This is a genomic window from Enterococcus sp. 7E2_DIV0204, assembly GCF_002140855.1.
Lineage (GTDB): Bacteria > Bacillota > Bacilli > Lactobacillales > Enterococcaceae > Enterococcus_L > Enterococcus_L lemimoniae.
Window position 1 is genome coordinate 2,827,352 of record NZ_NGKY01000001.1, and the last position, 57,671, is coordinate 2,885,022.

General features: G+C 37.5%; 53 protein-coding genes, 1 other RNA gene, 1 riboswitch and 1 other annotated feature (1 of these 56 cut by a window edge). Of the genes, 41 read left to right on the forward strand and 13 right to left on the reverse strand.

The window, feature by feature from the left end; all coding sequences use genetic code 11:
- Positions 1-53: 53 nt before the first annotated feature.
- Both treP and A5819_RS13120 read left to right on the forward strand, forming a co-directional pair.
- Positions 54-1,520, forward strand: coding sequence for a PTS system trehalose-specific EIIBC component (gene treP, locus A5819_RS13115; RefSeq protein ID WP_086279208.1), 1,467 nt, complete (start codon positions 54-56; stop codon positions 1,518-1,520).
- 352 nt (positions 1,521-1,872) lie between these two features.
- The gene (locus tag A5819_RS13120) at positions 1,873-2,877 is read left to right on the forward strand and encodes a nucleoid-associated protein (protein WP_086279209.1); all 1,005 of its coding nucleotides are present in this window, start codon (positions 1,873-1,875) and stop codon (positions 2,875-2,877) included.
- A 42-nt stretch (positions 2,878-2,919) separates the two neighbouring features.
- On the opposite strand, the gene A5819_RS13125 is transcribed toward A5819_RS13120, so the two are convergent.
- A complete protein-coding gene (locus A5819_RS13125; RefSeq protein WP_086279210.1) occupies positions 2,920-3,276 on the reverse strand; it encodes a YxeA family protein in 357 nt (118 codons plus the stop codon).
- A gap of 179 nt (positions 3,277-3,455) precedes the next feature.
- On the opposite strand from A5819_RS13125, the gene A5819_RS13130 reads away from it, so the two are divergent.
- Together A5819_RS13130 and A5819_RS13135 are read left to right on the forward strand one after the other, a co-directional pair.
- Complete coding sequence (locus A5819_RS13130) at positions 3,456-4,160, forward strand: zinc metallopeptidase (protein WP_086279211.1); 705 nt, start codon at positions 3,456-3,458, stop codon at positions 4,158-4,160.
- 84 nt (positions 4,161-4,244) lie between these two features.
- A complete protein-coding gene (locus A5819_RS13135) occupies positions 4,245-4,580 on the forward strand; it encodes a hypothetical protein (RefSeq protein ID WP_086279212.1) in 336 nt (111 codons plus the stop codon).
- A 223-nt stretch (positions 4,581-4,803) separates the two neighbouring features.
- Here A5819_RS13135 and A5819_RS13140 read toward each other — a convergent pair whose 3' ends face one another.
- Complete coding sequence (locus A5819_RS13140) at positions 4,804-5,667, reverse strand: helix-turn-helix domain-containing protein (RefSeq protein WP_086279213.1); 864 nt, start codon at positions 5,665-5,667, stop codon at positions 4,804-4,806.
- 69 nt (positions 5,668-5,736) lie between these two features.
- Here A5819_RS13140 and tadA point away from each other — a divergent pair, with 69 nt between their 5' ends.
- The 4 genes from tadA (at position 5,737) to A5819_RS13160 (ending at position 7,180) form a co-directional block, all read left to right on the forward strand.
- Positions 5,737-6,249, forward strand: a complete 513-nt coding sequence (tadA, locus tag A5819_RS13145; RefSeq protein ID WP_086279214.1) for a tRNA adenosine(34) deaminase TadA — start codon at positions 5,737-5,739, stop codon at positions 6,247-6,249.
- A gap of 40 nt (positions 6,250-6,289) precedes the next feature.
- Positions 6,290-6,374, forward strand: an RNA gene (gene ffs, locus A5819_RS13150) — signal recognition particle sRNA small type.
- A 153-nt stretch (positions 6,375-6,527) separates the two neighbouring features.
- Positions 6,528-6,812 (forward strand): hypothetical protein, encoded by a 285-nt coding sequence (locus tag A5819_RS13155; protein ID WP_254907274.1) that lies wholly within the window; start codon positions 6,528-6,530, stop codon positions 6,810-6,812.
- A 71-nt stretch (positions 6,813-6,883) separates the two neighbouring features.
- The gene (locus A5819_RS13160) at positions 6,884-7,180 is read left to right on the forward strand and encodes a putative quinol monooxygenase (RefSeq protein ID WP_086279215.1); all 297 of its coding nucleotides are present in this window, start codon (positions 6,884-6,886) and stop codon (positions 7,178-7,180) included.
- 87 nt (positions 7,181-7,267) lie between these two features.
- Here the strand turns inward: A5819_RS13160 and A5819_RS13165 are convergent, their stop codons facing one another.
- The 4 genes from A5819_RS13165 to A5819_RS13180 all read right to left on the reverse strand — a co-directional run bounded on the left by A5819_RS13165 (position 7,268) and on the right by A5819_RS13180 (position 11,575).
- Positions 7,268-7,813 carry a DUF5067 domain-containing protein gene (locus A5819_RS13165; RefSeq protein WP_086279216.1) on the reverse strand — a complete coding sequence of 182 codons (546 nt, stop codon included), beginning with the start codon at positions 7,811-7,813 and terminating at the stop codon, positions 7,268-7,270.
- Positions 7,814-8,264: 451 nt separating this feature from the next.
- The gene (locus tag A5819_RS13170; protein WP_254907314.1) at positions 8,265-9,011 is read right to left on the reverse strand and encodes a TPM domain-containing protein; all 747 of its coding nucleotides are present in this window, start codon (positions 9,009-9,011) and stop codon (positions 8,265-8,267) included.
- A 53-nt stretch (positions 9,012-9,064) separates the two neighbouring features.
- Complete coding sequence (locus tag A5819_RS13175) at positions 9,065-10,237, reverse strand: ATP-binding protein (RefSeq protein WP_086279218.1); 1,173 nt, start codon at positions 10,235-10,237, stop codon at positions 9,065-9,067.
- A 105-nt stretch (positions 10,238-10,342) separates the two neighbouring features.
- Entirely contained in the window at positions 10,343-11,575 is a 1,233-nt protein-coding gene (locus A5819_RS13180) for an SPFH domain-containing protein (RefSeq protein WP_086279219.1), read from the reverse strand.
- A 463-nt stretch (positions 11,576-12,038) separates the two neighbouring features.
- Between A5819_RS13180 and A5819_RS13185 the strand changes: the two genes are divergently transcribed.
- The 6 genes from A5819_RS13185 (at position 12,039) to argS (ending at position 19,496) form a co-directional block, all read left to right on the forward strand.
- Positions 12,039-14,090 carry a penicillin-binding transpeptidase domain-containing protein gene (locus tag A5819_RS13185; protein WP_176271425.1) on the forward strand — a complete coding sequence of 684 codons (2,052 nt, stop codon included), beginning with the start codon at positions 12,039-12,041 and terminating at the stop codon, positions 14,088-14,090.
- Positions 14,091-14,367: 277 nt separating this feature from the next.
- Positions 14,368-15,087, forward strand: coding sequence for a tRNA (adenosine(37)-N6)-threonylcarbamoyltransferase complex dimerization subunit type 1 TsaB (gene tsaB / locus A5819_RS13190; RefSeq protein ID WP_086279221.1), 720 nt, complete (start codon positions 14,368-14,370; stop codon positions 15,085-15,087).
- On the forward strand, positions 15,071-15,619 hold the full coding sequence (gene rimI, locus A5819_RS13195) for a ribosomal protein S18-alanine N-acetyltransferase (RefSeq protein ID WP_086279222.1): 549 nt from the start codon (positions 15,071-15,073) through the stop codon (positions 15,617-15,619). The genes tsaB and rimI (A5819_RS13195) overlap by 17 nt, the downstream gene beginning before the upstream one ends.
- A 4-nt stretch (positions 15,620-15,623) precedes the next feature.
- A complete protein-coding gene (gene rimI / locus A5819_RS13200) occupies positions 15,624-16,088 on the forward strand; it encodes a ribosomal protein S18-alanine N-acetyltransferase (RefSeq protein ID WP_086279223.1) in 465 nt (154 codons plus the stop codon).
- Positions 16,085-17,119, forward strand: coding sequence for a tRNA (adenosine(37)-N6)-threonylcarbamoyltransferase complex transferase subunit TsaD (gene tsaD, locus A5819_RS13205; RefSeq protein WP_086279224.1), 1,035 nt, complete (start codon positions 16,085-16,087; stop codon positions 17,117-17,119). Before rimI (A5819_RS13200) ends, tsaD begins: the two co-directional genes overlap by 4 nt.
- Before the next feature lie 66 nt (positions 17,120-17,185).
- Positions 17,186-17,390: a binding site (T-box leader), on the forward strand.
- Between the two features lie 414 nt (positions 17,391-17,804).
- The gene (gene argS / locus A5819_RS13210) at positions 17,805-19,496 is read left to right on the forward strand and encodes an arginine--tRNA ligase (RefSeq protein ID WP_086279225.1); all 1,692 of its coding nucleotides are present in this window, start codon (positions 17,805-17,807) and stop codon (positions 19,494-19,496) included.
- 114 nt (positions 19,497-19,610) lie between these two features.
- Here the strand turns inward: argS and A5819_RS13215 are convergent, their stop codons facing one another.
- Positions 19,611-20,564 carry a Gfo/Idh/MocA family protein gene (locus tag A5819_RS13215; RefSeq protein WP_086279226.1) on the reverse strand — a complete coding sequence of 318 codons (954 nt, stop codon included), beginning with the start codon at positions 20,562-20,564 and terminating at the stop codon, positions 19,611-19,613.
- A 951-nt stretch (positions 20,565-21,515) separates the two neighbouring features.
- On the opposite strand from A5819_RS13215, the gene A5819_RS13220 reads away from it, so the two are divergent.
- The 9 genes from A5819_RS13220 to purB all read left to right on the forward strand — a co-directional run bounded on the left by A5819_RS13220 (position 21,516) and on the right by purB (position 28,956).
- Positions 21,516-22,037: a hypothetical protein gene (locus A5819_RS13220; protein WP_086279227.1), complete on the forward strand. Its 522-nt coding sequence runs from the start codon at positions 21,516-21,518 to the stop codon at positions 22,035-22,037.
- 20 nt (positions 22,038-22,057) lie between these two features.
- Positions 22,058-22,258, forward strand: coding sequence for a hypothetical protein (locus A5819_RS13225; RefSeq protein WP_086279228.1), 201 nt, complete (start codon positions 22,058-22,060; stop codon positions 22,256-22,258).
- Positions 22,259-22,351: 93 nt separating this feature from the next.
- Positions 22,352-22,975, forward strand: coding sequence for a glycoside hydrolase family 73 protein (locus A5819_RS13230; RefSeq protein ID WP_086279229.1), 624 nt, complete (start codon positions 22,352-22,354; stop codon positions 22,973-22,975).
- Positions 22,976-23,001: 26 nt separating this feature from the next.
- Positions 23,002-23,685 (forward strand): hydrolase, encoded by a 684-nt coding sequence (locus A5819_RS13235; RefSeq protein WP_086279230.1) that lies wholly within the window; start codon positions 23,002-23,004, stop codon positions 23,683-23,685.
- A gap of 112 nt (positions 23,686-23,797) precedes the next feature.
- A riboswitch (purine riboswitch) is annotated at positions 23,798-23,895 on the forward strand.
- 84 nt (positions 23,896-23,979) lie between these two features.
- Positions 23,980-24,561 (forward strand): xanthine phosphoribosyltransferase, encoded by a 582-nt coding sequence (locus A5819_RS13240; RefSeq protein ID WP_086279231.1) that lies wholly within the window; start codon positions 23,980-23,982, stop codon positions 24,559-24,561.
- 2 nt (positions 24,562-24,563) lie between these two features.
- Complete coding sequence (locus A5819_RS13245) at positions 24,564-25,880, forward strand: nucleobase:cation symporter-2 family protein (protein WP_303393678.1); 1,317 nt, start codon at positions 24,564-24,566, stop codon at positions 25,878-25,880.
- A 159-nt stretch (positions 25,881-26,039) separates the two neighbouring features.
- Positions 26,040-26,528: a 5-(carboxyamino)imidazole ribonucleotide mutase gene (purE, locus tag A5819_RS13250; protein ID WP_086279232.1), complete on the forward strand. Its 489-nt coding sequence runs from the start codon at positions 26,040-26,042 to the stop codon at positions 26,526-26,528.
- The gene (purK, locus tag A5819_RS13255; protein WP_176271426.1) at positions 26,512-27,642 is read left to right on the forward strand and encodes a 5-(carboxyamino)imidazole ribonucleotide synthase; all 1,131 of its coding nucleotides are present in this window, start codon (positions 26,512-26,514) and stop codon (positions 27,640-27,642) included. Before purE ends, purK begins: the two co-directional genes overlap by 17 nt.
- Before the next feature lie 18 nt (positions 27,643-27,660).
- On the forward strand, positions 27,661-28,956 hold the full coding sequence (gene purB, locus A5819_RS13260; protein WP_086279234.1) for an adenylosuccinate lyase: 1,296 nt from the start codon (positions 27,661-27,663) through the stop codon (positions 28,954-28,956).
- Between the two features lie 54 nt (positions 28,957-29,010).
- On the opposite strand, the gene A5819_RS13265 is transcribed toward purB, so the two are convergent.
- Both A5819_RS13265 and A5819_RS13270 read right to left on the reverse strand, forming a co-directional pair.
- Positions 29,011-29,418, reverse strand: coding sequence for an inorganic pyrophosphatase (locus tag A5819_RS13265; protein ID WP_339099743.1), 408 nt, complete (start codon positions 29,416-29,418; stop codon positions 29,011-29,013).
- Between the two features lie 46 nt (positions 29,419-29,464).
- Positions 29,465-29,851 carry a hypothetical protein gene (locus A5819_RS13270; RefSeq protein ID WP_086279235.1) on the reverse strand — a complete coding sequence of 129 codons (387 nt, stop codon included), beginning with the start codon at positions 29,849-29,851 and terminating at the stop codon, positions 29,465-29,467.
- A 314-nt stretch (positions 29,852-30,165) separates the two neighbouring features.
- On the opposite strand from A5819_RS13270, the gene purC reads away from it, so the two are divergent.
- From purC to A5819_RS13320, 10 genes are all read left to right on the forward strand, one after another.
- On the forward strand, positions 30,166-30,867 hold the full coding sequence (gene purC / locus A5819_RS13275; protein ID WP_086279236.1) for a phosphoribosylaminoimidazolesuccinocarboxamide synthase: 702 nt from the start codon (positions 30,166-30,168) through the stop codon (positions 30,865-30,867).
- Positions 30,868-30,889: 22 nt separating this feature from the next.
- Positions 30,890-31,138 carry a phosphoribosylformylglycinamidine synthase subunit PurS gene (gene purS, locus A5819_RS13280; RefSeq protein ID WP_086279237.1) on the forward strand — a complete coding sequence of 83 codons (249 nt, stop codon included), beginning with the start codon at positions 30,890-30,892 and terminating at the stop codon, positions 31,136-31,138.
- Between the two features lies 1 nt (position 31,139).
- Positions 31,140-31,823 carry a phosphoribosylformylglycinamidine synthase subunit PurQ gene (gene purQ / locus A5819_RS13285; RefSeq protein ID WP_086279238.1) on the forward strand — a complete coding sequence of 228 codons (684 nt, stop codon included), beginning with the start codon at positions 31,140-31,142 and terminating at the stop codon, positions 31,821-31,823.
- Positions 31,820-34,042 carry a phosphoribosylformylglycinamidine synthase subunit PurL gene (gene purL / locus A5819_RS13290; protein WP_086279239.1) on the forward strand — a complete coding sequence of 741 codons (2,223 nt, stop codon included), beginning with the start codon at positions 31,820-31,822 and terminating at the stop codon, positions 34,040-34,042. Before purQ ends, purL begins: the two co-directional genes overlap by 4 nt.
- Entirely contained in the window at positions 34,027-35,475 is a 1,449-nt protein-coding gene (gene purF, locus A5819_RS13295; protein ID WP_086279240.1) for an amidophosphoribosyltransferase, read from the forward strand. Before purL ends, purF begins: the two co-directional genes overlap by 16 nt.
- A gap of 32 nt (positions 35,476-35,507) precedes the next feature.
- The gene (purM, locus tag A5819_RS13300) at positions 35,508-36,548 is read left to right on the forward strand and encodes a phosphoribosylformylglycinamidine cyclo-ligase (protein WP_086279241.1); all 1,041 of its coding nucleotides are present in this window, start codon (positions 35,508-35,510) and stop codon (positions 36,546-36,548) included.
- Positions 36,549-36,550: 2 nt separating this feature from the next.
- On the forward strand, positions 36,551-37,132 hold the full coding sequence (purN, locus tag A5819_RS13305; protein ID WP_086279242.1) for a phosphoribosylglycinamide formyltransferase: 582 nt from the start codon (positions 36,551-36,553) through the stop codon (positions 37,130-37,132).
- On the forward strand, positions 37,132-38,673 hold the full coding sequence (purH, locus tag A5819_RS13310) for a bifunctional phosphoribosylaminoimidazolecarboxamide formyltransferase/IMP cyclohydrolase (RefSeq protein WP_086279243.1): 1,542 nt from the start codon (positions 37,132-37,134) through the stop codon (positions 38,671-38,673). The genes purN and purH overlap by 1 nt, the downstream gene beginning before the upstream one ends.
- 12 nt (positions 38,674-38,685) lie before the next feature.
- Positions 38,686-39,960 carry a phosphoribosylamine--glycine ligase gene (gene purD / locus A5819_RS13315; RefSeq protein WP_086279244.1) on the forward strand — a complete coding sequence of 425 codons (1,275 nt, stop codon included), beginning with the start codon at positions 38,686-38,688 and terminating at the stop codon, positions 39,958-39,960.
- A 197-nt stretch (positions 39,961-40,157) separates the two neighbouring features.
- Positions 40,158-40,652 carry a prevent-host-death protein gene (locus A5819_RS13320; RefSeq protein ID WP_086279245.1) on the forward strand — a complete coding sequence of 165 codons (495 nt, stop codon included), beginning with the start codon at positions 40,158-40,160 and terminating at the stop codon, positions 40,650-40,652.
- 90 nt (positions 40,653-40,742) lie between these two features.
- Here A5819_RS13320 and A5819_RS13325 read toward each other — a convergent pair whose 3' ends face one another.
- The 3 genes from A5819_RS13325 to A5819_RS13335 form a co-directional block, all read right to left on the reverse strand.
- The gene (locus A5819_RS13325) at positions 40,743-41,492 is read right to left on the reverse strand and encodes a TIGR03915 family putative DNA repair protein (RefSeq protein WP_086279246.1); all 750 of its coding nucleotides are present in this window, start codon (positions 41,490-41,492) and stop codon (positions 40,743-40,745) included.
- Positions 41,482-42,795 carry a putative DNA modification/repair radical SAM protein gene (locus A5819_RS13330; RefSeq protein ID WP_086279247.1) on the reverse strand — a complete coding sequence of 438 codons (1,314 nt, stop codon included), beginning with the start codon at positions 42,793-42,795 and terminating at the stop codon, positions 41,482-41,484. Before A5819_RS13330 ends, A5819_RS13325 begins: the two co-directional genes overlap by 11 nt.
- A 145-nt stretch (positions 42,796-42,940) precedes the next feature.
- Entirely contained in the window at positions 42,941-43,750 is an 810-nt protein-coding gene (locus A5819_RS13335; RefSeq protein WP_086279699.1) for a Cof-type HAD-IIB family hydrolase, read from the reverse strand.
- Positions 43,751-43,935: 185 nt separating this feature from the next.
- Here A5819_RS13335 and A5819_RS13340 point away from each other — a divergent pair, with 185 nt between their 5' ends.
- From A5819_RS13340 to A5819_RS13355, 4 genes are all read left to right on the forward strand, one after another.
- Entirely contained in the window at positions 43,936-44,541 is a 606-nt protein-coding gene (locus A5819_RS13340) for a DUF1361 domain-containing protein (protein WP_086279701.1), read from the forward strand.
- A gap of 68 nt (positions 44,542-44,609) precedes the next feature.
- Positions 44,610-46,895, forward strand: a complete 2,286-nt coding sequence (locus A5819_RS13345) for a 5'-nucleotidase C-terminal domain-containing protein (protein WP_086279248.1) — start codon at positions 44,610-44,612, stop codon at positions 46,893-46,895.
- Between the two features lie 250 nt (positions 46,896-47,145).
- The gene (locus A5819_RS13350; protein WP_086279249.1) at positions 47,146-48,552 is read left to right on the forward strand and encodes an NCS2 family permease; all 1,407 of its coding nucleotides are present in this window, start codon (positions 47,146-47,148) and stop codon (positions 48,550-48,552) included.
- A gap of 138 nt (positions 48,553-48,690) precedes the next feature.
- Positions 48,691-49,887, forward strand: coding sequence for a multidrug efflux MFS transporter (locus A5819_RS13355; protein WP_086279250.1), 1,197 nt, complete (start codon positions 48,691-48,693; stop codon positions 49,885-49,887).
- 120 nt (positions 49,888-50,007) lie between these two features.
- Here A5819_RS13355 and A5819_RS13360 read toward each other — a convergent pair whose 3' ends face one another.
- The gene (locus A5819_RS13360) at positions 50,008-50,199 is read right to left on the reverse strand and encodes a YjzD family protein (RefSeq protein ID WP_069652995.1); all 192 of its coding nucleotides are present in this window, start codon (positions 50,197-50,199) and stop codon (positions 50,008-50,010) included.
- Between the two features lie 108 nt (positions 50,200-50,307).
- Here A5819_RS13360 and dnaE point away from each other — a divergent pair, with 108 nt between their 5' ends.
- From dnaE to adhP, 4 genes are all read left to right on the forward strand, one after another.
- The gene (gene dnaE, locus A5819_RS13365) at positions 50,308-53,640 is read left to right on the forward strand and encodes a DNA polymerase III subunit alpha (protein WP_086279251.1); all 3,333 of its coding nucleotides are present in this window, start codon (positions 50,308-50,310) and stop codon (positions 53,638-53,640) included.
- Positions 53,641-53,813: 173 nt separating this feature from the next.
- Positions 53,814-54,776, forward strand: a complete 963-nt coding sequence (pfkA, locus tag A5819_RS13370) for a 6-phosphofructokinase (protein ID WP_086279252.1) — start codon at positions 53,814-53,816, stop codon at positions 54,774-54,776.
- 132 nt (positions 54,777-54,908) lie between these two features.
- Entirely contained in the window at positions 54,909-56,666 is a 1,758-nt protein-coding gene (pyk, locus tag A5819_RS13375) for a pyruvate kinase (protein WP_086279253.1), read from the forward strand.
- Between the two features lie 190 nt (positions 56,667-56,856).
- Positions 56,857-57,671, forward strand: partial view of an alcohol dehydrogenase AdhP gene (adhP, locus tag A5819_RS13380; RefSeq protein WP_086279254.1) — the 5' portion only. Its footprint extends 205 nt past the window's final position; 815 of the gene's 1,020 nt are visible here — the first part of the coding sequence; it begins with the start codon at positions 56,857-56,859; its stop codon lies off the right edge, out of view.

A 57,671-nucleotide genomic window follows, 5' to 3' on the forward strand; every position in this document is an offset into this window, starting at 1 on the left:
TATACAAATACAGATTAATTGTATATACAAGTTACACGAGAGGAGCAAAGGAAATGGGTAAGTTTCAAGAAGATGCAAAAAAACTGTTAGAGGATGTAGGGGGCAAGGAAAATATTGCTGCGGTTTCACACTGTGCAACACGGATGCGTTTTGTGCTTAATGATCCTAGTAAAGCGGATACGACAGCGATCGAAAAAATTCCATCTGTAAAAGGTACGTTCACAAATGCTGGACAGTTTCAAGTTATTATTGGTAACGAAGTCCCTCAGTTTTATAATGAGTTTTCTGCTATTTCAGGACTTGAAGGCGTTTCCAAAGAGCAGGGGAAAGCGGCAGCCAAACAAAATCTTAATCCCGTCCAACGAGCGATTTCTGTTTTAGCTGAAATTTTTACACCGCTGATTCCGGCTTTGGTTATTGGTGGATTGATTCTTGGATTTAGAAATGTATTGGAAGGGATTCCATTTGGCTTTTTGGATGGTCAGAAGATTGTTGAAGTTTCACAATTTTGGAATGGAGTGAACTCATTTTTATGGTTGATTGGTGAAGCCATTTTCCAATTCTTGCCAGTGGGTATTACTTGGAGTATTACTAAAAAAATGGGAACCACTCAAATTCTGGGGATTGTTTTAGGGATTACGTTGGTATCACCGCAATTATTAAATGCTTATTCTGTAGCAAGTACAGCCGCCGCTGATATTCCATTTTGGGATTTTGGGTTTGCTCAAGTAAATATGATTGGGTATCAAGCACAAGTTATCCCAGCGATGTTAGCTGGATTTTTACTAGCCTATTTAGAAATATTTTTCAGAAAAGTTATTCCCCAAGCCGTTTCAATGATTTTTGTCCCACTCTTTGCCTTAGTTCCAACCGTCATTGCAGCACATGTGATTTTAGGCCCAATTGGTTGGACGATCGGCAGTTGGATTTCAGATATCGTTAATGCAGGTTTAACCTCTTCGCTTAATTGGTTGTTTGGTGCAGTCTTTGGTTTCATGTATGCGCCGTTGGTTATTACAGGGTTGCATCATATGACGAATGCAATCGATTTACAATTGATTGCTGATTTTCAATCAACAAATTTGTGGCCAATGATCGCATTATCGAATATTGCCCAAGGTTCTGCCGTATTGGCTGTTGTCTTTATGCATAGAGGGAATAAGGAAGAGGAACAAGTTTCGATTCCTGCAATGATTTCATGTTATTTAGGTGTTACTGAGCCCGCAATGTTCGGGATAAATTTGAAGTATATTTATCCATTTGTGGCTGGAATGATCGGATCTGCTTGCGCCGGGCTGTTTTCTACACTGTTTGATGTTAAAGCAATCAGCATCGGTGTTGGCGGCTTGCCGGGTATCTTATCGATTGTTCCACAATACTACGTGCCATTTTTAGGAGCCATGCTGATTGCTGTAGTTGTTCCATTCATTTTAACTTACATTTTTAGAACGAAAGGCATTTTCAACAAAATAGATCCTGTTGACGAAGCGACTGGGAAATTATTTGTTGAAGAAAACTAAATGAATAGTTTTAGATAAAATTGTTCTATGATTTGCTAAAGCAAGACAAGAAGTTGTTGTCTTGCTTTTTTTAAGATGAATCTTATTCGTGATAAAAAGAATCACAAAGAAGATTCCCTATTTTTCTGTCAGAGCTGAACAAGCTCATTCCGCTTTTCTTGATCCAGCTATACACATTAGATCCTTCAGAGATAACGAAAAAGAATTCACAAGGGAAAGCACCCTGTTAAAATTATTTCTCTTATATCACTCAGGATCTGAGCAAACGTGTTCCGCTTTTCTAATAAAAATAGTTGGCTTTTTTGGTTCTTTCGGGTAGACTAAATAGGGCTTAAGAAAAGGGAGAATGACTATGGATATTTATTTAAAAAGTGCTATTTTACACATTATTGATCGTGAAACGGGAACTCCGGTGTTTTCAGCAAAGGAATTAGATTTAACGACTGAATACATTCGGGTTTATTTAACAAGTAAAATAACAAAACTTTCAACGGCTCAAACAAAAACTGGGATCTTGGCAGAGAAGAGCGGGTTTGTTGATAAAATGCGAGGAATTCCAAATGACTTTGTTCAAAAAAGTCAGCAATTAGCTCAGCATTGGTATGATGTTTATTCTGGTAGTGAGGATGCACCAAGTGCGGATGTCCTGTTCATTTTATATGAGTTAGATACTGTGATGCACTTAGGAATGATCAAACTAAATTATAAAGAAAGCTACACTCATTATGTGGACTACGAAGATGAAGCGGTCTACAATAAATTAATTATCAATCGAGCGATTTTACCTTCAAAATCGCAAAAACCAGATGAGGGGATGACCGTTAATCTTGATACTTTAGCCTATGAGCTACTAGAGAAACGTTATGAATTTTCTGGTGAAAAAGTTTGGTACTTCTCGGAAAAAGTTATTGAATCGCAACCGGCACCTTCTATAGAAGAAAATATGAAGGAAATAAAAAAAGCAGTAAAACGAATCGGAAAAAAATTCAACGAGGATGAGTTTGAATTGATCGCTTCTGTAAAAGAAGCTGTTTATGAAAGTATTGAAGAAACAGGAACGATTGACAATGAGCAAGTAGCAGAGTTAGTTTTCAAAGAGAATATTTCTGCACGGATGGCGTATCAAGATGAAGTCAATGAATCAAAATTTGTCGACAAAACACCCCCTATTCGTGAAGCAAGAGAAATTTCAGAGAAAAAATTTGGTAAGCAAAAACTGAAAATGAGCAATGGGATCGAACTAATTGTTCCACTTGAAGTATATCGAAATGGGGATTTAATTGAATTTGTTAATAATCCAGATGGTACAGTATCGATTGTTTTGAAAAATATTGAAAAAATCAGTAACCAATTGTAATAAAAAAGCCTTTCATCAAAATCGATGAAGGGCTTTTTAAGTTTAGTTAGTCAGTTGTTTAAGGGCTTTTTCAGGTACGGTTGATTCAGATACTTCTTCCCAGCTGAGTACACCTTTTCTAGGATTGACTTTTAACTTTAAATACGCATTGATTCGTAATGGTTGATCTCTAATTTCTCTCATAGTTTGAACGCTTTTTTCACCTTTTTTATCAAATGCGGTTTGCGTATAATTATATTCTGTATATTTTTCACCAGTATCAAATTTCCCTGATTTTATTTCTGTTGGTGTACCAACACGAGTATAGTAATCTTTTCCACCAAAATAATAATTATAACCAAACCAGACACCAGCAGTTAAAACAATGAATGGTAGGATAAATAATAGTAATTTTTTCATTATAGTCACCTCTTCCCTAGTATGCCCTTTTTTAGAGGAGGATGCCATTGAATTGTCTTAAATTAATGTGACAGTTTTGTTAGAGATTGAATCTTAGAGTTCATAATTTCGTCAAGTTATAGTTACACTTTTTTTAGAATCTCATGATACAATATAGAAAAGAATAAGGGGGAATAAAAATGATGCCTTTTTACGCAATATTTGATCCAACATATATTTTGGTGATTGTGGGATTGTTAATTTCAATGGCTGCATCAGCTTACGTAAATAGTACGTTTAAAAAATATGATAAAGTTCAAAGTAGAAATAATATAACCGGAACTAAAGCAGCACAATTTATTTTAGAAAAGGAACAAATCAACAATGTTGGGGTTCAACAAATAGCTGGAGACTTAACCGATAATTATAATTCCAACACTAAACTGTTAAGTTTATCTGAAGCAACGGCACAATCAACATCTGTTGCAGCGATTGGGGTTGCCGCTCATGAATGTGGGCATGCGGTGCAGGATCATACAGGCTATAGTCCGTTAAAAATTCGTGCAGCAATCGTACCTGTCGCGAACTTTGGTTCTGCTTTGTCATTTCCAATTATCTTAGTTGGTGTGTTGTTTAGCTGGAATCAAACATTGATCAATATCGGAATACTGGCTTTTTCATTGGCTTTGCTTTTCCAGTTGGTTACACTACCAGTAGAATTCAATGCCTCACGTAGGGCCTTAAAAATTCTATCAGATGGAAATATTTTGACAGAAGAAGAAGTACCGATGGCTAGAAAAGTATTATTTGCTGCTGCCTTGACTTATGTCGCTGCAGCACTAGCAACATTTTTACAATTACTTCGTTTGATTATTTTATTTGGCGGAAATAATCGCCGCGATTAAAAAACAATTAGTATTTTGTTTTATTACCTCAATTTTTAAGAGTGTGTTATCATAAGAATAGATAGTAAGAAGGAGCTGAAAAGCATGAAAACATCAACAAAAATAAGTATTGGTTTAAGTATTGCTGCAGTAGCAAGCGTATCAGTAGCAGTGATTGCTTCTGAGAAAATCGTCAAAAAAGTATATCATGTAACAAATCGTTGTAAAGCGAAAAAATTTGTGAATGATAAATTTGGCGGCAATGAAAAATTGCTAGGGATTGTAGATGATTTATCTGATGATGAGCTTGATTCTATGATGAATGTTTTAGGTAAAGTCAAAGACGGCAGAAAAAAAATCTCTTCTTACGGAGAATCTCTTAAAGACAATACAGAGAATTTAAAGGATCGTTTAGTTAGTTTCGTTGAAGAAATGATATAAAAGAAAAACGTGATTTAGGTATGATGACATTAAAAAAGAGGCTGGGACAGAAGTGTTTAATCCCGAGAAATAAGAAGTAATTCATGAAAATTGCTCTCCAAATTTTTGTGAATTTCGGCTTATTTCCGAAGGGATTGCTTCTGCTCCCGCCGTTTATCCGTATTTAGGGTGTGAAACAAAAGTGTTTTTTGCTTTTGTCCCACACCCTTTTGGTTTAACTAGCTTATTTTTCTTGTTTTGTAATTAATAAATAACAGAACACAAGATCGTCCATTTTCTTTAAAGAGAGACCTGTTTGCTCATAAAACTTTTCTAAACGATAATGAAGTGTATTGCGATGCATATATAGATCTTTGGCAGTAGAGCTGATATTTCCTTGATTGCGCCAAAGTGAAAGGATAAGCTGTTGAATCTCATTGGTCAAAACCAACTGCTTGTTAAATGTTTGGATAATGTTACTTTGTTTCATTGCTTCTTGGGTAAAATAATGTAAAGCCACATCTGGTAAAGCAAAAGTCGTTTTTCCACGAAGATATTCTGTTTCTTTTTTAAAGATCTGTTGCTCTTCTTCAAATAATGTAGGGAATGGTTCATGAGCCGAGAAAAAATTTCCTATAAAGGCGGTCGTCGAAGAATCAAAATCAGCATCTAAGGTTAAAAAGATACTTTGGAGTTCTTCTAAAGTATAATGATTTTTAGCATATTTCTCAATTAAAGCGCCATCATTCTCGCTAGTAAAAAAGAAGTCTACAAGATTAGGAAAGATTTCGGTAATACTATTTTCCCATTCTGCTTGTAAGAAAGCTTTGGGCTTTTTGAGCTGTATGTGGATCACTCGGAAATTCCCTACAAGGTTAAGAGAGCCTTGATTAAAAAGATAGTCATACCAAGGATGTTTTTTTGGATCCACAAAGGAATCTTTTACTGGGAAAAGCTTTTTTAATAGGCGAATTTCTGTTTCTTGTAATGAATCTTTAGGGAGTACAAAATATTTTCCATCTACAGGAAATGAAATGTTTTCGTTGGTTGCTTTTGTTTCTTGGATTTTTCCGAAAGGATATAGTTCAATTAATTCTTTAATAGTCATAGACACACCTCACTAGTTTATTGTACCATGAATAAGATAAAAGTATAAAGGATGAAAGGTGGAAATTGCTTGAATGAAAAAACGACCACTTTGACGATAGAAGAAAAAGAAATATTTATGTTAGAAGCAATCAAAGAAGCGAAGAAAGCGGAAGCAATCAAAGAAGTTCCTATTGGGGCGATCGTTGTTTTAGATGGACAAATCATCGGTCGGGGGCATAATCTTAGGGAAGAAAGCCAAGATGCTACTGCTCATGCTGAAATGTATGCTATCAAGCAAGCTTGCGCCGCAATTAAAAACTGGCGCTTAGAAAGAGCTCAATTATTTGTTACGCTAGAACCTTGTCCAATGTGCAGTGGTGCTATGATTCTTTCTAGAGTGGCTGAAGTTTACTATGGGGCTAACGATCCCAAAGGTGGGACTGCTGGAACCTTAATGAATTTATTATCCGATGAGCGATTCAATCATGTTGCTTATGTAGAATCTGGGATTTTAGAGCAAGAATGTGGAGACTTACTCTCAAGTTTTTTTAGAAAATTGCGGGAACAAAAGAAACTTTTAAAAAATCAAAAGAAAGACTAGCCAAGAATCAAAAAATACGGTATACTAAATCTTGCCGAAAGGCTAGGACAATGGTGGGCTTACGAAGCGTGTCAGATCCGGAAGGAAGCAGCACTAAGTAGGTGCCGCCATGTGTCTGATTGAAATAGTTTTAACCAATCAAGGCTGCTAGGCCTTTTTTATTTTGCTTAAAATAGTAAACGCCAGTATTGAAAAAAACTTTAAATCAAGTATAACAAACCAGAAAAAACGTGCTATTTCAATTTCATAAACAAGAGACTGGACATTGAAAATATTTCGTGTATCATAAAGCTATGGATACTCACATAGGATTACTAACCCATATCAAGGTGTTTAAAGAAAAGCCATATGCTATTACGGGAATGCTAATTTGGGAAAATGATGTTTGTATTAATTGTGTAATCAGAAACAAACCATTTGCCAAGTATGTGCTGTCGTTACCGATGCACCAATATGAAATCGAGGTAAAAGGAAACTATAATAGTAGAGGGCAATTTGATGTAAAACATATGCGCATCGTTAACATAGATAGCTATATTGCTTTGATAGGAACACCCGAATAAAAGATCACTAGCTTATAGTGATCTTTTATTTTATCTAAAAATCATTATTCAATAAGTAGGTGGGAAAGCGAATGTTAAAATTAATTACGGAAGATTATATCAAAGTAGAGTATATTTCAAAAGTGACACCGTTATACCAAGAATTAGTAGAGAAAACGAAACAAGAACCTCAATGTATTGCTTATGATTTATTCATTGATCAAACTGATCCCGGTCATTTTATTTTCATTGAAGAATGGCCGGATGAAGCTGCTTTAAACACTCATATTGAATCTGAGCATTTCAAAAGATTAGTACCACAAATCAATCAATTCATTCGAGAAGTAAATACATTTTTGCGCATGAAACCATTTTTGAGTGATAGTTGAGTTTTGTTTTTTGGACATGAAAAGGGTGTAGGACAAAAGTAAAGAACACTTTTATCCTACACCCTAAATTTGAGTAAACGGCGAAGTCTATTTTAAGTTGATTGTTTTTTCGCCAAGTTCTTTTCCAGCCATTCCTTGATTTGCTTTCAAAATAACAGGAGTTTCTGTGTCATCTAAATCATATGAGATAATGGCTTTAGCTGTACCGCCAGGTTTGATATCGTCTAATTGATGTTCCGTATACTCCGCAAATTTTTCATCTTGAGGTGTCATGCCGACATTCAATTTATTGATGGTGTCTGATCCTTCTTGCGTCAAGCCCATACAAGCAATCCAAACGGTGGAGGCTGAAATTGGCTCCTTACTATCATTGGTTACTTCATAGGTAATGGCTAATTGTGGTTTTTCTCTAAATAAGCTTTCGTCTGCAGGCAACACTTCCGTAGAAAGAATTTTTAATGTAGCCATTTCGATTTTTAACGTATCATCTTTAAAATAAACATCTTCAGCTTTTGTTTGAGAAGCTGAGGTGCTTTCATTTTTTTTGTTATCCGCAGAATCATTAGCTCCATTACAAGCAGCTAATGTTAATCCGCATACCGTTAAAACGCCTAAACTTAGTATTTTTTTCATTTATTATTTCCTCGCTTTATAAAATAATCGTTATCGAAGACCCAATCTCAATGGAAGTTAACTTATTTTGTTCGGGTTACTTGTCTATATACTACCTTGTATCTTGCTAAATAACAAGATGCCATTTGGGGTTTCGCCTTATTTAGTATAAGAAAAGGGTTCGTTTGTTTCTGGGGATTCTATACGTTTGTTTTATGGTTTACGATGTTTAGAGGAGGCAGGGGAGTGAATGAACGATTTAAATACGTGGTATTTTGCTACATTCACCAGAGAATAATCTTATTTTTAATCGAAATGGATAGGGAACAGGCACCTTTATTACTGTAGGATTTAATCCACAGGCAAAAGAAGATAATAGTATGATTGAGTTTACCAAATAGTTATTAGATATTCTGAGTTGAAAAAAATCCCTTGTCAAAGAGTGTATTAAAGCACTTTAACAAGGGATTTTTTAAAAACTACGACCGCCGCCGCCAAATGTTCCACCGCCAGTTGAATGAGTGCTGCTTCCACCGCCGCCAGAGCCGCCATTAGAATTATTTCTAGGAATCCGCCGAGTCGTAACGAAAGAATTGATCAACGTATCATTTCTGCGAGTCAGATCAAGACTGGATTTCTCTCTGAAAGGGTATTTATAGGTACCAAATTTTAATTGATATTTTGAAATACTGACAGCAAAGAAAATACCACTTAAAACAATCGCTGCAACGAAGGAAATGATCATTTCAGTTGTAGTCAAGGCTTTATAACGAGTAATTTTCCCGGTTTCAGTATCCACTCGATAATGTCCTCCTGGAACCCCTTGATCAAAATAATCACTTGTATTTTCTAGAAAGCTTTGAGCTGCTTGAAAATAATTTCCGTTTTTCATGCTTGGTTCTATATCATCCAGTGTATTCTCGATCCTTTTGTCATCCAAGTAATCGATCATATTTCCTGATGTAGAAATAATGAACTTTCGTTGGTTCATATCAATGTAAAAAGTGACCCCGTTTTGATTTTTACCAATTCGATCGAGCATGTAATAATCCGCAAATCTCGTTGAGTCAAGATCATTGTCAGTATTTGTCACAATAAAGATACGTGCTTTTGTCTTGGCCTCGATTGGTCTAATTGCTTCTTTCAATTGTAAGACTTCTTCAGATGTTAAAAGTGAAGCCTGATCGTCAATTGAGTCATCTGCTGCTTGAGCCTTCATAGTAAAGCTGAATAATAGAAAAATAGCGGCAAGCAGACTAAAACAATATTTCCTCATATAAACCAACCTCCAATTAGAAAAAGAGCTAAGATTGAAGCGAAAACACCAAAAGTAAAGAGTCCCAACCGTCTATAGCTAACAGGTAAAATGCCACTGACTTTACCAGTTTGACCATTCATAGCATAATAATAGACTTTTTTTGACTGTTCATTACTGCGATAAGTTACTACCCAAATCGGCAATAGCATATAGTGATTTTCTTCGTTTTCTAATGAAATGTCTGTCCGTAATTTTGTTAAAGTGGTATAGCCGGAAGCTGTATCCCTTAGTAGGGATTCAGAGTAATCTTTTAATTCACTTTGGATTGCGTTTTGAATCGCATCGTATTCAATATCTCGTTTCTCCACCTGAAATCCAGCTAAATATTGACTTTTAAACGCGACTGCTTTATCTAATAAAAAAGGTTGGACGGCTTCGACCATTTTTTGTTGGACATTTTTAGAGAGAGCATTTTTGATCAATTCTTTAAACGAAAGCTTTCCCTGACGTTCAACATCGAATTGCTGGGTTTCCGTGTATTCAATGTCTCCAACACGCCAAATGCGAATCGTTGTCCCCATACCATTTAATTGACCATTGACCTTGGCATCGACAACCCAATAGGGGAAATAAACACCAGTCATTTTATCGATTTGTTCTTTATTGAAAAAGTCTTTTGGGATAAACCATTTCTTCTTTGTCCAAGCTAAAAATTTTTCTACGGCTTCCTCTTTTTCAATTGAGAAAGGCAGGACTTTTTCAGGTAGAAATTTGCCGCTTAATCGTCCTGACAAGACAACTGGGTTGTGACAATAGTAACAATAAGTAGCAGCAGTTGTTGCTTCTGTAACAATCTGAGCACCGCAACTGGGACAATCAAATAATTCCATTGCACCTTCTAGCGTATCTTCATTCATATCTTGGGTCCCAGTTGCTTCTTTGAATGCTGCTTTTTCTTCAGGTGTCATGCCTTCTGCTTGAGATTCTGACGAAAATGTTAGTTCTGGTTCAGGCACTTGAGCAGTATCGGCTTCTAAATGGGCATCTCGCTGTGCAGTTTCATAGGCAGTGACTTCATCTTCTGTATAGACACTTAAACAGTATTCACAGTGGAATTTTTGATCTTTTGGGTTAAATAGCAGTGGTCCACCACAGTTTGGGCATTTGTGTGTAAATGTATCCGTCATGACTAATCCTTTCTTTGACGTGTTGAAATAACAGAATTGCTTACTAATACGCCAGATATAGATAGAAAAAGGGCAGGTTACAGTCGCCTAGCCCTAAACTTTTTCTTATAGCGGAATTCCTTGGAATGGTTTGCCACAGTGTGGGCAGAATTTTGGAATACCATTTGATAAATCAACGATTTCACTACATTCGCTGCATTTCATTTCTAATTTTGGTTTTTCATTAGTTGGTTTTGGTGTACCACAGTTAGAACAGAATTTCCCATTGTTTTCAGTTCCACATTGCGGACAAGTCCAAGTATCTTCAGAGCCTTGGGCATTTTGTTGATTTTGTTTTTCTTGCATCTGTTGCTGATTGGTTTGAGACGCTTGGGCAAAATAATTGCCACTTGTATTCATGCCCATGCCTACACCCATAAAGCCATTCATAGCACCGCCTTCATTACTACCAGCAGCTTCCATCCCGCGAGCCATAGCGCCTTGTACATAACCTTCACGAACTTCAGCATCACTAAGCATAGCACCTTGGTTACGCATATTGATCAGTTTTGTAGAATCATCTGTATAAGAAATACTGGCAACCGCAACAGAAACGATTTCCATTCCGCGTAGTTCACGCCATTCATCATCTAGCACTTGCCCCATATACTTACTTAGCTCTAAACTTTTAGAAGGTACATAAGAAATACGTTCACCATCTGCTGACATTTTATTGATTGCTGATTGTAAGGCAGTCAAAAATTCTGCTAGATATTGTTCATTGATGTCATTGATATCAACTTGACTCTTGTTTCTAGGAATCGCGTTTGAAAAGAATAATAAAGGATCCGTGATCTTGATTGAGTAATTACCGTGTGCACGTAAAAATAGTTCTGCATTGTAAAAGTTATCAAAGTAATTGATCGGTGAAGAAGTTCCAAACTTGATTCCTTTGATTTCTTGCAAGTTAATATAAAAAACTTGTTGTTTTTGCGGTGTAACGCCACCAAATTTAAAACGATCAAATGTTTCTGAAATTGCTTCTTTTAAAGAACCATTGAATGCTGATGGGGCTGAATCATTTTTAACTGTGTAATAGCCTTCTTCAGCAGTATAATCAATGATTTTGCCGCCATCGACTAAGATCATCATCATATTCGGGTAAACATGAATCACAGAACCATCAGTTAATACATCCTCAGTTCCTTTGCGATTTGCGCCACGTTTATCATTCTTACGGACAAAAACACCTTTTGTCATAACGGTCGTGTCACTCATATTATCAGGCTCGATAACTTCAATCCATTGATCAGCTAAGCCGCCGCCAATCGTACTTGTTGCCGCTTTAAAAATTCCCATCAGAAATTCCTCCTTATTTTAAAAGCTGAATGGGCTCGCTCAGCTTTGACAGAAAAATAGGAAATGATGACTGAGGCGTTTTTTTGCCTCATTCATTATTTATCTTTTTTCCGAAAAGCTAGCTCATGAAGCTAGATAATACTAAAAGCTGAATGGGCTCACCCAGCTTTGACAGAAAAATAGGAAATGATGACTGAGGTGTTCTTTGCCTCATTCAAAATTTATCTTTTTTCCAATACCCTAAAGCCAAGCCCACGTAGCTAGCTAAAAAAATATTTAATAAAAATAGTATACCATAAGTATCCATAAGATAAATACCACTAAGGACTGACTTCAAACTGCAAATAGTAGTTAGAAATACAGTGAAATGAATTGATAATTTAAATTTTGACAAAAGCTTCATTTTTCTATCCTAGATTTTGCCAGATAAGGTATAATAGGTACAAAGAACCGAATCAAGAACATGGGGGATTGGGAAGTGGAAAGAAGAAATCAGAAAAAGTCAAACAAACCAGTACTATTAGCAATTGGTGGTATTGTAGCGGTAGGTGTTTTAGCAGGGGGCTATTTTGCCTATAGCACTTGGCAGAAAACACAAGAACTAAACAACGCAGAAAAATCTGCTAAGACATTTTTAAGTTATTTTTCGAAGCAAGAATTTGACAAGTTTCCAGAACTCTTAAATGAGGGATCAGTCAAGGAAAGTGGCTATGATAATGCCAAATTAGTAGAAAAATACCAAACAATTTTTTCTGGGATTCAAGCAGAAGGAATTAAAAGTAAAGAGGTCAAAGTAACGAAAGATAAAAAGGACCAATTTACATTTACTTATAAATTAGATATGACGACACCTTTAGGTAATTTGAAGGATCTAACTTATAAAACAACGATTAAAAAAACAAGTGATCGTTATGAAATAGACTGGGCTCCTAATTTGATTTTCCCCGAAATGACTGAACAAGATAAAGTGACGATGGGGATTGATCCGGCGAACAGAGGGGAAATCGTTGATCGAAACGGTGAAGGGCTGGCGGTCAATCAAGTGTTTGATCAAGTGGGGATTGTTCCAGGTAAACTTGGAGAAGGTCAAGAGAAAACCAATAATATCAAAGCCTTTAGTGAGCAATTTAAAGTATCGATAGAGGACATCGAGCAAAAGCTTAAACAAGAATGGGTCAAACCAGATTCTTTCGTTCCTTTGGCGATCTCATTTGATCCGGTAACTACTTTACCCCAAGGCGCGGCGTCTCAAGATGCAATGGTTCGTTACTATCCGCTAAAAGAAGCAGCAGCGCAATTAGTCGGTTATGTCGGTACAATCACGGCAGAAGATATTGAAAAAGACCCGTCATTGAGCAGTACCGGTGTCATTGGGAAAGTCGGATTGGAACAAGCATATGACAAACAATTACGAGGACAAGACGGCGGTAATATCACGATTATTGATGACAAAGGTGAATTCAGAAGCGTCCTGCAAAAAGTAGCTAAAAAAGATGGAGATAAAATCCAGATAGCGATTGATAAAAATGTTCAGTCGCAAGCCTACACTATTTTTAACAATCGTCCTGGTAGTGCTGTGGTCATGGATCCACAACAAGGTGATCTATTAGCTGCGGCCAGTTCACCATCGTTCGATCCAAATAAAATGGCAAATGGCATTTCTCAAGTTGATTATGATGCCTATGCGAATAATGAAAACTTACCATTTACGGCTCGTTTTGCAACAGGTTATGCACCAGGATCAACATTTAAAACAATTACTGGTGGGATTGGTCTAGATGCGGGTACCTTGAAACCAGATGAAGAAATTGAAATCAATGGGTTGAAATGGCAAAAAGATGCTTCATGGGGGGATTATTTTGTTACCCGAGTTAAAGAAGCAAGCCCTGTAAACTTGCGAACAGCATTAGTCAATTCTGATAATATTTATTTTGCGCAACAAACGTTACGGATGGGCGAAGAGACGTTTAGAAAAGGACTCGATAAATTTATTTTCGGAGAAAAATTAGATTTGGCCATCCCAATGAACCCAGCACAAATCTCAAATGAAGATAAATTCAATTCGGAGATTCTACTAGCAGATACAGGATATGGGCAAGGTCAGCTATTGGTGACCCCGATTCAACAAGCGGCTATGTATACTGTTTTCCAAAATGAAGGCAAACTCGTATATCCGAAAATCGAATTAAGTAAAGAAACCAAGACGAAAGAAAATGCCATCAGTTCAAATGCTGCAAATACGATTGTGACGGATTTGCTTGGTAGTGTAGAAGATGAAACAGGTTACGTCCACAATATGTACAATCCTGACTTTTCTCTAGCAGCTAAAACGGGAACAGCTGAAATCAAAGACAAGCAAGATACGGTTGGGAAAGAAAATAGTTTCCTATTGGCAATGGATCGAAGTCATAATAAATTTTCCGCAATGATCATGGTGGAAGATTCTAGAAAAAATGATACAGCAACAAACATTAGTAAAACCTTGATCGATTATTTAGAAGCAAATATCAAGTGATGAAAATTATGGAGATCGGAACAAAGTATAGTAGACATTGCGTTTTATAGCAATAAGAAGGAGTTGCTTGTGCCTTTACGGTTCTCGTTTCACTCCGATCCTCGAAGCATAGAGGACCGTTTACTCCCACCGTTTATTCGTATGTAGGGTGTGAAACAAAAGTGAACGTTACTTTTGTCGCATACCCTAATTTATTGTTGTGGCGACTGCTTTTTTTACGAAGGAATGAAAATATGCTACAATAAACCAACTACATGATGAAAGAAAGGGATTTTTTGTGCGAATTTTAGCAATTGATACCTCGAATCAGACATTGACAGTTGCTGTTTGTGAAGAGAAGAAAATAATAGGACAATATACAATCACAGTGAAAAGAAACCATAGTTTAACGTTAATGCCTGCAATCACAAGACTGATGGAAGATGTTGGCTTAAAACCGAGTGCTATTGACCGTATTGTGGTAGCCCAAGGTCCAGGTTCTTATACGGGTTTAAGAATCGGCGTGACAACGGCAAAGACGTTAGCATATACGTTAAAAAAAGAGCTAGTCGGAATATCAAGTTTGAAAGCTTTGGCAGCCAATTGTGTCCAAAGTAAAGGACTGATTATCCCGGTTTTTGATGCTCGTAGAAACAATGTTTACACTGGTGCATATCAATTTATTGATGGCGTCTTGACGACGATTATTGCAGATCAGCATATTGGAATGGATATGTGGTTGGATCGATTAAAAGAATTTGATCATGTTTACTTTGTTGGAGAAGATGCCGAAAACTTTCGGATACAAATTGAATCTGTTTTACCAGAAGCTGAAATTTGTACTATTTCGCAATGGCAAGTCCCTAATGCGGCTGCCCTTGCTGAACTTGGTAGATTAGCAGAACCAGAAAAAGATATTCATCACTTTTTACCTAATTATTTAAAAAGAGTGGAAGCAGAGGAAAATTGGTTAAAAGAACATACAGCAGAGGTAGAAAATTATGTTGAAAAAATTTAATCTATTTCATAGCCTTTTAGGCATCTTTTTTAAAAATCGTCCCTATGACGAAAGAACTGTAGAAATTTCAAATGAATCATATTCTGTGCGGGCAATCGTCCTTGATGATATCAAAGATTTGCTTTCAATTGAACGAGAAGTGTATGCTGGTGAGCTGCCTTGGACTAAAACAGCTTTTTTGATGGAACTTCAAGCAGCTGAACCTCATTTATATTTACTCATTCAAAAAGACGAAAAAACGATTGGATTTGTTGGTTGCCGTATTTTTGACAAAGTTGCGCATATTACAAACGTAGCAGTTTTAACTCAAAATCAAGGAAAAGGAATTGGTAGTTTCTTGATTAGAGAAGTTATTCAGTTTGCAAGGGCCAATAATTGTGAGACGATTTCTTTAGAAGTTAGAATCAGTAATAAAAATGCCCAACGAGTTTATCGCCAACTTGGCTTTGCTTCAAGTACGATTAAACCAGCTTATTACACTGAAAATAAAGAAGATGCATTGGAAATGATCTTGCATTTAAAAGAAGTGTAAAACGATGTACTATTCAAAAAAAACACTACCAACAGGAAAAATTGCTGAAAAAATTTGGTCAATTAGTGAGGCTGGGTACGAACATGGCTCGCCTTGGTCAATCGAACAATTTAGCCTAGATTTAGCGCAGCAAACAAGTGATTATTTGGTGTTGAGTGAAGCAGGGCAGTGGATCGGTTTTATCAGTTATCAACTTGTTTTAGATGAAGTGGAGATCACACATGTTGTCATTCACAAAAATTTTCAGCACCTTGGGCATGGTGGTCGTTTGATTGCCCAGTTGATCCAACAATTGATCCAACAAGACGTTGCTCAAATTTTTTTGGAAGTGCGTGTATCGAATACAAATGCTCGACAACTATATGAAAAAAATGGATTCAAAATCATTAATTGCCGCAAAAATTATTATACTCATCCTAAAGAGGATGGAATTGTTATGTGTTTAAACATTAAGGAAGTGAAACAATGACTTTTTTTTACAAAAAAAGAAAATTAATTTTAGCTATTGAGAGTAGTTGCGATGAAACAAGTGTAGCGGTCGTTGAAGACGGCAGAGAAATACTATCGAATATCGTCGCTTCACAAGTGAAAAGTCATCAACGTTTCGGCGGTGTGGTACCAGAAGTTGCTAGTCGACATCATGTTGAAGAAATTACGATGTGCATTGAAGAGGCCTTGATCGAGGCTGAGGTGGAACCAGATGACTTGAGTGGTGTAGGAGTCACTTATGGACCAGGCTTAGTAGGGGCTTTATTGATCGGAATCTCAGCCGCAAAGACATTTGCTTGGGCACATGATTTACCATTGATTCCAGTGAATCATATGGCTGGGCATATTTATGCGGCGAATTTCGTAGAACCACTACAATTCCCATTAATGGCTTTATTAGTCAGCGGTGGCCACACGGAATTAGTTTATATGAAAGAAACGGGTTCTTTTGACATTGTCGGTGAAACAAGAGACGACGCAGCTGGTGAGGCCTATGATAAAGTTGGCAGAGTTTTAGGACTATGTTATCCTAGCGGAAAAGAAATCGACGAGTTGGCCCATCAGGGTCAAGATACGTATCATTTTCCTCGTGCGATGATCAAAGAAGATAATTATGATTTTAGCTTCAGCGGGTTGAAAAGTTCCTTTATCAACACAGTTCATAATGCGGAGCAACGAGAGGAACAATTGAGCACAAAAGATTTAGCTGCAAGTTTTCAGGCAAGTGTGATTGATGTTTTAACAGAAAAGACAATTCGGGCTTGTAAGGAATATCCAATCAAACAATTAGTAATGGCAGGCGGCGTTGCTGCAAATCAAGGGCTTCGTGAGCGTTTGACCAAAGAAGTGACAAAAGAACTCCCAGGTGTGACCTTCATTGTTCCACCACTTAGATTATGCGGAGATAATGCTGCAATGATCGGGGCCGCAGCATTTGTTGAAGCAGAAAAAGGACATTTAGCAGATTATCATCTAAATGCAGACCCTAGTTTAACGTTTATGACGATTTAAATCTAAAAATCAATAGACAAGACTAGGCATAAAGAAAAATATTTGCTATAATGAACCCAGTTTAATAATGATTCGTTGAAAAAGAGAGTACTTCATTACAAATTATCAAAGCGATTTCGGGATGGTGAAAGCCGAAAATAATCAAATGAAGGAAGCGCACTTTTGAGGATCTGCCTAGGCAGACGGCAATCTTCCGTTAATAGATTAAGTGGGTCCGTCTTAGAAAAGTTCGGACAATTAGAGTGGTACCGCGGGAAATCTCGTCTCTGGTGTTTTTTAACACTAGAGACTTTTTGTTGTGAATCACTACGACTGGCTCCGCCAGAGTAGATGATGAACAATACTTGGCGAACGAAGTGAGAGAAGTCACCGTACTAGTGAATCACAACGCTGCGCTTCGATCTCATCAATTTCTAAGAGCTAAAGCTCAAAGAATTGAAGGACTACGACTGGCTCCGCCAGAGTAGATGATGAACAATACTTGGCGAACGAAGTGAGAGAAGTTACTGTACTAGTGAATCACAACGCTGCGCTTCGATCTCATTGTTGTAAATCACGAAGAACAAAGTGATTCGATGATGCACAATACAAGGTGCGTGAAGTGAAAAAAGTCACCATCAAATTAGACAATAAAATAGACCATACAAAAAAACTTTATTAGCTTTTTAAAATTAGGAGGATATCTATGAATAACAAAGAAATCGTAGCAAAAGCCATTTATGATGTACTAAAAGAAGATCTATCTTTAGAAGCTGTTACACAATTATTGGAAAATCCTAAATCAGTTGATCATGGAGATGTTGCTTTTCCGGTTTTTTCACTGGCTAAAGTGTATCGCAAAGTCCCTCAACAAATTGCCGCCGATTTAGCAGAAAAAATTGCTAGAACAGACTTTGAAAAAATTGAAGTGGTAGGACCATATTTAAACTTTTTCATGAATAAAAAAATGGTCAGTCAAGCAGTCATCAGTCAAATTGCGAAAGATAAAGGGCATTATGGTGATAGCTCAATCGGTGAAAAAGGAAATGTCCCAATTGATATGTCCTCGCCTAATATCGCTAAACCAATTTCTATGGGACACTTACGTTCGACTGTGATTGGAAATTCTATTGCCTTTATTCTTGAAAAAATTGGTTATACACCAATCCGTATCAATCATTTAGGGGATTGGGGAACGCAATTCGGAAAATTAATTGTTGGCTACAAAAAATGGGGTTCAGAAGAAGCGGTTAAAACGGCACCCATCACTGAATTATTACGCTTATACGTACAATTCCATGAAGAAGCTGAAACACAACCAGAGTTAGAAGAGGAAGCTCGCACTTGGTTTAAAAAACTAGAAGAAGGCGACGAAGAAGCAACCGAATTATGGCAATGGTTCCGTACGGAATCACTAAAAGAATTCGATAAAATTTATTCAATGTTAGAAGTTTCTTTTGATTCATACAATGGAGAAGCTTTCTATAATGATAAGATGGATGAAATTGTCACAATGCTAGAAGAAAAACATTTATTACAAGAAAATCAAGGAGCGGAAATCGTTGATTTGTCTGCCTATGATTTAAATCCTGCTTTGATCAAAAAATCTGATGGGGCTACACTATATATCACACGTGATTTGGCAGCAGCTGTTTACCGTAAACGTAACTATGATTTTGCTAAATCGATTTATGTCGTTGGAAATGAACAAAGTAATCACTTCAAGCAATTAAAAGCTGTATTAAAAGAGCTTGGATTTGACTGGTCACAAGATATGCATCATATTCCATTCGGCTTGATCACACAAGGTGGTAAAAAACTATCGACTCGTAAAGGAAAAATTGTTTTATTGGAAGAAGTGCTAAACGAAGCAGTTGAACTTGCGAACAAACAAATTATGGAGAAAAATCCTGATTTGCCAAATCGTGAGGAAGTGGCTAGACAGGTTGGGATTGGTTCTGTTATTTTCCATGATCTAAAAAATGATCGTCTAAATAATTTTGACTTTGTTTTAGAAGAGGTTGTCCGCTTCGAAGGAGAAACGGGTCCTTATGTCCAATATACGCATGCTCGTGCTATGAGTATTCTTAGGAAAGCGGATTTCACGATCGATGAAACCAAAGCATATGCTTTAGATGATAAAGATAGTTGGGAAGTTGTTAAGTTGTTGCAAAAATTCCCAGATGTTGTGATGCAAGCAGCTGAAAAATATGAACCTTCAGTGATTGCCAAACATGCCATTCAAGTTGCTCAAGCGTTTAATAAATATTATGCTCATGTCAAAATTTTAACAGATGATGAACAAAAAGAATCACGCTTAGCATTAGTTTATGCTATGGCGACAATCATAAAAGAAGATTTACGTTTACTTGGCCTGCATGCGCCAAATGAAATGTAATAAGAAAAAGACAAAGACAAACTTTCACGGGAAAGTGTCTCGATCAATTGGAAAATAAAAAAGAATGCCCTTTAACTTTCATCATTTAATATGAGGAAGCTAAAGGGCGTTTATTTATTTATTCCAAGCTTGTTGCATTTGATCAAGTAGATCGATTACATCTTTTGTTAGAAAGAGTGAACGATTCGATTGTTCTCCATCAATCATTTTGATCATATTTGTGATTTCGTAGTTTAAAGCCTGGTTGCTGTCACCGGATATGATTGTTTCCACTGTACCGTCATTAAAAAAGATTTTGGCCTCGTCTGCTCGTGGATACTCATTTATCACAATGTAAGCCTCTTCGAAAGCGACAATTCCTTGCTTGGGCATTTTAGCTTGGAAACTTAATGAGACTGTAGCCATTTCCTGTGCTTCATTTTGAAGAATCGTTGCTGATTGTTCATCTACGCCGGTTGAGAATGGCTGCATAATAGATGAAACTACTGTGGGTTGAGCAGTAAAGAACCAACGAGCAAAAGAAACGGCATACGTACCAATATCCAAAAGCGCACCGCCAGCTAAATCAGGGTTAAAGAACCGGTTTGTTGGATCAGGCTCTTTATAGCTGCCAAAGGGAGCTTGGATCATTTTTAATTTACCAAAGCGCTTAGAATCAATTTGGCTTCTTAGCTCTTGATATAAAGGCATGTTGAAAATAGTCATGGCTTCAGCTAAAATCAACCCATTTTCTTCAGCTAATTTCATCGCCTCTGCTAACTCCGCACTATTCATCGTGATTGCCTTTTCGCAAAGAACATGTTTGCCTGCAGACAATGCTTTTAAAATATGATCGATATGCTGCCGATTAGGAACAGCGATATAGACGATATCGATCGATCTATCAGCTAATAATTCTTCAAATGAGCCATAAGCTGTAGGAATATTGTGTTCTTTAGCAAATGTTTCAGCCTTTGCCAATGTTCTAGAAGCAACTGCCGCTATCTTGCTATTTTCCTGTTGAAAATGATCAACAAAACTCGTTGCGATTTCTCCAAGGCCAATAATGCCCCAATTGTAAAAGTTCATAAATATCCTCCTTAATATAAAAGCGTAGTGGCCTCATTTAGCTCTGACAGGAAAATAGGGAAATATGAGGGTGGCGCCTTTTGCCACAATCATATTTTATCTTTTTCCCGAAGAGCTAGGCCACGCAGCTAGATAACAATAAAAGCGTAGTGGCCTCATTTAGCTCTAACAGGAAAATAGGGAAATATGAGGGTGACGCTTTTTGCCACAATCATATTTTATCTTTTTCCCGAAGACCTTCAATCCTTAGAGCTTTAGCTCTTAGGAATTGTTGAGATCGGAGCAGAGCGTAGTGCTAGCCACGCAGCTAGATAAAAATAAAAGCGTAGTGGGCTCATTTAGCTCTGACAGGAAAATATGAGCGTGGCGTTTTTGGCCACAATCAGACTTTATCTTTTTCCCGAAGACCTTCAATCCTTAGAGCTTTAGCTCTTAGGAATTGTTGAGATCGGAGCAGAGCGTAGTGCTAGCCACACAGCTAGATAACAATAAAAGCAGAAAGAACTTGTTCAGCTTCGACAAGAAAATAGGAAAAAATGACTGAGGTGCTTTTTGCTTCATTCAGATTTTATCTTTTTCTCGAGGAGCTAGCTCTTGAAACTAGATAACACATGGTAACAACGTTTCGCTTCACCTTGTACTTTTCAACATCTTAATAACTGATGGAAGCAACGTTCCTTTCAGTCACCTTGTACCATTCAACCTCAACTCATTTCTTCGTTGTGTTTCTTGGCATGTTTCAAAACAAAAGCATAGACTTTCTAATCGACTACATACAAATCCATTATACCTTAGAAGGTCAAAATGATGGTAGATTTTGGACAGAAGCCTGTTATTGTCTTATTATTTAGATGAAACGACTGAATGTTTCTTAAAAATACAGAAATAAGTGATTCAAAGAGATGCATTTTTTTGATATTTTCAGTAAAATAGGAGAAGGAGGCGAAAGTCATGCACCAAATGTATATTGATATTCTTATCGATGCAATTATAGAACAGTTTGAAACAGAAGAAAACTTTTATACGGACTATCTCCAAACCTCAAAAGAAAATTGGGATAATTGGAAAAAAGGTCGCATCAATTTGACCAGTGAAGAAATGCAAAAAGTAAAAAACTTATTTTCTGATTATGAATGGATGTTGACACAAAAAATATTACGTCAGACAATCTTATGTCCAGAAAAGAGAAATATCGCTGTTTCAGAATACAAACGCTTGAAAACGTTGATCGCCAAAAAATGGTTGCAATCAGGGGCAGGTATGGCTGAATTGATTCCATCAAAAACGAACCGTGAAGAAAAGAATCAGGCATTTATTGATTTGAAAGTAACAGTATCATACGGCGAATGGGGGTTTGACGATATTGTTACGTTTCGATTGCCTGCCACATTGCAAGGTCAATTAGAAGGATCAAAAGTCGAATTACTTGATTGGGTAAATGAAAACTTGATGGGTACTTACGTTGGTGAATAAGTAAGTAAGGGAGTTTTTTTGTGAAACAAATTTTAGGAATTTTATCCGTCATCATTGTGTTAGGTGCTGTTATCTTTGTGTTTTTTGGTCATGCAACACCAAAAGAAAAACCGCAAAATAGTAGTGAAGCGCCGACTGAATCGAGTGTATTAGCATCGACAACTACATCTGAAATACCAACGAAAGCATCGACAACTACGACTACAACAGCTGTTGATTGATTGTCTGGAAAAAAACTGATATAATCAGTCAGCCATTGTCCTAATCCAATCAATATTAGTATAGGAACGAATACAAAACAAAGTAGGGAATGTATGAATAGTCAAAGGTATAAGAAGAAAAAAATAAGAAAAACGAATTTACCAGCGCTTTTTGCAGGTTTGTTGATCGTTGGAGTCGCGTTTATCTTTTCAATTAATGTATTGTCGGACAACTCACACATAGAAGAAGAGACTGCACAAAAGCAAGGACAAGTATCAAAAGAACAGTTTATCGACAGAATCAGTCCGCATGCGAAAGAATTGCAAGCTTCTTACGGCGTTTTGCCAAGTATTATCATTGGACAAGGGATTTTAGAGTCAAATTGGGGGCAAAGTACACTAGCTTCTAAGTATAATAATTTATTTGGGATCAAGGCTTATGGTGATCAGAAAAAGATTAATCTTGAGACGAGAGAGTATATCAATGAAGAGTGGATCGTGATTCAAGGTGATTTTAGAGTGTATGATACTTGGGAAGAATCAATGGATGATCATACGCGCTTATTTGTTAATGGTGTAACATGGAATCCCCGTTTATATGAACATGTTCTTTTAGCTAAGAACTATAAACAAGCGGCACAAGCATTGCAAGATGCTGGTTATGCAACGGATCCAACCTATGCAGATAAGGTGATTCATGTGATCGAAAGTTATGATCTAAATCAATATGATCATTAATCACGAAGTAAAAAGGAGTAGATTAAGTGGATGAAAAGTGGGTACCAGAAATCGTAACGCCTCTAAAGCAAGATATTGTGCAAGTGCCAAAAGTCATTGCTAAAGCAAGCGGTATCCGAATTTTTGGAAAAAAAATCAAATCAATTATCTTTACAACAGATATTGCCATCATACGGAACACGGATGCGAATGCTGTGATTGCAGTATATCCATTTACCCCGCACCCTGCCATTACTAAAAGTATTATTGAGGCTGCAGATATTCCTGTTTTCTCAGGTGTTGGTGGTGGCTTGACTCAAGGACAACGTTCTGCGTACATGAGTTTATTTGCAGAAGCGCAAGGTTCGATTGGTGTAGTATTGAATGGCCCAACACCTGTTGAAACCGTTGAAATGGTTTGTGAAGTGGTTGACATTCCAGTGGTCAGTACAGTGACATCTATACATACACCAATTGACGAAAAAATTGAAGCTGGCGTAACGATGATCAATATCAGTGCTGGTAAAGATACAGCTAAGACTGTGAAATTTTTCCGTAATAAATATCCAGAATTACCGATCATTGCTACAGGCGGTCCAACTGATGAGTCTATCACTGAGACAATCGAAGCTGGGGCAAATGCTATTACGTATACGCCGCCAAGTAATGGCGAACTGTTTAGTCATAAGATGGATAAATATAGAAATTTAGAGAAAAAGAATGATAATTAAAACGAGTATTGATAAAAAGTAGTATCGTAATGATACAGATTCTGATAAGGCTCTGTAAAATTTCAATGAAAATATCTTATTTTTCATTGAAATTTTCAGAGTTTTGTACTATTGTATACTAATACAAAAAGCTTATATATGGTCATGATATGGATGGCTGTCTCTACCCAACACCGTAAAAGTTGGTCTATAAGTGAAAAAGAGTCTCAGACCCTTTTTTGCTTATGCAGAAAAGGTCTTTTTGTGCTTATAAGAAATGTTGCATAGAAAAAATTGGTGAAGGAGTCGGATGAAATGGAAGAATTAGTACAACGAATTAAAGAAGATGGGCGAGTTTTAGGGGAAGGCGTCTTAAAAGTAGATAGTTTTGTTACCCACCAAGTAGATCCTGATTTAATGGAAGCGATCGGTTACCGTTTTGCTGAAGTATTTGCACAGGCAGGGATTACAAAAGTTGTTACAATCGAAGCATCAGGGATTGCTCCAGCTCTTTTTGCAGCTAAAAAATTAGCAGTACCAATGATTTTTGCCCGCAAAGCAAAAAGTTTAACCATGGATGAAGAATTGTTGACGTCTTCTGTTTATTCGTTTACTAAACAAGTAACAAGTCAAATTTCTATTTCAAGAAAATTTCTATCAAGTGATGATAAAGTGTTGATCATTGATGATTTTTTAGCTAACGGTCAAGCGGCAAAAGGTTTGGTGGAACTGTGCCAACAAGCGGGTGCTGAGGTTGATGGGATTGGTATCGTTATTGAAAAGTCTTTCCAAGACGGACGAGATTTATTAGAACAAATGGGCTTGCGCGTAGTGTCATTAGCTCGTATCGCATCATTGAAAAATGGAGAAGTCGAATTTCTTGAGGGGGATGCGTAAATTTGGAAAGTAACGGGAACCCAATAAAAGAACAAATCGTTCAAAATGAAACTGACAATGGTAAAGCGGCGATTTTAGGTTTGCAGCATCTGCTGGCGATGTACGCAGGCGCTGTGGCGGTACCTTTGCTGATTGGAACAGGTTTGAATTTTAACTCAGAACAAATGACGTACTTGATTTCGATTGATATTTTTATGTGTGGGATCGCTACATTGCTCCAACTGACTGTTAATAAATTTTTTGGGATTGGGTTGCCAGTAGTACTTGGCTGCGCAATACAAGCGGTAGCGCCGTTGATTATGATCGGTAGTGATAAAGGTGTGGGTGCAATTTATGGCTCAATCATCGCTTCTGGGATTTTTGTCGTTTTAGTATCGGGAATTTTCTCGAAAATCAAAAAGCTATTTCCACCATTAGTAACTGGAACGGTTATTACTGTAATTGGTTTAACGCTAATACCAGTGGCTGTTGAAAAAATGGGTGGTGGATCAGCTGCGGCTCCTGATTTTGGAAATACTACAAGTCTGTTACTAGCTTTTGTAACAATTGGGTTGATCATTGTTATTCAAGTATGGGGCAGAGGATTTATCAAGTCGATTGCAGTTTTAGTCGGATTAGTTGGTGGTACGCTTCTTGCTTCTGTTTTAGGGCAGGTTGATTTAGCGCCAGTAGGTCAAGCAACATGGTTTCATTTTCCACAACCATTTTATTTTGGAACCCCAACATTTGATGTTTCTTCAATCTTGTTGATGATCATTATTTCGATCGTTAGTATGGTTGAATCAACTGGCGTTTATTTTGCTCTGGGAGATATCACAGGTAAGCATATAGGAGAAGAAGAGCTGAAAAAAGGCTATCGAGCAGAAGGTTTAGCGGTTATTTTAGGAGGAATTTTTAACACATTTCCTTATACGGGTTTTTCTCAAAATGTTGGACTCGTTCAGCTTTCTGGTATTAAAACTCGCCGACCAATTTATTATTCTGCATTTTTCTTAATTGCTTTAGGACTGTTGCCAAAGGTTGGAGCAGTTGCTCAGATCATTCCAGAGTCAGTGTTAGGCGGCGGTATGCTCGTGATGTTTGGGATGGTTGCCGTTCAAGGGATGCGAATGTTATCCAAAGTTGACTATAATAATGATAAAAATTTATTGATCATTGCTATTTCAATTGGTTTTGGTCTTGGTTTTAATATGATTCCTACCTTATTTCAACAAATGCCAGAAACGGTAAGGATGTTTACAGGAAATGGTATCGTAATGAGTAGTTTGACAGCAATCATTTTGAATTTATTATTCAATGGTTTAAAAACGGAGGAATAGATTGATACTTAAAAAACCGGACAATTTTCCGGTTTTTCTTTTTTTGATCGTAAAATACGAATATTATTATCAAAAAAATCTATAATATTCGATTTTACTTTGACACGTGAGATTTCCGTTGCTAAAATAAAAAGGAATAGAGAAAGAAAGGGGAATGTTATGTCTGTCATAGTTTCAGTAGTTATGGGAAGTACATCTGATTGGCCAACAATGAAACATGCCTGTGATTGTTTAGATGAGTTCGATATTCCTTATGAAAAAAAAGTGGTCTCAGCACATCGGACACCTGATTATATGTTTGAATTCGCTGAGCAAGCACGTAATCGTGGTATTAAAGTTATTATTGCTGGAGCAGGAGGAGCAGCTCATTTGCCCGGCATGATCGCAGCAAAAACAACATTGCCTGTGATCGGTGTCCCAGTTCAGTCAAAAGCACTCAACGGAATGGATTCGTTACTTTCCATTGTACAAATGCCTGGTGGTGTCCCGGTAGCAACTACTGCGATAGGAAAAGCAGGTGCTATCAATAGCGGACTGCTTGCAGTTCGGATGCTTTCCCTGTATGATATAGAGTTAGCGGGGAAATTAGAAGACAAACGTAAATTTCTCGAAGAGACTGTGATGGAAAGTAGTGATGAACTTGAATAAACCTTTATTACCGGGACAAATGATCGGTATTATTGGTGGCGGACAATTAGGCAGAATGATGGCTCTAAGTGCACGAGAAATGGGTTTCCGTGTAGGTGTGTTAGATCCAACTGTTGATTGCCCTGCTGCTCAAGTCGCTGATTGGCATTTATTAGCTGATTACGATGATATAGAAGCGTTAGAGGAATTGGCAAAACGTGCCCAGGTCTTAACCTATGAGTTTGAGAACGTAGATGTTGGAGCATTGATGCATGTTCAAGATTTAGTAAGCATTCCTCAAGGAACAGACCTTTTAGCGATCACACAAGATCGCTTGTTGGAAAAATCTTTCTTAGAAGCAAATAATATTGTGATTGCGCCGTTTGCTACGATTGTTAGTCCGACAGATATCCAAGATGCAATTGATGGAATCGGATATCCTTGTGTCTTGAAGACGACTCGTGGCGGATATGATGGTAAAGGTCAATTTGTTCTATACAGCACGTCAGATTTAGCTCCTTCGATGAATGTTCTTAGAGAAGGCACCTGTGTGTTAGAGGCTTGGATTCCATATGAAAAAGAAATATCAGTTTTAGTAAGTGGGAACGGTCAAGGAAATATCACTGTTTTCCCAGTTGTAGAAAATATTCATCGACATAATATTTTACATGAAACGATTGCTCCTGCGCGAGTTAATGAAGATGTCGTTGAAGAGGCTCAGAGAATTGCTCGTGTGATTGCCGAAGCTGTTGATTTGGCCGGAACTTTAGCAGTTGAGATGTTTTTAACAAGTGATGGTGGTATTTATGTAAACGAGTTAGCACCAAGACCTCATAACTCTGGTCATTACTCGATCGAAGCTTGTTCATTGAGCCAATTTGATGCTCATATTCGCGGTATTTGCGGTTGGCCGTTGCCGGAAGTCGAGCTTTTATCAGAAGCTGTAATGGTCAATATTTTAGGAAATGAAATCTATGAAACAATGGACGTGATTTCTGAAAAACCCGATTGGCATTTTCACTATTACGGTAAAGCAGAAGCGAAAAAAGGTCGAAAAATGGGGCATATCACCATTTTGACAGAAGATGTTTTTGAGACTTTAGAAGATATTTATCAAACCAATATTTGGGATTAAAAAGGAGCAAACAAACGAATGATCGATCGTTATACACGACCTGAAATGGGTGCAATTTGGACAGATGAAAACCGCTACAATGCTTGGCTGGAAGTTGAAATCTTGGCCGACGAAGCATGGGCTGAATTAGGAGATATCCCGAAAGAAGATGTACAAAAAATTCGTGAGAATGCATCGTTTGATGTTGCGCGTATTTTAGAAATCGAAGCGGAAACAAGACATGACGTAGTTGCATTTACTCGTGCTGTTTCCGAAACATTAGGGGAAGAACGTAAATGGGTTCACTATGGTTTAACAAGTACCGATGTGGTGGACACGGCATATGGTTATTTACTAAAACAAGCAAACGATATTTTAAGAGCAGACTTAAAGAAATTTACTGCAATCGTTGGTGAAAAAGCAAAAGAGCATAAACAGACTGTTATGATGGGGCGGACTCATGGTGTACATGCTGAACCGACAACGTTTGGCTTGAAACTTGCCTTATGGTATTCAGAAATGAAACGAAATATTGAACGTTTTGAACATGCAGCTAAAGGTGTAGAAGCTGGTAAAATCAGTGGAGCAGTAGGGACATTTGCGAATATTTCACCTTTTGTGGAAGAATATGTTTGTGAACACTTAGGGCTTCGAGCGCAAGAAATTTCTACACAAGTTTTACCTCGTGATTTACATGCTGAGTATTTGTCATCGATGGCTCTAATTGCAACAAGCATTGAGAAATTTGCGACTGAAATTCGTGGTTTGCAAAAATCAGAGACGAGAGAAGTCGAAGAATTTTTTGCGAAAGGCCAAAAAGGTTCTTCAGCGATGCCGCATAAACGAAATCCGATCGGTTCTGAAAATATGACTGGTCTGGCTCGTGTTATTCGTGGTCATATGGTGACTGCTTATGAGAATGTCACTTTATGGCATGAACGTGATATTTCTCACTCATCGGCAGAGCGTATCATTATTCCAGATACAACGATTTTGCTGGATTATATGCTGAATCGATTTTCTAATATCGTGAAGAATCTAACCGTATTTCCTGAAAATATGAAACGAAATATGGATGCGACGTATGGCTTGATTTATAGCCAACGTGTTTTATTGAAGTTGATTGATCATGGCATGGCTCGCGAAGCAGCGTATGATTTAGTACAACCAAAAACGGCTTATGCTTGGGATCACCAAACGGCCTTTAGGCCATTACTAGAGGCAGATGATAAGATTACTGCGATTTTGTCTAAAGAAGAATTAGATGATGCTTTTGATTATAACTATCATTTGAAAAATGTTGATATTATTTTTGAACGGGTCGGCTTAGCGTAATAGTCAAAAATAGCAGCGAGCTCACATCTTTGTGACTTCGCTGCTATTTTTTAATCAAAGCATTTCTACATAGCTGTCAAAATATTGTTCGATAAAATAGGTTTGTTTAAGGATCTCTTTTTCGGTAATCGATGATTTCTCAGGAATTACGATCCATTTTGTTTCATTATCATCATTTCTATGGATAACTGCTGTTACAATTCCAGTAAAATACATCAGTTTCTCAGAAGGGATGTTCAAAATATAGGCATCCTGTTCTTCATCGTCGCCCCCAAATTCGCCAGCGATAAAGCCGTAGTTGACTAGATAGGTATTGCCAAATGAATCTTTATAACCAACTGGTCGATCAATCGTTACATTGACTTTTAATTTTTCCATAGCTTGTTCCTTTCTTTTGTTGATATGAGGTTGTTTCTGATCCCGACGCTTATCCGGATACGAAGAGCCTGGAACATAACTCAAAGAGTTATGTTCCAGGCTTATTTTTTAGTCTAAATGCAGTAGCATATTAAACCGTAATTTCTTGAAATGTTCGCATAGGCGCGGATACTGGAGATTTTAGTTTAGAAAGTAAACGCTCAATAAAAAGATAGTTATACTCTTGCGAATTGAAATAGACATGTATGCAGTATTTATTTTTGAAAAAATGCTGCTCATGTATTTGATGAATGATTAGTTCGTTATTGAAGCTATTCATATAACGGAACGTTCGTTTGCGTCTTTCTGAATGACGATGAGCCGCTCGTTTTAAATTTTTAAATGTGTAATAAGTACTATGTTGATTTAATTTGTGAACTACCTCCAATGCCAGTAAATCATTATACAATTTTGTTCTTTCTTCAGGTGCTAATCCTGTCAAAAAATCCTGCGCCAAACTGTCATAATCGCTAGTCATTCTTGTGTTCCCTCCTAAAAAATCATCACTTATAGTAAAAAAATAAAAGTGAATTTTCTGTCGCTATAGTTTCGATTAGCATACCACTTTTCTAGTTGCTTGTAAATGCTTACAAGCTTTTCTTAATATTTTAAATAGATAGATAGTTTAAAACACGAACGATAATTGTGTTTATTATCATAATCATTAATAAATCGTTGACGGCTTCTATGTGTCTTGTTAAACTGTAAACAAAGATATACACGAACTAAAATGATGCTTGTGATTATTAATGTACGGAAAGGGATGTGTCATGATCAGTGGGTGATAATACAATGTTGTACGAAGGAAAAGCTAAAAAACTATTTAAAACAGATGATTCTAGCGTGATAAGAGTAAAATATTTGGATCAAGCTACTGCTCTTAATGGTGCTCGAAAAGATAGTGTAGCTGGAAAAGGGAGTTTAAATAATCAGATAACAGCTTTTGTATTTGAAGAACTTAAACAAAAAGGAATTCAAAATCATTTTATTAGGCAAATATCAAAACACGAACAATTTATAGAGGCACTTGAGATGATACCCTTGGAAGTGGTGATTCGAAATGTTTCTGCAGGTAGCTTTGCTAAGCGCTTAGGAGTGACAGAGGGAGAGCCACTAGCTTTTCCAGTTTTGGAATTTTATTACAAGGATGACCAACTAGATGATCCAATCATTAACGATGATCATGTGAAGATTTTACAAATAGGAACTGAAAAAGAAATTCTCGCAATCAAACAAGAAGCGCATAAAATAAATCTTGCACTGATTGATTTGTTTGGAAAAATCGATATTCAGTTGATTGACTTCAAACTAGAATTTGGTAAACGAGCAGATGGTACAATTTTACTTGCCGATGAAATCACTCCTGATACTTGTCGTTTATGGGATAAAGAAACAAATGATCATTTAGATAAAGATGTTTACCGCAGGAATTTAGGCGAGCTTGTTCCAGTCTATCAAAAAGTTCTAGATCGTTTAGAAAAAGCATTTCACTAAAAATAAGGGAGAGTTCTGCTGTATGTATAATGTTAAAGTTTACGTTACCTATAAAGATTCTGTTTTAGATCCACAAGGTGAAGCTGTCAAAGGAGCAGTCCATCGTCTTGGCTTTGAAGAAATTTCTGAGATTCGGATCGGCAAATATTTTGAGATTAAGGTTCATCAAACAGCACAGCCAATCGAAACTGTAATTGAAGCAATCTGCGACAAACTACTTGCTAATGTAAATATGGAAACATATCGCTATGAAATCGTGGAGGAAGTATAAGATGAAGTTTGCCGTAATTGTTTTTCCAGGGTCGAATTGTGATATGGATTTACTATGGGCTGTCAAAGATATCTTGGGCGAAGAGGCTGAATATGTTCGGCATGATGCAGATAGTTTAGCAGGGTTCGATGGGGTTTTGATTCCTGGCGGTTTTTCATACGGAGACTATCTAAGATGTGGTGCGATTGCCCGTTTTTCAAAAATTATTAGTGAAGTGATTCGCTTAGCAGATGAAGGCAAGCCGGTTTTTGGGACATGCAATGGCTTCCAAATTTTAACAGAAGCTGGACTTTTGCCAGGTACTTTACTTCGGAATGAGTCACTACATTTTGTTTGTAAAACCGTTCAACTACAAGTCGTTAATAATCAATCGAACTTTACTTCAGAATATCAAGTGGATGAAGTAATTCAATTGCCAGTGGCTCACGGCGAAGGAAACTACTATTGTGATGAAGCGACTCTTGAAAAATTAAAAGAAAATCAGCAGATCGTCTTTACCTATGCCAATGACAACCCCAATGGTAGCTTAGAAAATATTGCAGGAATCGTTAATGAGAAGGGCAATGTTTTAGGAATGATGCCACATCCAGAACGGGCAGTCGAAAGCTTATTAGGGTCACAGGATGGGGTACGTTTTTTCAAATCAATCGTTAAAAACTATGGAAAGGCTAGGACAAATGTATGATGAAAGCCAAAGAACCTACAGCACAAGCGATCAAAAGTCAGCGTATCTATTCAGACTGGGGGTTGACGGACGAAGAATATCGAATGATTGAAGAAGATATTCTAGGTCGTATGCCTAATTATACGGAAACTGGATTATTTTCAGTGATGTGGAGTGAACACTGTTCCTATAAAAATTCCAAGTCGGTTTTAAGAAAGTTTCCAACAGACGGGCCACAAGTTTTGCAGGGACCTGGTGAAGGTGCGGGGATCGTTGATATTGGTGATGGTCAGGCAGTTGTATTTAAAGCAGAAAGTCATAATCACCCTTCTGCTATTGAACCTTATGAAGGCGCAGCAACAGGTGTTGGCGGAATCATCAGAGATATTTTTAGTATGGGGGCTCGACCGATTGCACTATTAGATTCATTGCGCTTTGGCGAATTGACAAATGAACGGACAAAATTCTTGTTAGAAGAAGTGGTTGCTGGTATTAGTGGTTATGGGAATTGTATCGGTATTCCAACAGTTGGTGGAGAAGTTGCTTTTGATCCATGTTACGAAGGGAATCCGCTAGTCAATGCGATGTGCGTTGGCTTGATTGATCATAAGGATATCCAAAAAGGGCAAGCTAAGGGAGTAGGCAATGCAATCATGTATGTCGGAGCAAAAACAGGACGCGACGGTATTCACGGGGCAACGTTTGCTTCTGAAGAATTTGTTGAAGGGGAAGAGCAACAACGTTCAGCAGTTCAGGTTGGTGACCCTTTTATGGAAAAACTTTTACTGGAAGCCTGTTTGGAATTGATATTGGAACATGCAGACATTTTAGTCGGAATTCAAGATATGGGCGCGGCTGGTCTGGTTTCTTCTAGTGCAGAAATGGCTTCAAAAGCGGGTTCGGGTTTGATTTTAGATTTGGATGATGTGCCGCAAAGGGAAACAGGAATGACGCCATATGAAATGATGTTGTCAGAATCACAAGAGCGGATGTTGATATGTGTTGAGAAAGGACATGAAGCCGAAGTAATCGAACTTTTTGAAAAGTACGAATTAGATGCAGTAACGATTGGTAAAGTAACGGATGATGGCTTGTATCGTTTAAATCATCGTGGTATAGAAGTCGCTAATTTACCCGTTGACGCTTTAGCAGAAGATGCTCCAGTTTATAATAAGGAGCGCGTAGAACCCGTAAGGATCAAAGCTTTTGCATCCTTAGCAGATTTTCAACCGGAAATAAACGACGGAGCACAAACGTTATTACAACTACTGCAGCAACCTACAATTGCTTCTAAAAAAATGATCTACGAAACGTATGACTCACAGGTTAGAACGAATACCGTCGTTTTGCCAGGAAGTGATGCAGCGGTATTACGAGTTCGTGGTACGCAAAAAGCGTTAGCTATGACAACTGATTGCAATGCACGGTATCTTTATCTAAATCCGGAAATTGGTGGACAGATCGCAGTAGCAGAAGCTGCTAGAAATATTATCGCAAGTGGTGGGCAACCTTTAGCAATCACAGATTGTCTAAATTATGGTTCACCAGATAAACCTGAAGGCTTTTGGGAGCTTTGGACTTCAGCTGATGGGATTGCAAAGGCCTGTGAGGTTTTAGCAACACCCGTGATTTCTGGAAATGTTTCTTTATACAATGAAACAAATGGTAAGGCGATTTATCCCACACCTGTCATTGGAATGGTAGGTCTGATTGAAGATTTAGCACACATTACGACGCAAGAATTTAAAGCAGTTGATGATTTAATTTATGTTTTAGGCGAAACAAAAGCTGATTTTAACGGTAGTGAACTACAAAAATTAACATTAGGTTTAATAGAAGGAAAATTAATGGATTTTGATTTGCTTCAAGAAAAAGAAATCCAGCAGTTAGTGTTAGCAGCCATCAAAGCAGGATTGATCGAAAGTGCTCACGATTGTTCGGAAGGTGGATTAGGTGTAGCTTTAGCAGAGTCCGCTTTTAAAAATAGTTTTGGACTTGAAGTTAAGTTAGAGATGCCTATATCATTTCTCTTTTCAGAATCTCAATCAAGATTTGTCCTATCGATCAAACCAGAAAAACAAGTAGCTTTTGAAGCTGTGATGGATGGAAAAGCTCGCCTTGTTGGGAAAGTGACAGATAATGGAATACTTAAAATTGAAACGCAGAAGCAATCAATCGAAGTCTTGACGCAAACAGCCAAAGAGTTGTGGGAGGAAGCAATTCCATGTCTTATGAAGTAAAAAGTTTAAATGAAGAATGTGGTATTTTTGGTATTTGGGGACACTCAGATGCGGCGCGAGTAACCTATTTTGGTTTGCATAGCTTACAACATAGAGGGCAAGAAGGAGCTGGTATCGTCTCTAATCAAGATGGCAGGTTAAACGGCTATCGAGGTCTAGGATTATTATCAGAGGTGTTTAAAGATGATCGATCTTTAGCCTCTTTAAGTGGTCATGCCGCAATCGGTCATGTTCGTTATGCTACAGCTGGAAATGGCAGTGTTGATAATATTCAACCTTTTTTATTCAAATTTTATGATGGTGCCTGTGGCTTAGCTCATAACGGTAATTTAACCAATGCAAAAAGCTTGAGAAAAGAGTTAGAGCAAAATGGTGCAATCTTTCATTCAAATTCTGATACAGAAATTTTGATGCATTTGATTCGAGGCAGTAAACAACCGACGTTTATCGATCAGCTAAAAGAAAGTTTACAGACTGTTAAAGGTGGATTCGCCTATCTTTTGATGACTGAAACTGCGATGATAGCGGCTCTAGATCCCAATGCATTTCGGCCATTGTCTATTGGCCAAATGAAAAATGGTGCTTATGTAGTCACAAGTGAAACCTGTGCCCTAGAAGTGATTGGGGCTACGTTTGTTCGAGATGTAGGACCGGGAGAATTAATCATTATTGATGATTCTGGGTATAAAATAGAACAGTATACGCAAGAAACGCAATATTCGATTTGTTCAATGGAATACATTTACTTTGCTAGACCTGATTCAAATATTGCAGGAGTAAATGTCCATACTGCACGTAAAAATATGGGAAAACGCTTAGCACAAGAAGCGCCAGTTGAAGCAGATATGGTAGTAGGAGTCCCAAATTCTTCGCTTTCAGCGGCAAGTGGTTATGCGGAAGCAAGTGGTATTCCTTATGAAATGGGCTTAGTGAAAAATCAATATATCGCACGAACCTTTATCCAACCTACTCAAGAATTGCGAGAACAAGGGGTCAGAATGAAGCTGTCAGCGGTTCGTGGTGTTGTCGAAGGAAAACGGGTGATCATGGTGGATGATTCAATCGTGCGAGGCACAACTAGTCGTCGAATTGTCCAATTACTTAAAGATGCTGGGGCAAAAGAAGTTCATGTCCGCATTGCGTCACCCCCTTTAAGATTTCCTTGTTTCTATGGAATCGATATTCAAACAAGGAAAGAATTGATTGCGGCCAACCACTCTGTTTCTGAAATAGAACAACTGATCAAAGCTGATTCATTAAGTTTTTTAAGTGAACAAGGATTGATTGATTCAATTGGGTTGAATTATGATGAGCCTTATTCTGGACTTTGTATGGCTTATTTTAATGGAGATTATCCAACGCCGCTATATGATTATGAAATGAACTATCAAGCATCATTAAAAGAGAAAATCAGTTTTGCCAGATTAAATTAAAGAGTAGAAATTGATTGTAGGAGGAACCATAAATGGGAAATGCCTATACAAAAGCAGGCGTTGATGTTGAAGCAGGCTATGAAGTCGTAGAGAGAATTAAGAAACACGTACAACGAACTGAACGTATCGGTGTGATGGGAGCGCTAGGTGGTTTTGGCGGTTGTTTTGATTTAAGTGCGGTGGAAGTGAAGGAACCTGTCTTGATTTCGGGGACAGATGGTGTGGGAACCAAATTAATGGTGGCGATTCAAGAAAATAAACATGATACGATTGGGATCGATTGTGTAGCGATGTGCGTGAATGATATTGTTGCACAAGGTGCTGAGCCGCTTTATTTTCTAGATTATATTGCGACTGGAAAAAATCGGCCAGAAAGATTAGAACAGGTGGTGGCAGGTGTCGCCGAAGGATGTCTTCAAGCGGGGGCTGCTTTGATTGGCGGTGAGACGGCTGAAATGCCTGGTATGTATGGTGAAAATGATTATGACCTAGCCGGATTTGCTGTAGGGATCGCTGAAAAACGGCAATTAATTACAGGTGAAAATATTCGAGAAGGAGACGTTCTTCTTGGCTTATCTTCAAGCGGAATCCATTCAAACGGGTATTCACTCGTGCGGGAAATTTTCTTTAAAACTCATCAATTTACTGGAGAAAGTTTAATTCCAGAGTTAAATGAAAAGCCTTTGGGGTCAGTTCTTTTAACGCCAACTAAAATTTATGTTAACTCAATACTGCCACTAATAAAACAGGAATTAGTGAATGGTATTGCTCATATTACCGGTGGTGGTTTTGTTGAAAATATCCCTAGAATGCTTCCAGAAAATCTATCAGCTGAGATACAGCTTGGCAGCTGGCCAGTGTTACCCATTTTTACAACGTTGGAAAACTATGGTCAGATACCAACAATGGAAATGTATGAAATTTTCAATATGGGCATTGGGATGGTTTTAGCTGTTTCGCCTGAAAAAGTTAGTGCTGTTCAAACGATTTTAAATGAACTTGATGAATCATGTCATGTTATTGGAAAAGTCACTAAAAAAGTGAAACAAGCTGTTGTTTTTAAAGAGGTGTAAGGATGAAGTTAGCGATATTTGCCTCAGGTAATGGAAGTAATTTTCAAGCGATCGCTGAAGCTGTAGCAGCTGGAGAAATCGAGGCAGAAATCACTTTATTATTTTGTGATAAAAAAGATGCTTATGTTGTTCAGCGAGCCAGAGCCATGTCGATTCCTGTGATTTCATTTGCGCCGAAAGATTTTGAATCAAAAGCCATGTATGAAGCAGAGATCCTTCATTTACTTGAGGAAGAGCAAATAGATTTAGTCGTTTTAGCAGGCTATATGAGAATCATTGGACCGACTTTGTTAGAAGTTTTTTCAAATCGAATGATTAATATTCATCCCTCGTTATTACCGGAATTCCCTGGTTTACATGGAATCAGGGATGCCTTTCTTGCAGAAGTGCCAGAAACGGGTGTAACAATTCATTATGTCGATGATGGTGTTGATACTGGTCCGATTATAGCGCAAGAAAAAGTCAGAATCACTTCTTTTGACACACTTGATTCTTTAGAAAAAAAAATCCATACTATAGAGCATAAGCTATTTCCCAGTGTTTTGGCCCAACTTATTAAAACCCAGCAAGGAGAGAGTCATTGATGATAAAGAAAAGAGCGTTGATCAGTGTTTCAGATAAAACAGGTGTCATTGCATTCGCTAAAGGATTAGTGGATCAAGACGTTGAAATTATTTCGACAGGCGGGACCAAAGCGGCGCTTGAGCAAGCGGGTGTTTCAACAATCGGTATTGAAGAAATAACAGATTTCCCAGAGATGATGGATGGGCGTGTAAAAACATTACATCCAAAGATTCATGGTGGTTTATTAGGTCGCCGTGATCTGAGTCATCACATGGAAGCGATGGAAGCACATGGCATTCAGCCAATCGATTTTGTTTGTGTAAATCTTTATCCATTTAAAGAAACAATATTGAAAGAAGATGTAACACAAGAACAAGCGATTGAAAACATTGATATTGGTGGACCAAGCATGTTAAGAAGTGCTGCAAAAAACCATCAATTTGTGACAGTAGTTGTAGACCCAAAAGATTATGAGCAAGTCCTGCTAGAGCTCTCTGAAAATGACGGAACAACCCTCGTAACAAGACAAAAGTTGGCAGCAAAAGTATTTCGTCACACAGCAGCCTATGATGCGTTAATTGCCGATTATTTGACGGAGGCTGTTGGAGAAACAGACACTGAAACATTGACACTTACGTATGAGTTGAAACAAGAATTGCGTTATGGCGAAAATAGTCATCAACAAGCGGCCTTTTATCAAAATACATTACCCGTTTCATTTTCAATTGCCAGTGCTAAACAACTTCACGGTAAAGAATTATCTTATAATAATATTAAAGATGCTGATGCAGCTATTCGCATCTCTAGAGAATTTGATCAACCAGCTGTTGTGGCAGTCAAACATATGAACCCTTGCGGTGTCGGTCTTGGAGAAACAATCAATGAAGCCTATCAATCAGCCTATGAAGCGGATCCAGTTTCGATTTTTGGTGGTATCATTGTATTGAATCGTGAAGTAGATGTGCAAACGGCTGAAAAAATGCATAAATTATTTCTAGAAATTATTATTGCGCCGAGTTTTTCAGACGAGGCCTTTAGTGTTTTAAGTAGCAAAAAGAACCTTCGCTTAATGACATTAGATTTTTCAGCAAAAGATCAAGCTATCGAAAACGAGTTTGTTTCGGTTTTAGGTGGACTACTGGTTCAAAATCAAGATATCATCCAAGAACAAGCAGAAAGCTGGCAAGTAGTGACTAAGCGTCAACCAACTAGTGAGGAATTAAAAGGACTGGAATTCGCTTGGAAAACAGTCAAGCATGTAAAAAGCAATGCCATTGTTGTTGCAAATAGTCAGCAAACATTAGGGATCGGAGCAGGACAAATGAATCGCGTCGGTTCGGTTCAAATTGCAATCAATCAAGCTGGAACTAAAGTTGATCAGGCAGTATTAGCGAGTGATGCTTTTTTCCCAATGAGCGATAGCGTAGAGTATGCGGGTAAACATGGGATAAAAGCAATTATTCAACCGGGTGGAAGTATCAAGGATCAAGAATCGATTGAGATGGCAGATAAATATGGTATTGCAATGGTCTTTACTGATAGTAGACACTTTAGACATTAAAAGGAGAATTTAATGGGATTAACGATCTTAGTCATTGGAAGCGGCGGCAGAGAACATACAATTGCACAAAAGCTGGTTCAAAGTCCGAAAGTCACAACTGTATTTTGTGCTAAGGGCAATGCTGGAATGAAAAATGATGGCATTCAATTAGTAGATATTGCAGAAGATGATCACGCAAGCTTAATTCAATTTGCAAAGGAAAATAATGTGGACTGGACATTTGTCGGTCCTGAAATACCATTACTAAATGGTATCGTGGATGATTTTTCAGCTAGTGGTTTGAAGGTGTTTGGTCCACTTAAAGCTGCAGCCTTTATCGAAGGTTCTAAAGATTTTGCGAAAACAATCATGAATAAATACAATATACCAACGGCAGCACATCGAACATTCTTTGATTTTGCGAAAGCTCAAGCCTATGTCATTGAACAAGGGGCACCGATTGTTATTAAAGCAGATGGTTTAGCAGCGGGTAAAGGTGTCGTAGTAGCCGAGACAGTCGAAGTAGCAATTGAAGCTTTGAAAGAGATGTTGGAAGAAAATAAGTTTGGTTCAAGTGGTGCCAAAGTTGTCATTGAAGAGTTTTTAGCTGGAGAAGAATTTTCTTTATTGGCTTTTGTTCGAAATCAAGAAATTTATCCGATGGTGATTGCTCAAGATCATAAACGAGCCTATGAAAATGATCTTGGTCCGAACACGGGCGGGATGGGCGCTTATAGCCCTGTACCACAAATTTCTGATGAGTTAGTTGCAGAAGCAATTGCAACGATTCTAAAACCGACAGCCCAAGGGATGGTAGCTGAAGACAGAGCATTTACAGGGATTCTATATGCTGGCTTGATTGCTACCCAGACGGGACCAAAGGTGATTGAATTTAACGCTCGTTTTGGTGATCCAGAAACACAGGTTGTCCTACAACGTTTAGAAAGTGATTTTGCCCAGGTTATCGATGATTTAGTAAATGGTAAGCAACCAGATATTAAATGGAAACAAACAGGATACAGTTTAGGTGTAGTAGTCGCAGCAAATGGCTATCCTAATAAGTATGAAAAAAATCATCTGATTCCTGACTTTTCCACTATTGAAACGGAACAAGTTTATTATGCAGGAGTAAAAGAAGAAGGCGGTCAGCTCATTTCAAATGGCGGACGAATTTACCTTGTTGAAGCTAGTGGAGAAACATTAAAACAAGCACAAGAGGCAGTATACAAGGTTTTGGATACTGTTGACACTACAGGTACCTTTTATCGGCATGACATTGGATTTAAAGGGATCAATCCAGCAGGTTAAAGTGGCAATTGGAAAATCCTGACTTTTTGACACTGTTTATTTGGTTTTTAAGTGACGTTATTAAATCTCATAGAGCTTTAGTAACGGCACTTCTTTTTTGTTGCCCAAAATTCGCCTAACTAAAAGAGCAACAATCACAAAAAGCCCTTCACACTAAAATTCTGTATGATATAATCATCTGGAAGGGAAGTTGAACAATGAAAAATAAAGTGAAAAAAAACATAGCATTTTCAGTTACAGATGTGAAGCAATCTCCGATGACGATTTTTGAAACAGCAAAAGAAACGAATTCCGGCGTGTATATTTACAATAGAAAAAAAGTTGCTGGTGTCATGTTGAACGTTGAACAATACGAAGCATTGATCAAGAAAAAAAAGGCTGAACAAGGTCAAGAGGTAAAAATCACAGAATTAAATCAAGAGATTCGTCAAAAAATTGCTTTTGGGTCCCTAATATCTACTAAAAATCTAGATGATCAATTAGTTTCACTAGGCTTTATTACTAGGAAAATCGAAGTAGACGACTATAGTGAAATGATGAATGAATTGAATGAAACTGGAAAAATCGAGTATCAGTTACAGAAAAAAGAAGACCGGACCAATATTTTTGCTGAGGTGATTGGCGAACAAAGTAATCAATCTCATTTATCAGATAAAATAATTGTGAAAAAAATCCACCTTAGAATGGACTAAGTGTCTGATCAATCTTATTAGATGAAGTGGGCTTTGAATATGACTCGCAGAGTTATGTCCAAAGCCCACCTCGTTTTTTTTAATACTAGATTAATTGAAATCAACCATATGATGATGATAACGTTTAGGCAAATGTGACAACTGAGCTCGTTCATTTTTTCGTTCTTGAATGGTAATGGCTTGTAGAAATGAACGCCAATGAGCTTGGATTTCTTGTTCACTCTCTTTTGTATGAAAAGTTGGAGGACCACTGTTTTCAATAAAACTAATTTCTCCATGTTCAATAATACCAAGTAAACGATGTGTTTCGTCATAAATCATAATCATTTCTTGTGGATATCGCTTGGCAAAATGGGGACATAGGTAAGGTAATGAAAAATGTTTTGGCGCAATCGTGCTATAAAGTAGCTCTCCTATGTATTCAAAACGAATAAATCCTGTGAACAAGTGAACTTCACCAAAAAGAGACTTTAAGGCATTTTGTAAGGCTAAAATAGATGGATGTCCAAGATGATTTAACAGCAAGTCTTTTGATTCTAAAGCAATTTGAATCGCATCAAGTAAAAATCGTTCTTTTTCTTTTAAGGAACAATAAAACCCATCAATAATAAACTGACTATTTTCTTGTCTCAAGCGAGTAAGTAGACGTTTATACATTTTATGAGCCAAAGCTGTATCGGTTGAGATCCAATGACTGATAAACAAACTTTCAACAGCAGTATCCGGTGTTAAAATAATTTCTGGAAACTGTCTTTTTTTAAAAGCATGATAGACAATTGTTAAAAATCCATGAAAACTGCCGTCGTACTCCCAAACTTCAGTTGTTTTTTCAATTTGCATAACGAGCTTCCTTTCGTTTCGTTGTTTCAAACCGTTCTACGTCAAATAAAGTGAGTTGTTCTTGCCTTGACTGGCTGTTGACCTGTTTTAATGTTTCATATTGGCGAGATGAAATTAGGGAAGCGATGACCCATTCAGGATCATGAATAAGCCCGGCCTGGCGAGCACCGTTACAGCTGACGAAATATTGTGCTCGTTTAATCACGACACCTAATTTTTTTAAATCAGTGAGATGCAATTGATAATATTTCCGCGCTTTTAGGATATTAAGAGCACTTTTAGGACCGATTCCGGGAATCCGTAGCAATTGGTCATATGAGGCTGTTTGGACATCAATCGGAAATTGCTCATAATGCTGAACGGCCCAATTGGCTTTGGGATCAAGATACAAATTAAAATTTGGTTTATCTTCAGACAAGATTTCATCCGCAGAAAATCGGTAGAAACGTAGGAGCCAGTCCGCTTGATATAGACGGTGCTCTCGTAATAAAGGTGGATCAGTTGTGATCGCTGGTAGTAAGGAATCTTGATTTACCGGAATGTAGGCTGAGTAATAGACTCTTTTCAATTCGTATTTTTGATAAAGATTTTCCGCAATTTTGACAATAGCATGATCACTTTCAGGAGATGCCCCAATGATCATCTGAGTGGATTGACCTGCGGGGACAAAGCTTGCTTGTTTTCTTAAAGCTGGAACTTGAGCTAACTCATGTTTTTTATGTGTGATTTGTTTCATTGGTTTGTATAAGGTAAATGGATCCTTATCCGGTGCTAACAGTTTCAAACTTTCTCTTGAAGGTAGCTCCACATTAATACTCATTCGATCGGCCAAATACCCTAATTCTTCAATTAGCTTTTTATCAGCTCCAGGAATTGCTTTGACATGGATGTATCCCTTAAAGCCTTTTTCGTAACGCAAAATCTTTAACGTTTTGATTAATAATTCACTTGTGTAATCAACATTTTTAATGATAGCCGAACTTAAGAAAAGCCCTTCAATATAGTTGCGCATATAAAAATCCATGGTTAAATCTGCAACTTCTTGTGGCGTAAAGGTTGCTCTGGGAATCGTATTGGATTTTCTATTGATACAGTAATGACAGTCAAAAATACATGCGTTTGTGAAAAGTAGCTTCAAAAGTGAAACGCAACGTCCGTCACTTGTGAAAGAATGGCAAATACCGGCGGCTGAAGTGCTACCTACAGTTCCGTTTCGTGTATTATCAGTAACACCACTACTTGAGCATGAAACATCATATTTTGCAGATTCAGCAAGAATTTCTATTTTTTTAGCTAGCTCCATTTTACCCCTCTTTTCTAATTCAGAATCGAACGTACGTTCTTATTTTAGCAAGAGAGTTAAATTTTGTCAAAGATGTAAAAAATAGGCTGTCAACCAAAAGTGAAAATCACTTTTGGTTGACAGCCTAAATGCAAATAAATAGCTACTACTTTTTTATATCTAAATATCGTTCTAAATAATCGGCTAAGCCATCTTCGTCATTGGTTTTCTCAGTGACATCATTGGCTACGGATTTGATTTGATCAGTAGCATTTTTCATTGCAACACCCCAACCAACATAATCCAACATCTCTTCATCATTATGTTCATCACCAAATGCGATAATGTCTGAACGCTTCACGTCTAGGTATTTAGCAACTTGTTCCACGCCTTTTGCTTTTTGGATACCTTTAGAAACGATCTCTAAAATAGGTGTTGGTCCGCCCCAAGTTCGAACATCAACATAATCACCATATTGCTTCATCAAAGAATCTGAGACAAGTGCAGCCTGATCTTTTGATGTCCGAACCATCATAGAAGTTGGATCAGTAATTAAATTTTTAGCAGTTAATAGGTTGTTTTCAGTTGCTTCTGATGCAAAAAAAGCTGAATCGAAGTAATCTAAACTATCAATATAAAACGTTTCTTTATTTTCTGCAGCAACAAAATCAAGATTTAATGCTTTCTTTTGAGCTAAAATATCAAACACTAAATCTCGCTGGATCCCAGTTTCCAATTCATCTGCCCATTGTTTTTCAGGCATATGAACGAGAGCGCCATTGAAATTGACCATGGGTGTAGCTAGGCCTAATTGGCGATAAAATTGACCGCTCATTCGATAAGGACGACCAGTGACTATGCTGACATAATGACCATGCGCCATCGCATTTTTTAAAGCTTTTTCAGTTGTTGCACTAATTAAAGATTGTGTATTTAACGTTGTACCATCTAAGTCAATTGCAATTAATTTTTTCAAAATCGTTCCTCCCGGAAAGTTTTCTTTAACTAAGTCTAGCATAAAATAGCAGAATGACAAGTTTTCAAGAAAATTTTTGAAAATAAATTCTTTGTGATACACTAAATAAAAAAAGGACGGTGAAACACTTGGTTCAAACTTATCGTTGGTCAATCCGGATCGTAACTCTTTTCTATTGTGTGTATATGCTGTTTTTTGCTGAGATGTACCATTTTATGGCTTTGAATGTTTTATTGGCATATATTCCACTTGAAATTAGTTTTCATTTTAAACAAGTAGGAAGTCGAATGTTTCTCCTTTTAGGCTCAGTTTGGCTATTATTTTATCCAAATGCACCTTATTTATTTACGGACTTTTTTCATTTAGAACGGTTATCGATCTATCAAGGAATGAATCAGATATTTGGTCAGTCACTTTCTGATTGGTTATCGTTTAGTTTGTTGACGATTGGAATTTGTGGCTATGGTTTTTTAGGGATGGCGACCGTTCTCACAATAATCAGTGAAAGTTTTCAAAGAAATATCTTAAAGAAAAAATGGCAAGGGCTATTTTTGATTGTGTTGATCAATTTCTTGTCTAGTTTAGCTATTTTCGTTGGACGATTTGATCGCTTGCATAGTGTTCATTTATTTACAAAACCGGTCCAAACCATCCGACTTATTTTTTTTGATTGGTCGGTGAATAAAGTCTTGTTTGTTCTATTACTTACAATGATGCAGCTTATTTTACTTGCTTTTATTGCTGGATTAAAAGGGTTGGAGCTGATAGAAGAGCAAGAAAAGTCGTATTGACAGTGTGTGAGGAAATTGTTACTCTTTAACTAAGTATGTTTGGAAATAATCGAAGAGGAGTTATAAATATGAAAAAGTGGCAAAGCTCTTTGTTAACTATTTTATTTACTATTGGGGGAATTAGCAGTGGCGTGGCCTTGGCTGACAATGTTGCTAATGCGGAAACAATCAATGGAACAGGTGATCAGAAGGGAACGCTTGAACAGCCGTTAGCGGAGGGGAACATTCCCATTCAAATCTTAGGGATCAATGATTTTCACGGTGCCTTGAATACAACGGGTTCTTTTTTTGATGATGAAGGAAAGAAAACAGCAAATGCTGGGACGGCGCCTTTATTAGCCGGTTATTTGAATCAAGCGCAGGAACAATTTAAAAACGCTAACAAAAATGCTCAAACAGTGCGTGTTCATGCTGGTGATATGGTCGGGGCAAGTCCTGCAAGCTCGGGGCTGCTTCAAGATGAACCAACGATTAAAGTGTTGAATCAAATGGATTTTGCGGTTGGGACTATTGGAAATCACGAATTTGATGAAGGGCTCCAAGAATTTAATCGCATCATGATTGGCGAAAAACCGCTTAATGATCCATATGGTATTTTAGCTGCATATCCAAGAGAAGCCTCAAAAACTGAAATCGTCATTGGTAATGTTGTCAAAAAAGGAACGGAAAAAATTCCTTTCGGTTGGAAACCTTATACAATCAAAGAGGTTGGAACAGCAACGAATAAAGTAAAAGTCGGTTTTATCGGTGTGGTTACAACTGAAATTCCTAACTTAGTTTTAAAAGAACATTATGAAGCGTATGACTTTTTGGACGAAGCTGAAACTATTGCTTATTATTCCAACAAGTTACAAGCAGAAGGTGTGAATGCGATCGTAGTCTTGGCTCATATCCCTGCAACAAGCAAGGCGGATAAAGTGAATGGAGAAGCCGCAGAAATCATGGCGTCAGTGGATAAACTTTATCCAGAGAATAGTGTAGATGCTTTTTTTGCAGCACATAACCATCAATATACCAACGGTGTTGTGAATAAGACGAGAGTGGTTCAGTCTACAGCGCAAGGAAAAGGATATATTGATTTACAAGGGACACTTGATCCAAAAACCAATGATTTTGTAGAGACACCAAAAGCCAAAGTTCTACCAGTTGATCCAGCCGCTAAGGATGTACCAAAAGTTGATTCAAAGGTTGAAGCAACTGTGAAGGATGCTGAAGCACGTGTGGCACAGGTGACGAACAAAAAAATTGGGACAGCAAAAGAAACAGGCGGAATCACTCGAGAAGTTAATGACTCAAAAGAATCTCCTCTTGGAAATTTGATTACGGATGGGCAAGTCGCGATAACGAAACTCCAAGGGATCGATGCTGATTTTGCGATGACTAACAACGGTGGTATTCGTGCTGATTTAGCGGTTGAAGCGAATCGTGATATTACGTGGGGAGCGGCTCAAGCCGTACAGCCATTTGGCAATATTATGCAGGTGGTTGAGATGACCGGTGCCCAAATTGAACAAGTGTTAAACGAACAATATGATGAAGAAGAACGCTACTTTTTACAAATTTCTGGGTTAAGCTATACGTATACTGCAACAACAGATAAGAATCAACCATTCAAAGTTCATGAAATGCATAAAAAAGATGGCACGCCAATTCAGGCGGATGCTCCCTATTTAGTTGTCATCAATGACTTTTTATTTGGTGGAGGAGACGGCTTTTCTGGTTTTACTGGGGCGAAGTTGATCAATGCAATTCAACCAGATACCGAAACGTTCATTGGGTATATTGAAGGTAAGGAAGCCGCTGGAGAATTAATTGAAGCTTCTGTTGAAAATCGTAAAAAATTGGTGGACCCGATAACACCACTTGATCCAGAAGTTTCAGCTCCAAATGAAGGTGAAGAGAAAATTAAAAAGGCAACGATTTTTGATCCCTTATACGAAGATGATGAACTTTTGAGAGGTGTTACGCTACCAAATGCAACAATTGTACTCTATGATGGCGAAATTCCTCAAATGAACACAAGAACAGCGGAGCTCCCAGAAGGAGAATTAGTAGGCCAAGCTGATTCACAAGGTCTTATCAAAATGAATGTAACCTCATTAAAAATTAAAGGTAAAAAGAAACTAACAGCTGTCGTGCTAGATACAGAAAAAAATCAGGTTGTTTTTCCAATCGAAATTTTACCTAAGAAAGATGTTATTAGCGAAGGAACAAATACCAAAGAGCTTGCTGAGGCAGCTTCTAAAAAAGAATTACCAAAAACGGGAGAACGATCAGAAAACCGTTCAGTTCTATTTGGAGTATTCGCTATTAGCACAAATATTGTTGTGTTGATCAAGAGAAAAATGATATAAAACAAAAACTTTACAGTCGCTGAGTAATCATCACGACTGTAAGGTTTTTTATAAATTTTATTCAAAATGGTTAAACACGAACATTAAGAAAAGATATTAGTATTAAAGTTAATAATTTGTTGAAATGGTCACCTCGCTAACGTATACTTTATAAGTATTCATCAGGAAAGCGAAACATGCACTTATTAATTTATAACGTTAAACACACTCTTGATGAAATTTTTGGGTAAAAAGGGAGCGAGACAACTTTATGGAAAAGTTTTTCAAATTAAAGGAAAACAAAACGACAATCTCAACTGAAATGGTGGCAGGTGTAACAACATTTTTTGCAATGAGTTATATCTTATTCGTTAATCCTTCGATTCTATCTCAAACAGGAATGCCGTTTCAAGCAGTATTTTTAGCAACGATCATTGCATCGATTATTGGAACTTTGATCATGGGACTTTTTGCAAATGTTCCTTATGCACAAGCTCCTGGAATGGGTTTAAATGCATTTTTTACGTTTACGGTAGTTTTTGGATTAGGCTATACATGGCAGCAAGCTTTAGCGATGGTCTTTATCTGCGGATTGATCAATGTGTTGATTACTGTTACAAAAATTCGTAAATTGATCATTAACGCTATCCCAGAAAGTATGCAACATGCAATTGGTGGAGGGATTGGAATTTTTGTTGCCTATGTTGGGATCAAAAATGCAAAGCTGTTAGATTTCACAGTACAATCTGAGCCAGTCAATGGAATGGTTAATGGTGATAGTGTGGTTCCAGCTTTAGGGAACTTTAATAATCCAGAAATTATATTAGCTGTGATTGGTTTAGTCTTAATGACGATCTTGGTCGTTTTAAATGTTCGCGGTGCTATTTTGATTGGGATTGTGGCGACAACGATCATTGCAATACCAATGGGCGTGGTCGATTTATCAGCAATTGATTGGCAAGCAAATTCGTTGGGAAGTTCTATTGGTGAACTAGGAACTACTTTTGGTGCAGCCTTTGGAGCGGATGGAATGCAGTCATTGTTTAGCGATGCATCTAAAATTCCCCAAGTTTTGATGACGGTCATCGCGTTTAGCTTATCAGATACATTTGATACGATCGGTACCTTTATTGGAACAGGACGTCGGACCGGTATTTTCTCTAAAGAGGATGAATTAGCTTTAGAAGATAGTAAAGGTTTTTCAACAAAAATGGATAAAGCGTTATTTGCAGATGCAATCGCAACGTCGATTGGTGCAGTTTTTGGAACCTCTAACACAACAACTTACGTAGAAAGTGCTGCAGGGATCGGAGCTGGCGGACGAACTGGTTTGACTTCAGTTGTGGTAGCAGGATTATTTGCATTAAGTAGTTTATTTTCACCGCTGATTGCAATTGTTCCAGCACAAGCAACAGCACCTGCTTTGATTTTAGTCGGTGTGATGATGTTGGCATCATTTAAGGATATTGAATGGACTAATTTAGAAGAAGCTGTGCCAGCATTTTTTGCCTCTATTTTTATGGGCTTATGTTACAGTATTTCTTATGGGATTGCAGCTGGCTTCATTTTTTATGCAGTAGTAAAAGTAGCAAAAGGAAAATTTAATGAAGTTTCGCCCATTCTTTGGGTCGTTAATGCTCTGTTTATCTTAAACTTTGTTATTTTGGCGATTTTATAAAAGAGGTTTTTAATGAAAAGGTCTAGCTGTCTTTTAGGCAGTTGGGCTTTTTTATTTTGTTTAACAGAAAAATTTTTTGAGAGATTACAAAATTTGGAGTATAGTTAATAGTGAAGAACTTGTGAGGTGTACGTTATTATGAGAATTGAGTGGAAAAAGAATTTAATGGTTGCTTGGTTAGGTTGTTTTTTTACAGGTGCGAGCATTAGTTTGGTGATGCCTTTTATCCCTGTTTATGTTGAACAGTTAGGGACACCGAAGAGTCAAGTTGAGCTTTTTTCAGGACTTGCGATAGCCGTTACAGCATTTGCCGCTGCAATTGTAGCGCCAATTTGGGGGAATCTGGCAGATAGAAAAGGGCGCAAAGTAATGATGATTCGAGCGGCAGCTGGGATGACGATTACGATGGGGTCTTTGGCTTTTGTGCCAAACGTTTATTGGTTGCTCATTATGCGTTTTTTTAACGGGATTCTATCTGGCTATATTCCCAATGCGACAGCTATGATTGCCTCTCAAGCACCTAAAGAAAAAAGCGGTTGGGCTTTAGGAACGTTGTCAACAGGTGCCATTGCAGGGAATTTGATTGGGCCTTCGATCGGTGGTGCTTTAGCACAATGGTTTGGAATGGAAAATGTATTCATCATTACTGGGATCGTACTATTAATTACAACATTACTGACAATTTTTATGGTAAAAGAGGATTTTCAACCAGTAGAGAAGAAAGATCTGTTGAGTACAAAAGATATTTTTTCAAAGATGGATCATGTGTCCATTTTGATTGGGTTATTCGTCACAACGTTGATTTTGCAAATTGGTGTGACAAGTATCAGCCCGATTTTAACCTTATATATCCGTTCATTGAGCCATGATACAGGTAATATTTTGTTTATTAGTGGTCTGATTGTTTCGGTAGCTGGTGTATCGGCAGTCATCTCTTCCCCCGTTTTAGGGAAGCTTGGGGATAAAATCGGGAATCATAAAGTTTTGTTGGCGGGATTGATGCTATCGATGATTTGTTATATTCCGATGGCTTTTGTTAAGACACCGTTTCAACTAGGTTTACTACGATTTCTTCTAGGCTTTTCAACAGGCGCTTTGATGCCGTCGATCAATACGTTGATTAGTAAAATCACACCATCAGAGGGTGTCAGCAGAATTTACAGTTACAATCAAATGTTTAGTAATTTTGGGCAGGTTTTAGGTCCAATGATCGGATCGACCGTTGCTCACGGTTTTGGTTATAGTGCCGTATTTATTGTCACAGCTTGTTTTGTCTTAGGTAATATTTGCCTTTCTTTATTCAATTTTCGCAAAATTTTAAATAAAAGACTCTAAACAGTTGAAAACATAAAAAAACCAGTTACAATGTTTGTAGTAACTGGTTTTTTTATAAAGATGATTTTCAAGTAATAAATGGCGAGACGATTACTTTAAAAAGATGTCTCATTTGCAAAGTTATTGAGCACTTTTAGTGGTTTCTTTTTTTGGTAAAGCGAATTGACCAATCAATAAGATAATCACACCGGTAATCAATGACATAATCGTTGTCAGCATAAAATCGTAAGATCCGCCGTTTAAGGCACCGCCGATATAACCGACCACTTGTCCTAGTAAAAAGGACCACAACAATACAAGAATGTAACGCATGGATTGCACCTCTTTTCTAGCTATAGTTTAGCACAATTTTTGTAAATGTAAAGAAATTGAAAGTTACATTTTTGAATCAAAACCATCATACATATAAGGAGATGTCTTATGCCTTTTCCACAACTATATACAATTACTTCTTACTCATTACTTTCCAGTACTATTCGTATTCAAGAATTAGTGCAACAAGCCAAAAATTTAGGCTATACAACTTTAGGGATTACGGATATTAATGTACTTCATGGCGCCATTGAATTTTTTGAGGCCTGCAAAAAAGAAGCAATCAAACCAATCATCGGGTTAACATTAGAATATACACCACAAAAATCGGAGCAGCCAGCTCAATTGTTATTATATGCAAAAGATCTTCAAGGGTATCAAAATTTGATGCGGATTTCTACTGCCAAAATGAATAGTGAAAGAGTTTTCTATTTAGAAGGAGTCAAGGAGTATTTGAATCATCTATACGCCGTGATGCCGTCTGATAAAGGAGAGGTTGCTTTTGCCTTAAAGCGAAGTGAAGCAGAAGCGGCTGAAAGCTTAGAACAGCTAACAGACTTTTTTGATCCATCATCTTTTTTTGCAGGAGCTTCATTTACGTGTAACCCGGAAACCGATCCAGCTTTGTTCCAATTTTATGAAACAAGAGAACAACCACTTGTAGCATTACAAGAAACCCGCTATTTAAATCGCGAGGATGGTTTTGCCTTAAAGGTGTTGGCTCATATCGATGAAGGGCAACAAATGACCTTGAATGCAGAGGAAACTGAAATTGAAGGGCCATATTATCTAAGAAGTCAGACAGATGCCGTAAAACAATTACTTGTAAAAGTCAATGACCAAGCAGTGCATAACGCAGAACTGTTGGCTGATGATTGTACCTTAGAAATCCCGTTACATCAACGATTACTGCCGCATTATCCGATTCCAGATGGTAAAGAGGCAGGGGCATTTTTAAAAGAACTGTGTGTACAAAAATTACCTGAACGCATCCCAACTGTTACGATTGAGTATGAAAAACGCTTGGCAAAAGAGTTAGATATCATCCATACAATGGGGTTTGATGATTATTTTTTGATTGTTTGGGATGTTATGGCTTTTGCCCATGAAAGAAAGATCGTAACGGGAGCCGGACGTGGTTCAGCAGCAGGATCCTTGGTTTCTTACGTTTTATCGATTACGGATGTAGATCCAATCAAATATGATTTACTATTTGAACGTTTTTTAAATCCTGAAAGACACTCGATGCCCGATATAGATTTAGATATTCCCGATAATCGACGTGAAGAAGTCTTGCAATATGTTCGAGAAAAATATGGACACTATCATATGGCGCAGATCGCTACTTTCGGGACGATGGCCGCAAAAATGGTTTTAAGAGATGTAGCTAGAGTCTTTGGCTTATCACAAAGTGAATCTAATCGTTGGTCTAGTGCTGTTCCGAGTGCTCTGAAAATGACCTTGAAAACAGCTTATGCAGATTCAAAAAAATTAGTAGAGCTGGTGAATTCTTCTGAAATAAATCGCCTTTTATATGATACTGCTGTTCGGTTAGAAGGATTACCACGGCACGTGTCGACTCATGCGGCGGGGGTAGTGATCAGTGATCTTGATCTCATAGATATTGTACCGTTACAACCAGGTTCAAATGATATCTTCTTGACGCAATTTACGATGAATGATGTGGAAAAAATTGGCTTACTCAAAATGGATTTCCTAGGCTTGCGAAATCTATCGATCATCGATGATACGATCAAGTCAATCAAAAGAGTCTACAAAAAAGAAGTGATTTTAAACCAAATTCCATTAGATGATGAATTGACCTTAGCCTTGTTTAGACGTGGGGAGACCAGTGGCGTTTTCCAATTTGAATCAGCTGGGATAAGAAATGTTTTAAGAAAATTAGGTCCGACAAATATTGAAGATATTGCAGCGGTCAATGCTTTATATCGTCCAGGTCCCATGCAAAATATCGATTTGTTTGTCCGGAGAAAAAAAGGACAGGAACCAATCGAGTATCCTGATGCTGTTTTAGAACCGATTTTGAAGAATACGTATGGTGTGATTGTTTATCAAGAGCAGATCATTCAAGTTGCTTCCACTATGGCTGGTTTTAGTCTGGGTCAGGCTGATATTTTAAGGCGTGCGGTCAGTAAAAAGAAAAAAGATGTACTAGATGAGGAACGAAAGCACTTTGTTGAAGGTGCTATGAAACAAGGTCATAGCGAAGCCGTAGCAACAACGATTTATGATTATATCGAGCGTTTTGCCAATTATGGATTTAACCGATCTCATGCTTTTGCGTATTCCTTTATCGGGTTTCAAATGGCCTATTTAAAAGTTCATTTTCCAGGTGCTTTTTATGCAGCGATCCTCCATTCGGTAAGACATAACCCAACAAAAATCAAAGAGTACATTGGTGAAGCTCGTAAAAATAAAATGACGATTATGCAACCTGCAATCAATTCTAGCCAATATAGTTTCTATCTAAATAATGATGATCAAATCATGTTTGGTTTTAGCTCGCTAAAAGGAATTCGTAGAGATTTCATCCAAAACATCCTTGACGAACGAAAAGAGCGGGGACCATTCAAAACCTTTGATCAATTTTTATTACGTATCGATCGCAAATGGTTGAAAGCTGAAAATATCCAACCACTAATCGCAATTGGTGCTTTTGACGAACTTCAGCCTAATCGTCGTCAGTTGTCTGTTAGTTTAGATAGTGAAATTCAAAATATCATTTATAGCGGTGGCAGCATGAATCTATTGGAAGACACCTTGAAACTAAAAGAAGTAGAAATTGCAGACTATACTTTAGAAGAAAAACTAGAACAAGAAGAACAATATTTAGGGGTTTATTTATCTGGACACCCAACTGAAGAATTCAAAAAAACACGATTAATGAAGCAGATCATGCTTGTTAGTGACGTTGTTGAAAAACAAACAGCTCGCTTGTTGATTTATGTGAAAGATATTCGAGTGATCCGAACGAAAAAAGGAGAACAAATGGCTTTTGTTGAAGGAGATGATTTAACTGGATCACTCTCTTTGACTCTTTTTCCAACCGTTTTCAGAACATTGCGTCAAAATGTTGAAAAAAATCAAGTTTATTTCGTAGAAGGCAAAATAGAAAAAAGTAACTATAACCAAGAATTACAATTATTGGTCAATCAGATTGAAAAGGCAAGTGATATTGAAAACAGTATTAGTGCAACAACTTGTTACCTGAAAATAATTGCTGAAAAAGATCAAAAAAACGTGTTACAAAGTATTCGGGAAGTCATTCAAAAACATAAAGGCAATACACCAGTGATTATTTATTTTGAAAAAAACGGGAAGAAATTAGTCTTAGGAGAAGAGAATTGGCTAGCTGATACAGTGGCGGCAAAAGAAGAACTAGAAACGATCTTAGGCACTCAAAATGTTGTTTTCAAATGATTTACGGTAAAAAATACTAATTGTTTTCATCTTTTTTCAATTATTTCTTCTTAAATCAAGACTTTTTGCACTATTAATGGTAAAATGAGTGACGTAATATTTTTGAGTAATGAATAACTGTGACAAAAAAATTGTTACAGCTTAAAAGTATATTATATGAGGTGAAAGAACGAATGAAACGTATCGGTATTTTAACCAGTGGGGGAGATGCCCCAGGAATGAACGCTGCAATTCGTGCAGTGGTGCGTAAAGGGATTTTTGACGGAATCGAAGTTTATGGAATCAACTACGGTTTTGCAGGTTTGGTAGCAGGTGATATCCGCCGCTTAGACATTGCAGATGTTGGCGATAAGATTCAACGTGGAGGAACATTTTTATATTCTGCACGTTACCCAGAATTTGCAACAGAAGAAGGACAATTGAAAGGCATCGAACAATTGAAAAAATTCGGTATCGAAGGTTTAGTTGTTATCGGTGGTGATGGTTCTTATCATGGTGCAATGGCACTAACAAAACGTGGTTTCCCAGCTGTAGGAATTCCAGGAACAATTGACAATGATATTCCAGGGACTGATTTCACAATTGGCTTTGATACAGCGATTAATACAGTATTAGAATCGATTGACCGTATTCGTGATACTGCAACTTCGCATGTTCGGACATTTGTTATTGAAGTAATGGGACGTGGTGCAGGCGATATCGCTCTTTGGTCAGGTGTAGCAGGTGGTGCTGATGAAATCATTATTCCTGAACATGATTTCGACATGGTCAATGTTGCAAAACGTATCAGAGAAGGCCGCGATCGTGGCAAAAAACATTGCTTGATCATCTTGGCAGAAGGCGTTATGGGCGGAAATGAATTTGCTGATAAACTTTCTGAACATGGTGATTTCCATACACGTGTTTCTATTTTAGGACACGTTGTCCGCGGTGGCTCACCAAGTGCTCGTGATCGTGTATTAGCAAGTAAATTTGGTTCATATGCCGTTGAATTATTGAAAGCCGGTATTGGCGGACAATGTATCGGTATGTTGGATAACCAAGTTGTTTCAGCCGATATCGTTAACACATTGGAAAACCACAAACACAAACCAGACTTATCACTTTATGATTTAAATCAAGAGATTTCTTTCTAAGAATGGAGGTTGGAACAGAAGTATATTTCTGAAGGAGTTGCTTCTGGCTTCATCATTTATTCAAAGGATTTCTTGAGGAAAATAGATAATCTTCATAACGTATAAACAAAATTGGAATAGGAGCGTTTGGTAATGAAAAAAACGAAAATCGTATGTACGATCGGACCAGCTAGTGAATCAGTAGATATGCTACTAAATTTAATAAATGCAGGGATGAATGTTTGCCGTTTGAACTTCTCACATGGTGATTTTGAAGAACATGGCAACCGCATCAAAAATATTCGTGAAGCTGTAAAAATTACAGGTAAACGTGTCGCGATCTTACTTGATACAAAAGGCCCTGAAATCCGTACGAACGAAATGGAAAATGGCGCAATCACTCTAAAAACAGGTGAAACAGTTCGTCTTTCTACGACAGAAGTTTTAGGAACTCCTGAAAAATTCTCAATCACTTATCCAGAATTAATTAACGATGTAAACATCGGTTCTCACATTCTTTTAGATGACGGTTTAATCGATTTAGAAGTAACAGATATCGATCGTGTTGCAAATGAAATCGTTACGCTTGTTAAAAATGAAGGTATCTTGAAAAATAAAAAAGGTGTTAACGTTCCTGGCGTATCTGTAAACCTTCCTGGTATTACAGAAAAAGATGCGGCTGATATTCGTTTTGGTATCGAACAAGGCGTTGATTTTATCGCTGCTAGTTTCGTTCGTCGTGCAACTGACGTTTTAGAAATTACTAAAATTTTAGAAGAAGAAAATGCTACTCATATCCAAATCATTCCTAAAATCGAAAACCAAGAAGGTATCGATAACATCGATGAAATCTTGAAAGTTTCAGATGGTTTAATGGTTGCTCGTGGGGACATGGGTGTTGAGATTCCAACTGAAGATGTACCAGTTGTTCAAAAAGACTTGATCAAAAAATGTAACGCTTTAGGTAAACCAGTTATCACGGCTACTCAAATGCTGGATTCTATGCAACGCAACCCACGTCCAACACGTGCTGAAGCCAATGATGTGGCTAATGCGATCTATGATGGAACAGATGCTGTAATGCTTTCTGGTGAAACTGCTGCTGGGGATTACCCATTAGAAGCTGTACAAACAATGGCGCGTATCGCTGTTCGTACGGAAGAAGCATTGATCAATCAAGATACATTTGCATTAAAATTATACAGCAAAACCGATATGGCAGAAGCAATTGGTCAATCAGTTGGACATACTGCTCGTAATTTAGGAATCCAAACTATCGTTGCAGCAACTGAATCTGGTCATACAGCTCGTATGATTTCTAAATATCGTCCAAAATCTCATATCGTTGCGATTACATTTACAGAACAAAAAGCACGCAGCTTATCATTATCTTGGGGTGTTTATGCAACAGTTGCTGACAAACCAGCAAGCACTGACGAAATGTTCAATTTAGCAACACACATTTCTCAAGAAGAAGGATTTGCAAGCGAAGGTGATTTGATTATTATCACTGCTGGTGTTCCAGTTGGTGAAAAAGGAACAACAAACTTAATGAAGATCCAAATGATCGGATCAAAATTAGTTCAAGGCCAAGGAATCGGCGAAGAATCAATTATTGCTAAAGCTGTTGTAGCCGCTACAGCAGAAGAAGCTGTAGCAAACGCAACAGAAGGTTCTATCTTAGTCGTTAAAACAACTGACAAAGATTATATGCCTGCGATTGATAAAGCAATTGCTTTAGTCGTTGAAGAAGGTGGATTAACTTCTCATGCAGCAGTTGTTGCAATTGCGAAAGATATTCCAGTAATCGTTGGTGCAGCTGATGCTACAAACTTGATTGCAAATGACGAATTGATCACTGTTGATCCTCGTCGTGGTATTGTATACCGTGGTGCAACAACAGCAATCTAAAAAAATAAATAGTGTACTCCTAAAAGAGTGGGAATAAATCATGCAAAGTGATTCATTTTCACTCTTTTTTATTGAAGTTGAACAAAGTTTCTTTTTATCTTGAACAATTTCTCGAAAGTTCTGATAAAACGATTTCATACATGGTAAAATATAATTGTTACCATATAATACTAAATACAGGAGTGATAGAATGAAAGCAGCTGTTGTGACGAAAGAAAATAATGGAAAAGTAGAAATTAAAGATGTAGAAATTAGACCGCTTGAAGCTGGTGAAGCTTTAGTGGATGTAGAATACTGTGGTGTTTGTCATACTGATTTACATGTAGCTCATGGTGATTTCGGTGAAGTACCAGGTCGAGTTATTGGTCATGAAGGAATTGGAATCGTAAAAGAAATCGCTCCAGGTGTTGAAAGTCTAAAAGTAGGAGACCGCGTTAGTATCGCTTGGTTCTTTGAAGGTTGTGGGACTTGTGAATATTGTATTACTGGACGGGAAACATTCTGCCGCCAAGTAAAAAATGCTGGTTTTTCAGTAGACGGTGCTATGGCTGAACAATGTATCGTTAAAGCTGATTATGCCGTTAAAGTACCAGAAGGATTAGATCCAGCTCAAGCTAGTAGTATCTCATGTGCTGGTGTTACTTGCTATAAAGCAATTAAAGTTTCTGATGTAAAACCAGGTCAATGGGTTGCGATATACGGTATTGGTGGTTTAGGGAATTTGGCTATCCAATATGCTAAGAATGTCTTCAATGCAAAAGTTATTGCTGTTGATATCAATGATGACAAACTAGAATTTGCAAAAGAACTAGGTGCTGACCTAGTATGTAATCCATTAACAGATGGCGATGCAGGTGCTTGGATCCAAGAAAAAGTCGGTGGCGCTCACGCTGCTGTCGTGACAGCTGTTTCTAAAGTTGCATTCAATCAAGCGGTTGATTCTGTAAGAGCTGCAGGTAAAGTTGTTGCTGTTGGACTTCCTCCAGAAACAATGGATCTTGCAAT

Excerpts from the sequence above, each read along its gene's own strand:
- A5819_RS13170 (WP_254907314.1), bottom strand. The coding sequence starts at position 9,011 with ATGAAGGCTCAAGCAGCAGATGACTCAATTGACGATCAGGCTTCACTT.
- A5819_RS13120 (WP_086279209.1), top strand. The coding sequence starts at position 1,873 with ATGGATATTTATTTAAAAAGTGCTATTTTACACATTATTGATCGTGAA.
- A5819_RS13160 (WP_086279215.1), top strand. The coding sequence starts at position 6,884 with ATGTTAAAATTAATTACGGAAGATTATATCAAAGTAGAGTATATTTCA.
- treP (WP_086279208.1), top strand. The coding sequence starts at position 54 with ATGGGTAAGTTTCAAGAAGATGCAAAAAAACTGTTAGAGGATGTAGGG.
- pyk (WP_086279253.1), top strand. The coding sequence starts at position 54,909 with ATGAAAAAAACGAAAATCGTATGTACGATCGGACCAGCTAGTGAATCA.
- A5819_RS13220 (WP_086279227.1), top strand. The coding sequence starts at position 21,516 with ATGCACCAAATGTATATTGATATTCTTATCGATGCAATTATAGAACAG.
- A5819_RS13320 (WP_086279245.1), top strand. The coding sequence starts at position 40,158 with ATGAAAAATAAAGTGAAAAAAAACATAGCATTTTCAGTTACAGATGTG.
- A5819_RS13140 (WP_086279213.1), bottom strand. The coding sequence starts at position 5,667 with ATGACTATTAAAGAATTAATTGAACTATATCCTTTCGGAAAAATCCAA.
- A5819_RS13135 (WP_086279212.1), top strand. The coding sequence starts at position 4,245 with ATGAAAACATCAACAAAAATAAGTATTGGTTTAAGTATTGCTGCAGTA.
- A5819_RS13345 (WP_086279248.1), top strand. The coding sequence starts at position 44,610 with ATGAAAAAGTGGCAAAGCTCTTTGTTAACTATTTTATTTACTATTGGG.
- purL (WP_086279239.1), top strand. The coding sequence starts at position 31,820 with ATGATGAAAGCCAAAGAACCTACAGCACAAGCGATCAAAAGTCAGCGT.
- pfkA (WP_086279252.1), top strand. The coding sequence starts at position 53,814 with ATGAAACGTATCGGTATTTTAACCAGTGGGGGAGATGCCCCAGGAATG.
- A5819_RS13270 (WP_086279235.1), bottom strand. The coding sequence starts at position 29,851 with ATGACTAGCGATTATGACAGTTTGGCGCAGGATTTTTTGACAGGATTA.
- A5819_RS13230 (WP_086279229.1), top strand. The coding sequence starts at position 22,352 with ATGAATAGTCAAAGGTATAAGAAGAAAAAAATAAGAAAAACGAATTTA.
- A5819_RS13340 (WP_086279701.1), top strand. The coding sequence starts at position 43,936 with ATGCTGTTTTTTGCTGAGATGTACCATTTTATGGCTTTGAATGTTTTA.
- purH (WP_086279243.1), top strand. The coding sequence starts at position 37,132 with ATGATAAAGAAAAGAGCGTTGATCAGTGTTTCAGATAAAACAGGTGTC.
- purE (WP_086279232.1), top strand. The coding sequence starts at position 26,040 with ATGTCTGTCATAGTTTCAGTAGTTATGGGAAGTACATCTGATTGGCCA.
- purM (WP_086279241.1), top strand. The coding sequence starts at position 35,508 with ATGGGAAATGCCTATACAAAAGCAGGCGTTGATGTTGAAGCAGGCTAT.
- A5819_RS13325 (WP_086279246.1), bottom strand. The coding sequence starts at position 41,492 with ATGCAAATTGAAAAAACAACTGAAGTTTGGGAGTACGACGGCAGTTTT.
- purN (WP_086279242.1), top strand. The coding sequence starts at position 36,551 with ATGAAGTTAGCGATATTTGCCTCAGGTAATGGAAGTAATTTTCAAGCG.
- purF (WP_086279240.1), top strand. The coding sequence starts at position 34,027 with ATGTCTTATGAAGTAAAAAGTTTAAATGAAGAATGTGGTATTTTTGGT.
- A5819_RS13240 (WP_086279231.1), top strand. The coding sequence starts at position 23,980 with ATGGAAGAATTAGTACAACGAATTAAAGAAGATGGGCGAGTTTTAGGG.
- purC (WP_086279236.1), top strand. The coding sequence starts at position 30,166 with ATGTTGTACGAAGGAAAAGCTAAAAAACTATTTAAAACAGATGATTCT.
- A5819_RS13350 (WP_086279249.1), top strand. The coding sequence starts at position 47,146 with ATGGAAAAGTTTTTCAAATTAAAGGAAAACAAAACGACAATCTCAACT.
- purD (WP_086279244.1), top strand. The coding sequence starts at position 38,686 with ATGGGATTAACGATCTTAGTCATTGGAAGCGGCGGCAGAGAACATACA.
- A5819_RS13355 (WP_086279250.1), top strand. The coding sequence starts at position 48,691 with ATGAGAATTGAGTGGAAAAAGAATTTAATGGTTGCTTGGTTAGGTTGT.
- A5819_RS13215 (WP_086279226.1), bottom strand. The coding sequence starts at position 20,564 with ATGAACTTTTACAATTGGGGCATTATTGGCCTTGGAGAAATCGCAACG.
- A5819_RS13180 (WP_086279219.1), bottom strand. The coding sequence starts at position 11,575 with ATGGGAATTTTTAAAGCGGCAACAAGTACGATTGGCGGCGGCTTAGCT.
- dnaE (WP_086279251.1), top strand. The coding sequence starts at position 50,308 with ATGCCTTTTCCACAACTATATACAATTACTTCTTACTCATTACTTTCC.
- A5819_RS13125 (WP_086279210.1), bottom strand. The coding sequence starts at position 3,276 with ATGAAAAAATTACTATTATTTATCCTACCATTCATTGTTTTAACTGCT.
- A5819_RS13330 (WP_086279247.1), bottom strand. The coding sequence starts at position 42,795 with ATGGAGCTAGCTAAAAAAATAGAAATTCTTGCTGAATCTGCAAAATAT.
- purQ (WP_086279238.1), top strand. The coding sequence starts at position 31,140 with ATGAAGTTTGCCGTAATTGTTTTTCCAGGGTCGAATTGTGATATGGAT.
- A5819_RS13360 (WP_069652995.1), bottom strand. The coding sequence starts at position 50,199 with ATGCGTTACATTCTTGTATTGTTGTGGTCCTTTTTACTAGGACAAGTG.
- rimI (WP_086279222.1), top strand. The coding sequence starts at position 15,071 with ATGTTGAAAAAATTTAATCTATTTCATAGCCTTTTAGGCATCTTTTTT.
- purB (WP_086279234.1), top strand. The coding sequence starts at position 27,661 with ATGATCGATCGTTATACACGACCTGAAATGGGTGCAATTTGGACAGAT.
- rimI (WP_086279223.1), top strand. The coding sequence starts at position 15,624 with ATGTACTATTCAAAAAAAACACTACCAACAGGAAAAATTGCTGAAAAA.
- A5819_RS13185 (WP_176271425.1), top strand. The coding sequence starts at position 12,039 with ATGGGGGATTGGGAAGTGGAAAGAAGAAATCAGAAAAAGTCAAACAAA.
- purS (WP_086279237.1), top strand. The coding sequence starts at position 30,890 with ATGTATAATGTTAAAGTTTACGTTACCTATAAAGATTCTGTTTTAGAT.
- A5819_RS13130 (WP_086279211.1), top strand. The coding sequence starts at position 3,456 with ATGATGCCTTTTTACGCAATATTTGATCCAACATATATTTTGGTGATT.
- argS (WP_086279225.1), top strand. The coding sequence starts at position 17,805 with ATGAATAACAAAGAAATCGTAGCAAAAGCCATTTATGATGTACTAAAA.
- tsaD (WP_086279224.1), top strand. The coding sequence starts at position 16,085 with ATGACTTTTTTTTACAAAAAAAGAAAATTAATTTTAGCTATTGAGAGT.
- A5819_RS13165 (WP_086279216.1), bottom strand. The coding sequence starts at position 7,813 with ATGAAAAAAATACTAAGTTTAGGCGTTTTAACGGTATGCGGATTAACA.
- A5819_RS13175 (WP_086279218.1), bottom strand. The coding sequence starts at position 10,237 with ATGACGGATACATTTACACACAAATGCCCAAACTGTGGTGGACCACTG.